Annotated in this window: 37 protein-coding genes and 1 pseudogene; 23 read left to right on the forward strand and 15 right to left on the reverse strand. The window is 57.4% G+C overall.

What is annotated here, in order from left to right; all coding sequences use genetic code 11:
- Positions 1–130 precede the first annotated feature (130 nt).
- A complete protein-coding gene (locus Q4E11_RS09630) occupies positions 131–817 on the forward strand; it encodes a GntR family transcriptional regulator (RefSeq protein WP_303165419.1) in 687 nt (228 codons plus the stop codon).
- On the opposite strand, the pseudogene Q4E11_RS09635 reads toward Q4E11_RS09630, so the two are convergent.
- Positions 814–1,778, reverse strand: a pseudogene (locus tag Q4E11_RS09635) (bile acid:sodium symporter family protein). The gene Q4E11_RS09630 and the pseudogene Q4E11_RS09635 sit on opposite strands and share 4 nt — an antisense overlap.
- Positions 1,779–1,893: 115 nt before the next feature.
- On the opposite strand from Q4E11_RS09635, the gene Q4E11_RS09640 reads away from it, so the two are divergent.
- On the forward strand, positions 1,894–2,862 hold the full coding sequence (locus tag Q4E11_RS09640; protein WP_303165420.1) for an NADP-dependent oxidoreductase: 969 nt from the start codon (positions 1,894–1,896) through the stop codon (positions 2,860–2,862).
- A gap of 38 nt (positions 2,863–2,900) precedes the next feature.
- Here Q4E11_RS09640 and Q4E11_RS09645 read toward each other — a convergent pair whose 3' ends face one another.
- The 3 genes from Q4E11_RS09645 to Q4E11_RS09655 are packed head-to-tail and all read right to left on the reverse strand — an operon-like array spanning position 2,901 to position 4,530.
- Positions 2,901–3,422, reverse strand: coding sequence for a hypothetical protein (locus tag Q4E11_RS09645; RefSeq protein WP_303165421.1), 522 nt, complete (start codon positions 3,420–3,422; stop codon positions 2,901–2,903).
- Positions 3,423–3,445: 23 nt separating this feature from the next.
- Positions 3,446–3,871, reverse strand: a complete 426-nt coding sequence (locus Q4E11_RS09650) for a hypothetical protein (RefSeq protein ID WP_303165422.1) — start codon at positions 3,869–3,871, stop codon at positions 3,446–3,448.
- The gene (locus tag Q4E11_RS09655) at positions 3,838–4,530 is read right to left on the reverse strand and encodes a metal-dependent transcriptional regulator (protein ID WP_303165423.1); all 693 of its coding nucleotides are present in this window, start codon (positions 4,528–4,530) and stop codon (positions 3,838–3,840) included. Before Q4E11_RS09655 ends, Q4E11_RS09650 begins: the two co-directional genes overlap by 34 nt.
- Before the next feature lie 78 nt (positions 4,531–4,608).
- On the opposite strand from Q4E11_RS09655, the gene arsC reads away from it, so the two are divergent.
- From arsC to Q4E11_RS09700, 9 genes are all read left to right on the forward strand, one after another.
- Positions 4,609–4,953 (forward strand): arsenate reductase (glutaredoxin), encoded by a 345-nt coding sequence (arsC, locus tag Q4E11_RS09660; RefSeq protein ID WP_303165424.1) that lies wholly within the window; start codon positions 4,609–4,611, stop codon positions 4,951–4,953.
- 262 nt (positions 4,954–5,215) lie between these two features.
- On the forward strand, positions 5,216–7,546 hold the full coding sequence (locus Q4E11_RS09665; RefSeq protein ID WP_303165425.1) for a carbon starvation CstA family protein: 2,331 nt from the start codon (positions 5,216–5,218) through the stop codon (positions 7,544–7,546).
- A 14-nt stretch (positions 7,547–7,560) separates the two neighbouring features.
- Entirely contained in the window at positions 7,561–7,740 is a 180-nt protein-coding gene (locus Q4E11_RS09670; RefSeq protein WP_303165426.1) for a YbdD/YjiX family protein, read from the forward strand.
- A 69-nt stretch (positions 7,741–7,809) separates the two neighbouring features.
- Positions 7,810–7,989, forward strand: coding sequence for an antitoxin (locus Q4E11_RS09675; protein WP_303165427.1), 180 nt, complete (start codon positions 7,810–7,812; stop codon positions 7,987–7,989).
- A gap of 195 nt (positions 7,990–8,184) precedes the next feature.
- Positions 8,185–9,282: an iron ABC transporter permease gene (locus Q4E11_RS09680; RefSeq protein WP_303165428.1), complete on the forward strand. Its 1,098-nt coding sequence runs from the start codon at positions 8,185–8,187 to the stop codon at positions 9,280–9,282.
- Positions 9,279–10,124 (forward strand): ABC transporter ATP-binding protein, encoded by an 846-nt coding sequence (locus Q4E11_RS09685; protein WP_303165429.1) that lies wholly within the window; start codon positions 9,279–9,281, stop codon positions 10,122–10,124. Before Q4E11_RS09680 ends, Q4E11_RS09685 begins: the two co-directional genes overlap by 4 nt.
- 210 nt (positions 10,125–10,334) lie before the next feature.
- Complete coding sequence (locus tag Q4E11_RS09690; protein WP_303165430.1) at positions 10,335–11,207, forward strand: ABC transporter substrate-binding protein; 873 nt, start codon at positions 10,335–10,337, stop codon at positions 11,205–11,207.
- 267 nt (positions 11,208–11,474) lie between these two features.
- Positions 11,475–13,031: an ABC transporter ATP-binding protein gene (locus Q4E11_RS09695; RefSeq protein WP_303165431.1), complete on the forward strand. Its 1,557-nt coding sequence runs from the start codon at positions 11,475–11,477 to the stop codon at positions 13,029–13,031.
- 1 nt (position 13,032) lies between these two features.
- The gene (locus tag Q4E11_RS09700; protein WP_303165432.1) at positions 13,033–14,850 is read left to right on the forward strand and encodes an amino acid ABC transporter ATP-binding/permease protein; all 1,818 of its coding nucleotides are present in this window, start codon (positions 13,033–13,035) and stop codon (positions 14,848–14,850) included.
- Here the strand turns inward: Q4E11_RS09700 and Q4E11_RS09705 are convergent.
- Genes Q4E11_RS09705 through Q4E11_RS09715 form a run of 3 tightly spaced genes read right to left on the reverse strand, consistent with a single transcriptional unit; the run spans position 14,847 to position 17,951 of the window.
- Complete coding sequence (locus tag Q4E11_RS09705) at positions 14,847–15,491, reverse strand: bifunctional 2-polyprenyl-6-hydroxyphenol methylase/3-demethylubiquinol 3-O-methyltransferase UbiG (RefSeq protein ID WP_303165433.1); 645 nt, start codon at positions 15,489–15,491, stop codon at positions 14,847–14,849. The two genes, Q4E11_RS09700 and Q4E11_RS09705, sit on opposite strands and share 4 nt — an antisense overlap.
- Positions 15,492–15,521: 30 nt before the next feature.
- Complete coding sequence (locus Q4E11_RS09710; RefSeq protein ID WP_303165455.1) at positions 15,522–16,823, reverse strand: alpha/beta fold hydrolase; 1,302 nt, start codon at positions 16,821–16,823, stop codon at positions 15,522–15,524.
- Positions 16,824–16,856: 33 nt separating this feature from the next.
- Positions 16,857–17,951, reverse strand: a complete 1,095-nt coding sequence (locus Q4E11_RS09715; protein WP_303165434.1) for a trimeric intracellular cation channel family protein — start codon at positions 17,949–17,951, stop codon at positions 16,857–16,859.
- A gap of 58 nt (positions 17,952–18,009) precedes the next feature.
- Here Q4E11_RS09715 and Q4E11_RS09720 point away from each other — a divergent pair, with 58 nt between their 5' ends.
- The 3 genes from Q4E11_RS09720 to Q4E11_RS09730 all read left to right on the forward strand — a co-directional run bounded on the left by Q4E11_RS09720 (position 18,010) and on the right by Q4E11_RS09730 (position 20,451).
- Positions 18,010–18,642: an HD domain-containing protein gene (locus tag Q4E11_RS09720; protein WP_303165435.1), complete on the forward strand. Its 633-nt coding sequence runs from the start codon at positions 18,010–18,012 to the stop codon at positions 18,640–18,642.
- A gap of 123 nt (positions 18,643–18,765) precedes the next feature.
- Positions 18,766–19,800 (forward strand): NADP-dependent oxidoreductase, encoded by a 1,035-nt coding sequence (locus Q4E11_RS09725; RefSeq protein WP_303165436.1) that lies wholly within the window; start codon positions 18,766–18,768, stop codon positions 19,798–19,800.
- Between the two features lie 45 nt (positions 19,801–19,845).
- Entirely contained in the window at positions 19,846–20,451 is a 606-nt protein-coding gene (locus tag Q4E11_RS09730) for an LURP-one-related/scramblase family protein (protein ID WP_303165437.1), read from the forward strand.
- Here the strand turns inward: Q4E11_RS09730 and Q4E11_RS09735 are convergent.
- On the reverse strand, positions 20,448–21,794 hold the full coding sequence (locus Q4E11_RS09735) for an MFS transporter (protein ID WP_303165438.1): 1,347 nt from the start codon (positions 21,792–21,794) through the stop codon (positions 20,448–20,450). The genes Q4E11_RS09730 and Q4E11_RS09735 overlap by 4 nt on opposite strands.
- Positions 21,795–21,912: 118 nt before the next feature.
- Here Q4E11_RS09735 and Q4E11_RS09740 point away from each other — a divergent pair, with 118 nt between their 5' ends.
- The 6 genes from Q4E11_RS09740 (at position 21,913) to Q4E11_RS09765 (ending at position 29,256) form a co-directional block, all read left to right on the forward strand.
- Positions 21,913–22,470, forward strand: a complete 558-nt coding sequence (locus Q4E11_RS09740) for a PadR family transcriptional regulator (protein ID WP_303165439.1) — start codon at positions 21,913–21,915, stop codon at positions 22,468–22,470.
- The gene (locus Q4E11_RS09745) at positions 22,463–23,221 is read left to right on the forward strand and encodes an ABC transporter ATP-binding protein (protein ID WP_303165440.1); all 759 of its coding nucleotides are present in this window, start codon (positions 22,463–22,465) and stop codon (positions 23,219–23,221) included. Before Q4E11_RS09740 ends, Q4E11_RS09745 begins: the two co-directional genes overlap by 8 nt.
- 2 nt (positions 23,222–23,223) lie before the next feature.
- On the forward strand, positions 23,224–26,034 hold the full coding sequence (locus Q4E11_RS09750) for an FtsX-like permease family protein (RefSeq protein WP_303165441.1): 2,811 nt from the start codon (positions 23,224–23,226) through the stop codon (positions 26,032–26,034).
- Positions 26,035–26,136: 102 nt separating this feature from the next.
- Positions 26,137–27,876: an ABC-ATPase domain-containing protein gene (locus Q4E11_RS09755; protein WP_303165442.1), complete on the forward strand. Its 1,740-nt coding sequence runs from the start codon at positions 26,137–26,139 to the stop codon at positions 27,874–27,876.
- Between the two features lie 88 nt (positions 27,877–27,964).
- The gene (locus Q4E11_RS09760; RefSeq protein WP_303165443.1) at positions 27,965–28,744 is read left to right on the forward strand and encodes a MerR family transcriptional regulator; all 780 of its coding nucleotides are present in this window, start codon (positions 27,965–27,967) and stop codon (positions 28,742–28,744) included.
- A 170-nt stretch (positions 28,745–28,914) separates the two neighbouring features.
- On the forward strand, positions 28,915–29,256 hold the full coding sequence (locus tag Q4E11_RS09765; protein WP_303165444.1) for a hypothetical protein: 342 nt from the start codon (positions 28,915–28,917) through the stop codon (positions 29,254–29,256).
- A gap of 67 nt (positions 29,257–29,323) precedes the next feature.
- On the opposite strand, the gene Q4E11_RS09770 is transcribed toward Q4E11_RS09765, so the two are convergent.
- The gene (locus Q4E11_RS09770) at positions 29,324–29,932 is read right to left on the reverse strand and encodes a cation transporter (RefSeq protein WP_303165445.1); all 609 of its coding nucleotides are present in this window, start codon (positions 29,930–29,932) and stop codon (positions 29,324–29,326) included.
- Positions 29,933–30,010: 78 nt separating this feature from the next.
- Between Q4E11_RS09770 and Q4E11_RS09775 the strand changes: the two genes are divergently transcribed.
- The 3 genes from Q4E11_RS09775 (at position 30,011) to Q4E11_RS09785 (ending at position 33,572) form a co-directional block, all read left to right on the forward strand.
- Entirely contained in the window at positions 30,011–30,361 is a 351-nt protein-coding gene (locus Q4E11_RS09775; RefSeq protein ID WP_303165446.1) for a YbaN family protein, read from the forward strand.
- Between the two features lie 80 nt (positions 30,362–30,441).
- Positions 30,442–31,527: a biotin/lipoate A/B protein ligase family protein gene (locus tag Q4E11_RS09780; protein WP_303165447.1), complete on the forward strand. Its 1,086-nt coding sequence runs from the start codon at positions 30,442–30,444 to the stop codon at positions 31,525–31,527.
- Positions 31,528–31,685: 158 nt separating this feature from the next.
- Positions 31,686–33,572: a BCCT family transporter gene (locus Q4E11_RS09785; protein WP_303165448.1), complete on the forward strand. Its 1,887-nt coding sequence runs from the start codon at positions 31,686–31,688 to the stop codon at positions 33,570–33,572.
- A gap of 46 nt (positions 33,573–33,618) precedes the next feature.
- Here the strand turns inward: Q4E11_RS09785 and Q4E11_RS09790 are convergent, their stop codons facing one another.
- The 6 genes from Q4E11_RS09790 to Q4E11_RS09815 form a co-directional block, all read right to left on the reverse strand.
- Positions 33,619–34,584, reverse strand: a complete 966-nt coding sequence (locus tag Q4E11_RS09790; RefSeq protein ID WP_303165449.1) for an ADP-ribosylglycohydrolase family protein — start codon at positions 34,582–34,584, stop codon at positions 33,619–33,621.
- A 9-nt stretch (positions 34,585–34,593) separates the two neighbouring features.
- On the reverse strand, positions 34,594–38,037 hold the full coding sequence (locus Q4E11_RS09795) for an exonuclease domain-containing protein (RefSeq protein ID WP_303165450.1): 3,444 nt from the start codon (positions 38,035–38,037) through the stop codon (positions 34,594–34,596).
- Between the two features lie 140 nt (positions 38,038–38,177).
- Positions 38,178–38,750 (reverse strand): histidine phosphatase family protein, encoded by a 573-nt coding sequence (locus tag Q4E11_RS09800; RefSeq protein ID WP_303165451.1) that lies wholly within the window; start codon positions 38,748–38,750, stop codon positions 38,178–38,180.
- A 95-nt stretch (positions 38,751–38,845) separates the two neighbouring features.
- A complete protein-coding gene (locus Q4E11_RS09805) occupies positions 38,846–39,553 on the reverse strand; it encodes a hypothetical protein (RefSeq protein ID WP_303165452.1) in 708 nt (235 codons plus the stop codon).
- Between the two features lie 40 nt (positions 39,554–39,593).
- A complete protein-coding gene (locus Q4E11_RS09810; RefSeq protein ID WP_303165453.1) occupies positions 39,594–41,180 on the reverse strand; it encodes a cation:proton antiporter family protein in 1,587 nt (528 codons plus the stop codon).
- Positions 41,181–41,268: 88 nt separating this feature from the next.
- Positions 41,269–42,312, reverse strand: a complete 1,044-nt coding sequence (locus Q4E11_RS09815; RefSeq protein ID WP_303165454.1) for an ankyrin repeat domain-containing protein — start codon at positions 42,310–42,312, stop codon at positions 41,269–41,271.
- Positions 42,313–42,548: the final 236 nt, after the last annotated feature.

Consider the following 42,548-nt stretch of genomic DNA (forward strand, 5'->3'; position numbering starts at 1 on the left):
CCCCCCCACCAACGCCAGCCAATGGATATAAAAGTATCCAAAACTAAATCCAACTTTTGACCACATATCAGGTGATAATTTCTGAAGATTACTTGAAAGGTGACATGTATCTTTTAGTAACCTTAAAAGTATGAACCCGCCTGCAAAAGAAGGAAGCATCACTCCAAAGAATGCGACCGAATACCACACACCAGCTGCCGCAGATTTGGCGGCAGACCTCTTAAGAAGAGAGATTCTCACTGGTCAGCACTACAGTGGTGAGCAGTTGCGGGAAACGCACATCGCCGCGCGCCTCAACCTTAGCCGTAACACTGTTCGCGAAGCGTATCGGAAGTTAGAGGCCGAAGGCCTAGTGACCCACATCCCGCACCGCGGGGTTTATGTGGCTAGTTACAACGAAGAGCGGATTCGTCAACTCTACGCCTTTAGGAGGGTCACGGAGTGCGGAACTATCTGCTCTCTGTCTGTCACTGAGGCAGCTGAACTTGCAAAAACACTTACGGGACTCTATTCGGAGCCAAGCAATAACAAAATCGCCACGGCAGACCGCAATAATGAGTTTCACAGCGCGATTGTCGCTGCCTCAGGTTCGCCAGAGCTGACAAAACTGACTGAATCAATCTTTGCCCAGCTACGGTTGTGTTTCATGGCCTATCCGGACACCGACGCACTTCACAGTCGATTCGAGCGATACCATCGGGAATTGATCGACAAGCTGGAACAGGGCGAGACCAAAGCCGCCGCCGAGTTCCTTGAGCACTACCTCAAAGAATCGTTTAAAACACTGCAGGAATCCTTCAATTCCGCAAGCGACTAACTGCGCTGGGTGGCGTCGTCGTTACGCCCGAACCTGCGGAAATAGACCGCCAGCAGTGCGCCTGAAATGTTGTGCCACACGCTAAATACGGCGCCTGGCAGTGCAGCAATCGGCTCGAAATACGTCGTCGCCAACGTTGCTGCGAGACCTGAATTCTGCATGCCTACCTCAACTGCGGTTGTGCGGGCAGACCGCTCGCCGGTGCGCAGAAGCTTGGCGGAGCCGTAGCCGAGGGCATAGCCCAGCGCGTTGTGCAAAATGACCACGAGGAGGACCAGGAGGCCGGCTTCGAGAAGCTGATCTGCAGAATTCGACACCACAGCCGTGACCACGTAGGCGATGCCGAAGACCGAAAGCCACGGCAGAATTGGCAGCACGCGGTCGATGAAACGGCCGAGGAACATGCGCACAATAATGCCACCGATGACCGGCACCAGAACCATCTTCACCACCGACATTGCCATCGAGCTGCCGGAGACCGGCAGATACTGACCAGCCAACCACATCGTCAAAAGTGGCGTGAAAATTGGCGCCAACAGTGTAGAAACAGCCGTCATCGTGACAGACAACGCAACATCCCCCTTGGCCAAATAGGAAATGACATTCGAGGACGTGCCGCCCGGCGCACAACCGACCAAAATTACGCCGACTGCCAGCGCCGGGTGCAGATTGAAAACCTTGACCAGCACAATGGCAATTGCTGGCATCACGACAAACTGCGCGACCACGCCCACCAGAACCGGCCACGGACGACGTGCAACCAGCGCGAAATCCGGTGCCGTCAGGGTCAGCCCCATGCAAAACATAATGATTCCCAGCACGGCACTCACATGCGGAACCATGAAGGATACGGCGTTGGGTGCCAAAAATCCGAGAAAAATGCCGCGATAATAATGAATGGGAAAACGAAAACCGCCTGCTTGGCAGCGCGATCTTCTTGATCACTGCCAGTGTGCGGCACGTTGCTGCCAGCTACTGTGTTGTCTGCATTCGGAGTGGTCATGGACGTTCACCTTACGCCGTGTGGCACATCACATTTTCCAGCAGGTCGTGGCTAACTCACTTACCATTGTGGAATGGCTAACAATTCTTCGACCGAGTACGCAATGATTATCAACAACTTCGGCGGGCCTGAGGAGTTCACGAAAGTGCCCCTCGAAGACATCCGCCCCGGTGTCGGTGAGGTTTTGATTAAGACCACCGCGATTGGCGCAAACCCGCTGGATTACAAGATGCGCGATGGTTCCTCCGGCCTGTGCTCAAAGTTCTCGCTGCCAGCCGTGCTAGGACGCGAGGTCGCTGGTGAGGTCATCGCCGTCGGTGACGGGGTCACCACTCTCGTCCCCGGCGACCGTGTCTTCGGTATGCGTGATACTGATGACTTCCGCGGCACCTATGCCACGCTCAACGTCTTCCCCGCCGACGGTGTGGTCCGAATCCCAGATTCGCTTGACGACGTCACCGCTGCGGGCCTTGCCCTGGTCGGCATTACTGCCACAATTGCTGTCGACGAGCTCGCCCGCATCCAAGATGGTGAGACTGTGCTCATCCATGGCGCCGGTGGCGGTGTTGGGCAGGTCATGACGCAGCTGGCGGTTGCCCGTGGCGCAAAGGTACTGGCCAGTGCGTCGTCACGCCATCATGACAAGCTGGTGGGCTTCGGCGCGCAGCACATTGATTACACGTCTGAAGACGTCCTTGAGGTGGTTCGCAGCCAGTGCCCAGACGGCGTGGACGTAGTTCTCGACGGTGTGTACTTTGATACGTTCTTGCCGTCGCTGGACATTCTGGCCCCTGGTGGGCGCATTGTGGAGCTGCCGTCGCTGGCGGATCTGACACCTGCAAAGGAGCGCGGCATCGATGCGTTTATCCCGTCAATCTCGAACGACACCAGCATCTACGAGGACTTGGCTCAGCGCATCACCCAAGGTGAACTCTCGCTTCCGGTGGGACACACCACACCGCTTACCGACGTCGCCGAGGTCCACCGCCTTCTAGAAGGTGGCCATGCCGATGGCAAGATTGTGCTGACTGTCGAGCGGTAGTCCTCCGTCTACCACTCTGCTGCTACCGCGTTACCGCTCTACTGCTCACGACGGGCATTGTTGTACTTCTCCGTCAGCGAGCCCCACAGCGCGTCAGCCTCGGAGATGGAATCAATGAGCTCATTGTTGTCCATGGTCTCGCGCTGCATGCGCAGCTGTTCTGCCACGCTGCGGGCACGAGTGAGCTCACCGCGTAGCTCAACAAGCTCCGGGGTGGCCTGCCCTGAGGCAAACGCATCCTTGTAAATCGTGCCCACACCCATCGTGGTGTTGACATCATCCCACGATGCCAAAATCGCGTTGAGCTGATACTCCGTATCCACAGCGATATCCTGCAACTCAGCTCGGTTTCGCTTGGCCAACTCCGCTGAAGTCTTGTTATTTCGCACACCTGCCCAGGCATTGATTATCAGAGCGACCGCTAGCACGGTGCCGACAATCGGAATGACAAACTGCAGCAGCCACAGTGCGGCACCGAAAAGCCAGACAATAACGCCGAAGCAAAAGAAGAAAACAATCAGCCAGACGCAACCGTTGTCAGAGGATTTGCTGTTACTCACTTGTGAAATATCCCCTTAAGCTACTAGTCGCTCAAAATTGCGGTCGCGCCCATGTGGCACAGGTATGCCAGGCCAATGGCAAGGGCGATGATGGCAATGGCCAGCAGGGTGTACAGCATCGCTTGACCAACAGTTCGGCTTGCGGCAACACTCTTTTGCTCATGCTCCGCGACCTGGCGCATGCGGGACTCAGAGGCTCGGAGACTGTTCTTAATCTCCGCCATCTGTGCCTGCTGCTCCTCCTGGGACATGGCCACAGCGCTCAGCGGCGTAAGCGGATTCTCCGATGTGGCAAATATCCGCTGGCGATCGCGCTTTACCTGCGCCAAATCATATGGTGAGGTCGGCGGCACACTGCTGCGAAAATCAAATAGCGGCAGCAACTGATTTTGATAGCTCTTAGCGGCTGAACGCGCTAGCTTTTCTGAGGTGTCGCCTTGATTGCCCATAGTGCTGAGTCTGCCACATGAATCGTCTGCGGCGCAGCATCAGCGCTATCGGCGACGATTGCGAAAACCCTCATACCCGCATACGGTGCGGACTCCGCTCGCAGCTCCGTTCCCGGGCCCACTCCGGCAGCGGCCAGATAGCGCAACAATTCCGGATCCGAGTCATTAATGCGGTCGACGACTACCGACTCCCCAATACGGATATCCGTCAGATCGGTACGAACAACACCTTCGATGTCGCCCGATTCGCTCGGAATCGGATCACCGTGAGGATCACGTTTGGGGTATCCCAGCATCGCATCAATGCGCGCAATGAAATCGTCGGAGACCGCGTGTTCCAGCTTCTCGGCTTCCTCATGCACCTGATCCCAGGTGTATCCCAGCTTTGAAACCAGAAAACTCTCAATGAGGCGATGGCGCCGAACCATTACCAGTGCAATATCCTTGCCGTGTTCCGTGAGCATGATGCCCTGATACGGCTCATGGACAACAAACCCGCGGGCGGCCAACTTCTTTACGGCCTCGCTGGCCGTGGGCTTCTTCTCTCCCATGCGCTCAGCGATATCCCCGAGCGTGGCCTTGTCGCCGGTGCGCTCATGCAGGTCCCAGATGACTTTGAGGTAGTCCTGGGTCTTTGCCGGTAAATCCTCCACGTGCATTCCCTAAACTTTAGCGTTATTGCGCGCAGACGCAATCTTCCTCGTCATTTGCTCTGGTTTTAAGCCATGATGGAGGGCATGGAAGCAAAGATCTATCACAATCCCCGCTGTTCAAAGTCTCGCCAAGCGCTGGCAACGCTTCGCGAAGCCGGCATCGAGCCGGAGATAATCAAGTACCTCGATACCCCACCAACCAAGGACGAACTCCGTTCACTAATTGATGCCGCAGGCCTCCGCGTCATCGATGCCGTTCGTACGAAGGAAGCGGAATTTAAAGAGCTCGGCTTGACGACGGATTCCAGCGACGAAGACCTGCTGGATGCCATGGTGGCTCACCCGCGTCTAATCGAGCGCCCCTTCGTAGTCACTGACAAGGGTGTCCGAATGGCACGCCCAACGGAAGCAATCGAGGAAATTTTGTAGTCAGTGTTAGCCGGGCCTCACGCGGGTCCTATACTTATCGCTAAACCAAACTGATTTTTTCCTAATAATTGCTGTCCATCCACTGGGTTCAACCTGCTCGGCGCGATGATTTTGCGCATCAACACCCCTGACGCGCTCAGCGGCATTATTTCGCCTATCGGTCGACTCTCCGGTTGATTTCGTCGTAAAGCGCCATTTAGACCAGCTTCGACGTAGCAGATAGCCGACCGACTTGTTTTTCGTGCTTTTCAAAAGGGGTGCTATGTCAGCGCAAGAACCCAACGCTTCTGCGACCGTCGTCACGGAGCGCCCGGGTGTTGAACTTCTCACGCCGGTAAAGGATTTGCCGCCGGTCGGTTATGTCGACCGGCGGCCGATGCCGTGGTCCAAGCGAATTATCTTTGCCGTCATCGCCATTGTGGCGACGATTGGCTGGGCCATGATTGCTCTCAACCGCGGTGAAACTGTTAACGCGACCTGGCTTGTGCTGGCCGCAATTGGTACGTACATCATTGGCTACCGCTTCTATGGGCGTCTGATTGAGTACAAGGTCATTCGCCCGCGCGATGACCGCGCTACTCCCGCCGAGCGCTACAACGATGGCAAGAACTTCATGCCGACTGACCGCCGCGTGCTCTTCGGACACCACTTTGCTGCGATTGCTGGTGCCGGCCCGCTGGTCGGCCCGATTCTGGCAGCTCAGATGGGATACTTGCCAGGTACCATCTGGATTGTTTTCGGCGCCGTCTTTGCCGGTGCGGTGCAGGACTACATGGTGCTGGCCATTTCCACTCGCCGTAAGGGCCGCTCGCTCGGCCAGATGATTAACGACGAAATGGGCAAAGTCGGTGGCATCTTCGCCATCATCGGCATTCTGGTCATCATGACCATCCTGATCGCGGTTCTCGGCGTGGTCATTATTAATGCACTGGCGGAGTCGCCATGGGGCGTTTTCTCCATCACCATGACCATTCCGATTGCCGTTTTCATGGGTCTCTACCTGCGCTACCTGCGTCCTGGTCGCGTTTCTGAGGTCTCCATCATCGGCATTGCTCTGCTGATTTTGGCCATTGTCGCCGGTGGCTGGGTCAATGCCGACCCAACTTGGCACGACGTCTTCCTGTGGGACAAGACCACCCTGGCATGGGCTCTGATTGGCTATGGCTTCATCGCGTCTGTCCTGCCAGTGTGGTTGCTGCTGGCTCCGCGCGACTACGTGTCGACCTTCATGAAGATTGGTGTCATCGGCCTGCTGGCCGTGGGCATCTTGCTGGTTCGTCCGGTCATCCAGATGCCGGCTATCACTGACTTCGCATCCAATGGTGACGGTCCGGCGTTTGCTGGTCAGCTCTTCCCATTCCTGTTCATCACCATCGCCTGTGGTGCGCTCTCCGGCTTCCACGCACTGGTGTCTTCGGGTACCACTCCGAAGATGGTGGAAAAGGAATCCCAGATGCGCATGATCGGCTACGGCGGCATGATCATGGAGTCCTTCGTCGCAGTCATGGCCATGTGCGCTGCCGTCATCATTGACCAGCACCTCTACTTCGCAATGAATGCCTCCGCCGCCCTGACCGGTGGCGCTGCAGAATCCGCTGCTGCCTACGTCAACGGCCTGGGTCTTAACTCCCCGGATATCGACGCAGCTGCGCTGACCGCTGCGGCACAGTCCGTCGGCGAGAATTCGATTATCTCCCGTACCGGTGGTGCACCGACGCTGGCGTTCGGTATGTCTGAGATTCTGTCTGACCTCTTCGGTGGCGATGCACTGAAGGCCTTCTGGTACCACTTCGCCATCATGTTTGAGGCACTGTTCATCCTCACCACCATTGATGCTGGTACTCGTGTTGCCCGCTTCATGCTGGGCGATGCTATCGGCAATATCCCGGGCATGGCGAAGTTCCGCGATGCCTCCTGGACCACCGGCAACCTGATCACTTCTGCGGTTGTCTGCCTGGGCTGGGGCTCCATCCTGGTCATGGGTGTCACCGACCCGCTGGGTGGCATCAACATGCTGTTCCCGCTGTTCGGTATTGCAAACCAGCTGCTGGCGGCAATGGCCTTGACACTGATCACGGTGGTCGTCGTCAAGCACGGCCTGGTCAAGTGGGCCTGGATTCCAGGTGTGCCGCTAGTGTGGGACCTGATTGTGACCATGACTGCGTCGTGGCAGAAGATTTTCCATGACGACCCGAAGATTGGTTACTGGGCCCTGCACTCGGCATTCAAGGACGCCAAGGCTCAGAGACTAACGGAATTCCAGAACGCTAAGACCCCTGAGGACATCGATGCTGTTATCCGCAACACCGCGGTGCAGGGCACGCTGTCGGTCGTGTTCGCAGCTGTCACGCTTGTGGTTGTCTTTGCTGGTATTGCCGCGATTGTGAAGGCCCTGCGCGATGGCGCGGCTTCCGGTAAGGATGTCGGCACCAGCGTGGAGCCGTATGTTGCATCGCGCTACTTCGCACCGATTGGTTTTGGTCGCACGGACATTGACAAGGAAATTGAGGCTGCGTGGACTGAGATCCCGGACAATGATCCCCGCCGCTTCCAGGACACGGCACACTCTCACGCACACGTCGGAGGAAACTAGTGTTTGCGCAGGTAATGAAGCCTTTGAAGGCCGTTGCATGGTACTTCGGGGAATTGATGGGCGACCACGATTATCAAAAGTACTGTGACCACTTGCGAATCCATCATCCGGACCAGCCAGTACCTACCGAACGCGAATATTGGCGGCAGCGCCACAGCGAAGCTGAGGCGAATCCACAGTCGCGCTGCTGCTGATTAATCGGTACACTCTATGTCACAAGCGAAAAAGTCACTGAAACGTTAACAATGAAAGGAGCTTTAACCATGGGACTTATGGATAAGGCCAAGGACATGCTTAACGACGAAGAGACCACCGACAAGGTTCTGGATAAGGCTGAGCAGCTGGGAAAGGACAAGCTCGGCGAGGACAAGGCCGACCAGATTAAGAAGGCTCGCGACATGGCTGATGAGCGCATCGGCGACAATCAGCAGCCGGAGAAGTAGCACCTAGCTGCTTTTCATAAGCTTCTGCCCCACGCTTTCACCTGATTTCTTGGGTGATGGCGTGGGGTTTGCTGTTTTCTCGGGGATCGGGAAACCGGTCTGTGCAGATTGACACTCCACCTTAACCTTGGGCGCCAAAAATCCCCCTCAACCCCCTTATTGACAATCGTTTTCATATTCTCCATGATTATCTAAGTGAAAATCAATGTCGATAGGGGTTCGTTACCGCATACTCGCAAGCACAAGCTCCGAGCCTGGCTCTTCGGCCTTCTATTCTTTTTCGCCGTTCCCGCAACAATCCTCCTCGCAATCTCCGTCGGCCCCGCGGGAACCGGCCTCAGCAACGGCATTGTCGCACTGCTCAATCCGCTTATTGATGCGCTTGCCGACGACATCCCTGCCCTCGGTCACCTCCAACCGGAAATCTCCCCAGCCACTGCATCGCTGGTGTGGAGTATCCGCCTTCCCCGTGTCCTCCTTGCAGGTCTGGTCGGCGCATCGCTCGCAGTCGCGGGCGCGACTATGCAGGCAGTATTCCGCAATCCCCTGGCTGAGCCCGGCGTCACCGGCGTCTCCTCAGGGGCGGCGGTGGTGGCAGTCATTCTCATTGTGACCGGTGTAGCCGCACAGGCACCGTGGGTGCTGTCCGCAGGCGCATTCGCCGGGGCACTGCTGGCGGTCCTTTTCGTTCAGACAGTTGCCGGCATGGGCGGTGGTAGCGGTGCCACGCTACTTCTCGTTGGCATTGCGCTCAATGCATTTCTCGGCGCGGTCATTGCCGCCACCATCGCCAACGCACCTCACAGTGACGATGCCCAACAGGCCATGTTCTGGCTCAACGGCGACCTAACCTCGGCAAATTGGCATGACATCGCGCTAGCAGTAGGCCCCATTGTCATCGGCACAACAATCTTGATGACGCTAATCCCCGAGCTCAATCTACTCCTCCTCGGTGAGGAACAGGCCGCTGCCACCGGCATGCGCACGGTGTGGATGCGCCAGATTCTGCTCGCCCTCGCAGCACTTGTGACCGCCGCCGGTGTCGCCGTCACCGGTGTCATTTCCTTCGTCGGCCTCGTTGTCCCGCATCTAATCCGCCTGCTCATCGGGCCGGATCACCGCAGCGTGCTGCCCATTTCCATGTGCCTCGGTGCGGTATTTCTCATCCTGGCCGACCTCGTCGCCCGCAGCCTCTTTTCCCCGGTTGCCCTGCAGACAGGCACTATCACCGCTTTTCTCGGCGCACCGGCACTGCTGGTGTTGATTCTCCGACAAGGAGGTCGCCAATCGTGAGTAAGACAGCGCAGACCACCACGACAGACGCAGCCACCAATGCTCTGTTGAAGACTACGAACCTCAGTGTTGGTTACCGCCAGCGGACCGTCGTCAGTGGTGTGAATCTAACCATTCGCCCTGGTGAAGTCCACGGCATTATCGGCTCGAACGGCACCGGCAAGTCCTCCTTGCTCCGCGCGATGGCGGGCATCACGGCACCGCTATCGGGCCATGTGGAACTCCTTGGCACGCCGCTTGCTACGCTTCGCGCCCGAGACCGCGCGACTCGGCTGGCGTATCTACCGCAGCACACTCCGGCAGACGCCGCGATTGATGTCCGCACTGCTGTCGCGCTTGGCCGGTACGCCCATCGCAGTCGGCGCGACCGCTTTCGCAGCGCACTGACTTCGACGGACCAGGACATCATCGCCTACGCCCTCGACCGCGTCGGGGTCACCGCACTTGCGGACCGCCCCATTACTGCGCTATCCGGCGGGCAGCGACAGCTGGTCTTCATCGCAAAGCTGCTGGCGCAACAGGCCAAGGTCATGCTTTTCGACGAACCCACCGCGGCCCTTGACCTCGGGTTTCAGCTCGAGATCCTCGAGCTCCTAGGAGAGCTTGCGAACGAAGGCCACGGTATCGGTGTCGTCCTGCACGACCTCAACCTCGCTGCCCGCAGTTGTCATCGCCTCAGCGTCCTTCACAACGGCCAGCTGGACATTACTGGCCCCGCTGAGGAGGTGCTCACACCTGAGCGAATAGATGCCATCTACCGCATCGCCAGTGCTGTCGATACCGATCCGCATACCGGATCTGTACGTGTAACCGCGCTAGCGCGGGCTCGGCCAATGGACTAGCTAGGCGCTGCACTCCGCTCAAATCAACTCGCCCCCTACTACCAGGAAAGTAGTTTTATGTTTTCACCAATTTTTCGTGCACCGAACACATCTATTCGCACCAAGAAAGCCATTATGGTGCCATTGATTGCCGTGCTTCCGCTTGCCGCAGTGGTCGCCTGTTCCACGTCGGAGGATGCGACACAAGAACCGTCGTCAAGCGAAATGGCGATGAGTGAGCAGACACAGTGGCCGCGGACAGTGACGCTTGCCAATCACGATGTTGTGGTTCCCAGCGAGCCGAAGCGGATTGTGGCGCTGTCCACGGAGGTCGCCGATCTGGCGCTGGAGCTTGTCGGTCCCGAGCACGTGGTGGCGGTGACGAAAAATGCGCTCGATGAATCGTCAGGAAATCAAGTTGAGCTGGCACGCAAGGTGCCGAATTCGATTGCGAATTCGACGAAGCCAGATCCCGAGCAGCTTTTGTCATTTGAGCCAGACATGATTTTGATGACGAGCCGTCATGATCAAGAGCAGTCCGCCGGCAAGCTCTTGGGTGACAGTGGTGTGCCTACTGCGGCGTTTGCCTCCAGCGATTTTGCGTCTCCTAAAGCGTTGGCGAAGTCAATAACGTCACTGGGCAAACTGCTTGGGGCCGAAGATAAAGCAGCAGAAATGGTGGCCAAGATTGAATCGGAGACGGAAAAGATTCAGTCTGGAATTGATACGACGATTAAACCGAAGACATTGGTGTTATTTGCCCGCGGTGGTCAGAAAATGATTATGGGCATGCAGTCAGCAACGACAAATTTGGTCGAATTAGCTGGCGGCGAACCGATGTCACCTAAGGGAAAGCGTCCGGGTGCAGTTCCCGCTGATCCGGAGACAATTGTAAAACTCAACCCAGATGTCATTTTGATTCAGGATTTTCACGGTCAAGGCATGACACCATTTAAAGAATTGCTGGACAATCCCGCACTTGCCAACGTCGCTGCGGTCAAATCAGACCGCGTGCAATTGATTGATGCAAAGACAACCTCGGGAACCGCTGGAATGCGTATGCCCGAAGGATTGCGCGAGATTGCTGATGTATTGGCCAAGTAAGAATTAGGTTCTCGACATACTATGTGGATTCGTGAAGCGCTGACTTCCCCGCCTCGCGGAATGCATTGGGTTTTGTTATCCAGCTGGGGACGAAGTTTGTTTCTCGCTCTCAGTGCGGTGGCACTGGGAAATGCGCTCGATGCCGCCCTTGTTTCTTATGGTTTCGCCGTCACCGGCAGCGAAAATTGGGCGGGCAGACCGGGGCTTTATGGATCCCTAGCCATTGCATGTGGGGCTGCGATACTGGCAAGTATCTGTGCTTATGTCATGGAGACTCTACCGGCGCGATGTGCTGGCCAGGAGGAAAAGCTGTGGCGCTCCCATGTAGTGGGGCGCGTGCTGCAGCCCGACTTTACGGCCCATGAACTGGGACAACACACGAAGCACGGCATATCTCACGGCAAGCGCGTTGCATCGAGTGAAGGCATGCTCTTCGATGTCGCGACCACCAGTGTTGAACAGACCGCGAAATACCGTGCAACATTTCTCGCACCGACACTCGCATCTTTTAGTTCGCCACTTATCGTTTTGGCAATCTGGACATTGTTCGTCGATGCAAAAACCGCACTGTGGCTGGCGCTGTTTTTCGCCTCGGTGCCACTCATCATTATCGGCTCCGGAAAGATTCTACGAAAGTCCAATGCGACTTACCGCAGAAAGCAAGCAAAGGCGACGCACGCCTACCTAGAAATGCTCGATGGCCTTGGCACATTCAAGGTACTCGGCGCAATTGACAATGTGATGGCACGATTCGCAGCTCAAACGCGGAGTGCAATGAATGAACTCACTGCACTTCTGGCGCGAAATCAGCTGATGATTATTGTCAATGATGCAGTTTTCGGCATCGCAATGTCCACGACTGCGATAGGTCTCATTCTTCTTCGCTTGCACGGGAATGCAATCAGTGCCGGCGCGGCCCTCAGCGGCATATTTCTATCCGTATTGCTGTACGAACCAGTCAATCGCGTCGGCCGCACTTTCTACATTGGGTTAGGTGGGCGCACACATCGAAATGGAATTGTGGAACTGTGTGGAGCTCCGGCACCGTACAATTCGCAGTTCACTCGAGCTACAAAAGGCGTTTCCCTTTCTGCTTCTCAGCATTCCCCGCAGAATGCATCCGAAATTTCACTGCGAAATGTCGATGTCTCCATCGGTTCCAGGCGAATTCTCTCCGATATCAATCTGACAATTCCGGCGGGCTGCCGAGTCGGCATCGTCGGCCCCAGCGGCTCGGGCAAGAGCACCCTGCTGCGCGTTCTAGCAGGACTGCAAGCGCACTCCGGTCAGGTGTACATCGACGGCAGCGTTCGCACGACAGCGGAACTGCTTTCCACTTCGCTCCTGATTTCTCAACAGCCCGGCATCTTCGGCACTACCGTCGCGGACAATCTTCGCATCGCACGCCCGGACGCAACCGCCGTCGACATGCGTGAGGCACTACGTGACGTGCAGCTGCTTTCCGACATCGAGCAACGCCCCGGCGGGCTCGAATCCGCAGTCGGCGACCAAGGGCACTGGCTCTCGGGCGGGCAACGACGCCGCCTCGCCATCGCTCGCGGTCTGCTCAACCCCTGCCCCATCGTGCTTCTCGACGAGCCGACAGCGGACATTGATCGTCGGACAGAAGGTCTCATCAAGGAGTCCCTCACCCATCTTTGTGCTGGCAGGACCAGCATCACGGTGGCTCACCGACCTGAGGCGCTGTCTGACATCGACCTGGTCATTGTTATCGACAACGGCCGTGTCGTGGTCCAGGGGCGCCCGGCAGATGTTGCTGAGCACAATGCGTATTTCGCACGCGCGATGTCAAAGGAGAACTGACATGAACAACATCATCTGGCTCCTTCGCCTCTCCGCCAAGGCGCGCGGAGCACTCTGTGCATCCATCCTTGCGCGAGTCACCGGGCATATCCTTGGAGCTCTCACACTTGCCGTCCCTACCTGGGCGATTGCCAGGCTGGCGCTTGCGGAGTGGCGGGCAACCGGTTCGTCGCAAAGCATGACGGTGCAGTGGACTCTGACGGTGATTAGCGCGGTCGCGGGGCTTGCGCTTTTCAAGGCGATTCTGCGTTATGTTGAGCAGTATCTGGGGCATTTGGCAGCGTTTCACCTGCTCGGCGAGCTGCGGCTGTGGATTGTGACACGGCTCATCCCACAGGCCCCAGCAGTGACGGACGGGCTGGGGACTGCACGGATTCACACTATTGCCATTCGCGATGTGGACCGTGTGGAAGTCTTCTTCGCGCACACGATTGCGCCTGCGGTAACGGCTGTGCTTATTCCGCTACTGGCGGTTGTGACAGCTGTGGCCACTGCGGGCTTGCTATCGGCAGCAGTATTATCGCTGACATTTGTTGTGGGGTTCGTGATTGCACTGGCAGGCTCGTCGAAGGCGACGGCAGAAGCTGCCGCAACGATTGCCACGCGCACTGAGATAGCGCTATATATTGCCGATACTCTGCGACTTCGCGAGGAAATCCTCCTCTACGGTGCCACAGCTACGAGGCTTTCAGGGCTGCGTGAGCTCGATGGACAACTCGCCACCCAGGTGCAGGCGGGCGGTACTCGGGCAGGCCTCCGCGCTGGTGCGACGGCGTTGCGGGTGTGGGGCGGTTCCGTTGCAGTCTTCTGCGCTGGTCTGCCAACTCTAGCTGCCGATATTCACATGCTTCCCGCGGTTCTGATCGCTACGACGCTGGTGGCCGGCACCGCGTCATCGATGGATTCGATTGACCGACTCGCATCCTCGTTGCCTGCAGGCTTGCAAGCTGTCACGCGTATCAGGCAGCTTGCAGCGCAGCCTCCAAGCGTGACGGAACCAGAGCAGCCGGTGGCACCTCGCACCCCAGCCGCCCAGGTCAGCGGCACCGCGATTCCGGCTCTTGAGCTGCACAACGTCAGCTACCGTTACCCACATGCTGATTATCCAGCTCTATCCGATATCAATATGAGCGTCACCCCGGGAAGCTTCGTCGGCGTGGTGGGCACGACGGGCTCCGGCAAATCCACGCTCGCTCGACTTATTCAACGTCATGTTGATCCGGATACCGGTGCGGTCATCATCGGCGGGCACGATGCGCGCGACCTCGGCTCTGACAACGTCTGTCGAATGGTTGTTCTCGCAGATCAGAACCCATTCCTTATGGAAGGAACCGTCGCCGACAACCTTCGCCTCAGTGCCCCCGACGATTGCGAAGTTCCAGAGTCCCTCATGCACTGGGCCCTCGAACTGGCTGCCATCGATCCCGCCGACATTCCGCTCGACCGCCCCATCAGCCGGCGGGCCGGGGATGTAAGTGGCGGCCAGCGCCAACGCCTGGCGCTCGCCCGTACATATCTACGCGCTGCGCTTGCCGACGGCTCCCCCACCACCGACCTCACCGGAAAAATTGTCATTTTCGACGAAGCGACCAGTCACCAAGATCCGCTGACTCAGGCCCGCATTGTGGAAAATGCCCGTACGTGCGGCGCAACTTGCATTTTCATCGCGCATCGGCTCCACACACTCACCTACGCCGATGACATCCTGGTCATCGAAAACGGCCAGCTTGTCGAGCGAGGCACATACGACGGGCTCCTAGCTACCAACGGCGCTTTCGCAAGGCTCGTACGCGCAGCCGATTCGGAAACGACGGCTTAGTTCTCCCCGCAGGTCTTCCGCAGCACCACAATAGTATCGACAACGTCCCCGCCATCAGCGTGCTTTACGACGGCACGCTGCGACACGACCGCTTCGAGACTCTGTGGCTCATTGGCAAAGAATTCGGTGACATCACCGGCAGTGTAGAGAACCTCAGGGTCACGTGGCCCGTGTCCCTGATTGTCTGGATGATGTGAGATTGAGACGAAGTAGCCGCCAGGGGTAAGAGCTTCGGCAACCGCTCGCCACAGGTGCTCCTGGTCTTTGCGTGGCAGATGAATAAATGCGGCCACGATCAGCTCAAAGCTGCCCGGCTCTGGCTGCCACTGCGCCAGGTCCTGCTGCACTAGTTTTGCCGAAAGCCCTTCAGCGGCCAGCGCTTCGGCCGTGTGCTCCAAACCGACATGTGAGAAATCCATGCCGGTTGTGTCCCACCCATGCTGGGCCAGCCACACAGTGTGGCGGCCACGGCCGCATCCTAGATCCAGCGCCCGCGGGGTGCCGGAAAATCCCTTCCGAATAACCTCTACTTGCTGTTTGATAGTTGGATTGGGGTGGCCGCCGAAGACGGAGGTCGAACCGGTGCTTGCCGCCTGACTATCGGCGGTGAATTTCTCATCCCAGAATTCTGCTGAAGACATGGCAACCAGCATAGACGGTGCAACCCGTAACTAGTGGTCTTCAATCAGACCCCGCAGCGTAGTAAAGATAGCGGCACCGTCGTGGCGAATACCGTCATGCTGGAATTTATTGGTTACGCGCGGCCGCAAATCTCGATATTGCTCTGCTGTGGCCAGAGAGTATTCAAACGGTACAAAAATGTCATCGAGATAAATGGCGGCTGCCGAGGTCGGAGCGTCGGAAAGCAATCGCGCCGAGTCATACGGTGAGTTTTCCCAGACGTGCTGCGCCAAATCATAGGCCTTTTCCTTTAGCGGAATCAGCGCCGGGTCTTCATCGAATTGCCAGGGGAAAATGTGCTCGCCGGTGAGATAGAACGGCTCGTTGCCTGTAGGATTGGCGTTTTCCTCGAAACCTGGAATTTCCTCGCGGATACGGTGGGCAGACCAATTAGTAACCTTTTGGCCCCCGACTCCGCCATAAATGGATTCATGAATTGCGGCATACAGTGGACCGTCGGCGAAACTGACACGGGCGCCGACATCGGCAAGAAAGTCAGTGCGCAGCTGCTTTTCACCATTTCGAATGCGGAATGGTTCTTCCAGGAGATACGCCAAATTGTGGAAGCCATCACTACGGCCTAATTCAATGCCGATTGTGCGGAATCGACGGGAGCTGAGACGCTCGCCAGTTGGCAGGTATTCCGCGGAGGCATCCAGGTGTGCGCAGATTTCGCGAATACGATTCTCTGCCCACGGATATTCCCGGTAAAACCTCTGGTGACGCGTGCGCAATTTGGCAAAGGTAGTGCGATAAAGATTATCCGCACCCTGGTCAAGAACCGGCAAACCGCCTGTTAAGTAGGTATGCTCCACCGATTCCGGATGGCGGCTGAGATACGAGGTAATGCAGAATCCACCGAAGGACTGACCATAGAGCGACCACTTTTCAATTCCCAAGTGTTCGCGCAATGCTTCCGCATCTTCGACTATGTATTCCTGGCGCAATTGAGCGAGCCGCTCGGCAGGAATATCTGCAATATTTGCCGCATCAATTCGGTGCGAGCGTCCTGTGCCACGCTGGTCTAGGAGAATGACACGGAATTCTTTAAGAGCTGCGCCAATTACCCCACTGGCATTGACTGGGCGAGGCGCTGGAAAACCGGGCCCACCCTGTAAATAAACAATTGCCGGTGCATTCTCATTTCCCGGCGCGTAAATCTCGCGGGCAAAGAGCTCAAATGTCTCCGCACCGGCCTTCGAACCGGTATCCGCAAAGGGATCCCACGGAACTTGGATTGTGTGTTCTTTAATAATGTGGCCGAAATGCCTGCTAGAAGTCTTCGTCGCCATTTCGCTCACGCCTCTGTTTCTCCTCACACTCGTCTATTCCCGCTCGCCGTATTTCTTCATAAGCTTGGCGACGAGCAAATCGGTTGCCTCATCGTCAGCGAGAATTTGATCCAGCATCTGTCGGTATTCGCGCTGCCGAAGTGCTGTATCTTCTCCGTAGTCATCATAAGAATCGCCGGAGATATCGACACCGAAGTCGGATTCTTCGCTATCTTCTGTCGCTGAATCGTGCTGCGCCGTCGGCACAGGCGAATCCGCTGGAAAATCCGCATTGAACTCTTCGAGGAACTCCTCGGCGTCGGCCTCGGCGTCGGAACGCGACACTCCCCGATCCACTTCAGCTTCAATGCGACGCTGCAGTGCCTTTTCCATCTGGCGGTGGCGCCAGCTGCGGATGCGCGCTGGCTCGAAGCGACGTCCGACTTCACGGCCTTTGCCCTCGGCTCGGCGGGCGAGAACGGCAATCTGCGCTGCTGTGTCATTGAGCGGTGCCCAGTCGGAGCGGGCAGAGACACGCCAATTTCCCCAGTACCCCACCAGTGATAGAGCGATGCTCACCAGCGGACCTATCACCATTGCCACGGCCAAAAAGCCCAAGTGGTGGCCGACAATAACGATCACCGCACACGCCACGGCTGGAATGACCGTCGGTTGATTGCCGCCGAAGACAGCCGGCACGCGCCCGGTGACAATATCGCGAATCATGGAACCACCGGTAGCGGTAAAAACGCCCATCATGATGCACGGCAGAATTGGCAGTCCATATGTGACACCTTTGACGGTACCTGTTGCCGCCCAAAGTCCTGAGACCACCGCATCGCCGTGGACCTGGACATATTCCCAGGTCTTGCCCTTAAAATAGACAAAGCGCGCAATCAGTGCGCCGGTAAATGCCAAGATGAGATATTCCGGCTGGCTCATTGCCGCGACTGTGCCTTGATTAATCAGCACATCGCGGATCATGCCGCCGCCGAGTGCGGAGAACAGCGCGATAAAGAAGAAACCGATGATGTCGTAGCCGCGCTGCCTGGCTATGGTGCCGCCGATTATGCCCATGAGCAGGACACCGCTGACATCGGACCAGCGGTACATCGACTCAATGAGTGGATCTACTTCAGCGACGTTCATGATGTTCAAGCTTAGACGGTGCTATTTCTAAGGGGAGTCATGAAAGGTTGAGATACGAATGCTTCAAGCCAGCGCCCTTGCCACGGCACTGCCGAGCGGCAGGCTCCTGCGCGCTATTGCCACCGCATCACGAGCGCACGATGGTCACTACCGCAAAGCCTCCGGAGTGCCGTATATCAGTCATCCAGTTTCGGTGATGATGATTGCGGCGAGTATGACCAACGACGAAGACGTGTTGGTGGCAGCGCTTTTTCATGACATTTTCGAAGACGTACCAGACCACTACTCCCGCACAGAAATGGCAGCGGAGTTTGGCCCTCGAGTCGTGGAAATTGTCGAAGGCGTGACCAAGGACTCATCCTTGCCCACATGGCAAGAGCGCGCTGATGCCTACTTGGAGCAGCTTGCTCACGGCCGCGATGAGTGCATGATTGTGGCCGCCGCGGATAAGTTTCACAACCTCAGCCAAACTCTGGCTGACTTGGACCACGATGGGCACTCGATGTGGCAACGCTTTAACTCCACCCCGCGCCAGCAGTTGTGGTGGTACTTGCAAGTGCGCGAGGTAATTGCCCATCGGTTGCCAAATCTATCCATTCTGACGGAGCTCGACGCGCTTATTCGGCAGCTCAGTTCCTGGATTGAAACCACCCCGCCTTCGTTTTCACCTGCGGATTCCTCGTCACTTTAAGCTATAAAAATATATGTTGATATAGCCAGTAACCCACTAAAGGGGGTACAGTGGCAGACTGCACGGCGCGGTTATCCATACCGCGCGGCGATAAATCTAGGAATAACCAATAGGAGGACAATCATGACTTCCGCTGATGGATCAACCACGACCGACCTGCCCACCACTACTCAGCAGTGGGTTCTTGCATCCCGCCCGACCGGCATGCCGACCGACGAGAACTTCCGTCTCGAGACCGTCGATTTGCCAGAGCTTAACGACGGCGACATTTTGGTAGCTAACAAGGTCGCAACAGTCGACCCGTACATGCGTGGCCGCATGAACGACGTGAAGTCCTACATTCCACCATTCCAGATTGATGAGCCGATGACCGGCGGTGCCGTGGGTACCGTCCTTGCGTCCAAGTCGGACAAATTCAAGGTTGGAGATACTGTCCGCCACTCTTACGGCTGGCAGACCAATGCTGTTATCGCCGACTCCGAGGCAACTCCGGTTGACCTGAATGTTGCACCGGCGGCTGCCTACCTGGGCATCCTGGGTCTTACTGGCCTTACCGCTTACACGGGCCTGACTGCTGTTGGCGAGATGAAGGAAGGCGACATCGTCTTCATCTCCGGAGCTGCTGGCGCAGTTGGCTCGGCTGCTGGCCAGTTCGCTAAGCAGATGGGCGCATCCCGCGTTATCGGTTCTGCTGGCTCTGACGAGAAGGTCAAGCGCCTGCTCGAGCTCGGCTTTGATGCCGCCTTTAATTACAACGACGGCCCGGTTGCAGAGCAGCTAGCTAAGGCCGCACCGGAGGGCATCGACTTCTACTTCGACAACGTCGGCGGTGACCACCTGGAGGCCGCTATCGGCGCTATGCGCACCTTCGGCCGCATCGCAATGTGCGGTGCAATCTCCCAGTACAACGACACCGAGGCTCCGACTGGCCCACGCAACCTGGCCCTGGCCATCGGCAAGTGCCTCACCCTGCGTGGCTTTGTTCTGGGCAAGTACCTGCACCTAGCTAGCGAGTTCCAGCAGAAGATGGCTCCTCTGGTCGTCAGCGGCAAGGTTGCTTACGATGTCACTACACGCCATGGCATCGAGAACATGCCGTCGGCATTCCTCGAGCTGTTCAGCGGTGGCAACACCGGAAAGATGGTCGTGGAGTTCTAAGTTCTCCCCCCCCTCCCCATCACATCTGAGAATCGGAGCTAATTGATGAGTGCGCACAAACCCTCGCTGTTTACCACGAACACACTGGTGGTTCGCGAAACACGGACGTTTATGCGCAGTGAATTCTCCATCGTCAATGATGAAGGCACCCCGATTGCCCGCGTTGTGCAGGCGGGCAGTCTGGGGCGCCGCATGGTGGGCCTCGGTATCAAGTACGACATTCTCGATATCGACGAAGATGGCAAAGACGGCGACAAGCTGCTGACCATCACCGATCCGCCCAACATCTTCGGCGACACCTACAAGGTCATCAAACCCACCGGCGCACAGATTGCCACGGTGAAGACCAAGCGCTTCTCATTCAAGTCCCGTCTTCAGCTATCTATTCAGGGGCTTGACGACGTCGACGCTGACGGCGGCTTTCGCGGTCGCAACTACGCCCTGAACAGCAAGGGTCGTCGGATAGCGAAAATTGACCGGAAGTACCGCGGCCTCAAGGGCGCATTGACGGGCAAGGACACCTATGCCCTGCACCTGGAGCCAAACCTGAACGAGGAAACGCGCGCGGCCGTGATCGGTACGGCGTTAATTATTGATGTCATTCGACGCAAGCAAAGCGCTGCGGCAAGCAGCGCCAGTGCCAGCAGCTAGCTCTTAGTTTTCTGGAGATGCGCCTTCGGCGCGGAAACTTCCTTCAGCCTGCTGGACATAAACACACCCACCAGGCCCATCAGTGCGAGGAAGATCAGCGCTGACGCCGAGCCAAAGCTCGCGATAACACCAGACAGCGCACCGACAATCAGCAGCATGATGCCCATAATGGTGTTGGCTGCGCCGACATACTCGGTGCGCTTGTCCCCTTCTGCCATGTCAACGACATAGGTCGATCGCGCCACGCGAACACCGGTGTGGACCACACTCATAGCAAAGAATCCCACAGGGAAGATCCAACCGTTCGCGCCACTTGGCAGCCACAGGGCACTTGCCACCAGCAGGAACAGGATAATGGAGCCCATCAGCGAGGAGTAGGTCATCACCTTCTTCGACGAGCGGTCAGACCAGACGCCGGCAATTTTGCCGCCGACCAATGACGCCAGACCAGCGGCGACCATGAAAGTACCGACGTTGGCGGTCGGACCACCAGCGCCTGCAGGCCCAGCACTATCCAGGTCAGCACCAGCCTCGGCGCTCAGCGCCACGATGAACGAGGTCGACAGCGATGTGACCAGCAGCAGACTTCGGACAATCACAAAGTCGCGGAAGTCCTTGTCGTCGGCGAACAGCCGCCACGTATCGTGCCACCATGTCCTGTTAGGACCACCAGATTCTGGGTCATTTGTCGGCTCAACAATGCCCTTGAAAATCATCACTGCCGCTACCCACGACAGCGCAGCTGCGAAAATTAGTCCTGCAACCAGGGGCTTTGAAATATGATCGCGCAACGCCCACAGCAGCGCACCGACCAAAATGGCAGCGACACCACCGAGCATGGCAGAACGGCCACTGATTTGGCCGCGTTGGCCCTTTGCAATCGTGCGTCCCTGCACGTCCTTAGACGCCATTGAGCACAGTGCACGCGAGGTAGCGAAGCCGGCCAATGCAATAATGACGGCTACACCGAGAGCCACGCCTTCAAGAAACAGCGCTGCAAGACCAATGAGTACTGCTGCCGTGGCTTGGCCGAGCGCGCCGACATTCCACACCCTGGTACGGCGAGGTCGAGCCTTCACCCACGGCGTCAATGCAGCCTGCGGCAGCATCGAGCCGGACTCACGAATTGGCACGAGCATTGCAATGAAGAATGCGGGGACGCCAGCCGATTGCAGTAACCATGGCAGCAACGTCTTAGCCGCCACAATCTGGTCACCGACGTTTTGCAGGCCATGTGCCCACACGTAGCGCTTGGCATTTGCGCGGGAGTTATCAGGTGCGGAAGTCCGCTGCGAGCTGGACTCTGACTCAGCCGGCTGAGCGGCATCGGGACTAGCAGTCATAGTTCCAACGGTACCTGTCTTTAAGAAACCGTTGCGGAAACTCTTAGTTACCCAGTAACCTAGAATCATGGTTACCGAGTAACCAATCGTTGAGCAGCAGTTCTAAGGAACCAAACCCATGCCCATCAAACACTCCCTCCTGACTTTTCTCAGTGAGGAACCCTTAAGCGCCAGCGAACTCCGCGAAAAGTTTTTGCAGGAGATGAGCGGTGTCTACACCCTCAACCAGGGCCAGGTCTCGCAGACCATGACGCGTCTTATGCGCGATGACCTCGTCAGCTCCCAGGAAGTCACCTCCCCCAATGGTCGCACGGTGAGTCAGTACTCGCTCACCGAAGCAGGACTAGAGGAACTGAATAGTTGGTGGGGCGCCACTATCGACCAGCCGGGGCCGACACGTGATGAGCTCGTCATCAAGTTCACACTCGCCGCCCGGCGCGACCCGACGGTGTTCATTGAGTTACTCGATGCACAGCGATTCGCAACCCTGCGGCAATTGCGAAGCCTCTCCACGGAGGCCGCACAACTGCCGTCGTCACGCACGGCAGAGCGTCTTCACGTCGAGCGCCGCATCTTTGAACTCGAAGGAATTCTCCGCTGGCTCGACCGGATCGAAGCGCTCTCACCGACCACCGACAATGACAACGCCAACACCCAGGACAAAAATCATGAATAACCCACGCAACTCCACTACCGACCATCCCATGCCGCTGGAATTGCGCGACGTCTGTGTCACTTTTGGCTCGGGCGCACGCGAGGTCCATGCGCTGCGCGACGTGTCATTTACGCTCCACCCCGGCGAGCTCGTCGCCATCATGGGGCCCAGTGGCTCCGGCAAGTCGACGCTGCTCAACGTCGCAGGGCTCCTCCAGAAGCCGACGTCGGGAAGCGTGCTTATCGACGGCGATGATGTCAGCGACCTCTCTGCGGAAAAGACCGCCCGCCTTCGCCGTCGTCACTTAGGCTTCGTCTTCCAGCACTTTAACCTTGTGCCGACACTGACGGTCAGCGAGAATGTGTCGCTGCCACTCGAGCTCGACGGCATGAGCCGGAAAGAGTGCCGTGCTGTGGCGCGTCAGGCACTGGAAGAAGTCGGGCTCAAAGGCTTCGACGACCGCTTCCCCGAGGAAGTCTCTGGCGGCCAAGCTCAACGCATCGCCATTGCGCGAGCGCTGATTGGCCCGCGCCAAGTGCTGCTTGCCGACGAGCCCACGGGTGCGCTCGATACCGCGACAGGTGATGCTGTGATGGAGATTTTGCGCTCGCGCGTTGATGCTGGGGCGTCGGGAATTCTTGTCACTCATGAGCCACGCTTTGCCTCCTGGGCGGACCGCGTAGTCATGATGCGCGACGGCAAGCTCTCCAGCGATAACTCTGAGCAGAGCAATCGCCGTTACTTCGGCTCAGCTGCAAAGGCGGGTGAATAGGAATGCGTGGCCTGATTGCGGCAGCACGACCAGTCGTGCGCGACATGTTTGCCACGAAATGGCGGCTTATAGTCTCGGTCCTGCTTATTGCTCTGCCCGTTGCAGCAATTTCTGCCCTGACCATCGACGCAGAGTCAGTCTCCCGCAGCATCGCGAATGAGCAGCCGGGATATACCCTGAACTACCAGGGTGGCACATGCACGCAAAACTTTGACGGCAGCGACTTCCAGTGCGATGGCACCCCGGGAAACAGGGCAATTGCTCGGAATCACCCTGCGAATTTTGCGGCGTATGTGAAGGACAATCTGCCTGAGGGAATTGAGGCGGGACTGCACCTGTCTCTTGATGCTTCAATTAGCGGCGGTCATGGTGGCGCGATGCGGACCGCTGTTGATCAGTGGCCACTTGAGGATCTTCCTGCCGGATATGGCGACAAGCTCGATAACGGGGGCATTGTTCTGCCACATCAGATGGCGGAGAATCTGGGGATTGACATCGGTGATTCGGTCACGGTCGCCACTGAGCTGTCCTCCCAGAAACTCACCGTGTCCGGTTTTTCTCCCGGGCCAATGGCAGCAGTTGCCCCTGGCACATTGGCCAAGGACGCTGCGGAAGTCTTTGCCGTTAAAAACACGCCGGATGACTCCGATTTGCCCTATTGGAATCTGATGTCTTCTCGGGAGATCACCTGGGATGATGTCACCCAGCTCAACAAAGCGGGTTTTACGGTCTACCCACGCGGTGACACAAAGATTGCCGGAGCGCCCGAGCCAGAGCAGTCATCCCTGCCCAATCTGCAGTTCAGCATTCCGGGCGCACTGTCCAACGCTCTATTCAATGCCGTATTCGTGTCGATGTATATCATCGCGGCGCTTCTGATTCTGCTGCTCCTCTCCCCTGTCTTCGCGCTCGCCTTCAACCGTCATACGCGGATGTTCGCGCTGATGAGCTCTCAAGGGGCGAGCCCGCGACAGATTCGATTGGCCGTGTTGACCTACGCAGGTCTGACGGGGCTGTTGGGCGGCGTAACAGGCCTGGTCATCGGCATTATCGTGGAGACAATCAATTGGAAGGCGACATACCCCGATTGGCCAATGACTCTGGCACCCAAGTACTTGGCAGGTTACCTGGCGATAACCGTCGTCGGCGCCATGCTCAGTGCGCTGTTTCCTGCATTCATGGTTTCCCGCACCGCATTGGCCGCGGGTATTGCCGGCGCGGAACCAGACCGAATTTTGGGGTGGCGTAAATGGATGGCAGTCGGTCCGACAATCCTGGCTGTCGAGGTGGCCATTGTTATCGGCCTGGTGATTGCTAAAGGAACCGCTGCTCTGGACTGGATTTTCAGTACTTCCCCAGTTTTTATTCTCGCGACAGTGATTGGTCTTGCTGCTTCCACGCCTGCGATCCTGCTGGGTACTGCGCGAATGCTGCAGAACTCATCCCTGGCCATGCGCACAGCTAGCCGCGGTCTCCTGCGTCGCTCGGCTCGAGTTCTGCCCGTGGTGGCTGCGATTGTGTGTGTCACTTTTGTCGGCACTGTTGTGCTTGTAGGAAGCTCTGCTGACTCCCGCGCGCATCTGAAAGCAGAGACACTGACCACCTCATCTCCGACGGTGGTTGTGCAGACCTCGAATTTGTTCACGGATCGGCCCTCACAGGAGGGAGCCAGCGCGTCAACTGACCTGCAGACTCAGCTGCGAGCCACCGCTGATCGCGTTGCAGAGAAAGTAAATTCGTCCCGGATACTTGAGCTTCGCGAGGTCCTTCCTAATTACCTCGACAGCGACGGTGTCGAGGTACAAATCAAATCCACAAGTGCCTGTACGACGGTTCGCCCATATCTCGATTTCAATGCCACGACGCCGGAAGACTTCGTTGGTAGCAACGGCAAATCGGCCGCTACGGATCCGCAGGCGGCAGCTGACTGCGTCCATGAAATCACGCGGTTTGCCTCGTCGTCGCCGGTGGATGCAATTGTGTCCACTGCAGTGGTGCAAAAGCCGGATGAAGTCGCGCTATGGGCGCTGTCCGCGGAAGAAAAGGCAGAGGCGCAGCGCGTTATCTCCGACGGCGGTGTACTGGTACCGCGCGGTACCTCGCTAACGGATGGCAAAGCCACTATCGAACTCTATGGAGACGAGTCCGCGGACGGTGCGCAACGCTCGGAGGACTTTCGCGCTGCAGCAGTCCTGCCACCCATCTCAAACATCAGCGTCGTGTTCTCAGAAGAAGCAGCCCGTACGTTGAAGATTCCGGTGCAGACCATGGGATACGCCATCATGCTGGATCAGGCCGTCGCTGACTACGACATCGATAGTCTCGACGACGTAACCAAGGAGCTGCCAGCCCAGTTCAGCAACATGATTGGCGTTAATCCCAACCACTATCTGCGGGATACCACCGGTGATACGGTCGGTTCACTTGCCATCGTCGGCGTTAGCCTGGTGGCCATTGTCCTGGTGATCTTCCTGGCTGCTAGCGGTTTGCGTCGTGACAACGCCACGCTGATTTCCATCGGTGCCTCACCAAAACTGGTCGCACGAATCGCAGCGATTGAAGCAGCGCTCACAACACTGCTCGGCATGGGAATTGGTGTCGCGCTGGGACACATCACCATGGCTCTGCTGGCCACTCATGACCGTTACAGCGCCGCTGGAGAGCTCATCTCCCTGGGGCTATCCCAGTACATTCGCCCAGATTGGATTCTCATCGGCGGAGTATTCGTCGTCACTGTCCTCGCCGCATTGCTCGCTTGGTTCATTCACCGACCAGGCACCACCGATGCGGATGTCGCTAGGCGACGCGAGTAGCTACCGCAATCGCCCCAGCGGTTTGCTGCGCACTAAACTCGCGGAAGGAAAACTGATTCCCCCGCGAGTTTTTCGCTCCAACACGCTTAAGAAAGTGATGATATGCCTGCTGACCTGTACCGGCGCCTTTCCAATCTCGATGGCAAAAGCTACGGCGCGTACAAGTCCCTGCGAGGCTCACACGAACTGCCGGGTTTGGATGCAACGCTCATCATCGACAAGGTTCAATCCGATCCGTTTGCCCCACCATCGCGCGCCCGTGTGCTGATTCCGCTGGACATCCTCGACTATCGCGGCGCCTCACGCACGCATCCGGGGCGGTTCAGCACCGCCGAGCTGGATCTACTCAACCGGCGCCTCGTGCGCTCATTCAAGCGGTACGCTCGCGGCCTGTTCATCGATGCTCCAGGTCAGGAGGTGCTTCGCCGCACCGCTGTCACAGAACTCAAGCAGGGCGGAAACGGCGTCGTCAAGCACGACGGCGCGCTCCAGATCTGTTTCGAAATCCAGCTGCCGGCGCGCGGACGGCGCATTCTTGGGCGCGAGGCAGCGCGACTGGTCTGTGAAGATCTGCTGGATGCGCTTGACGACGCAATCGTGAACGCGCCCGTCGATGCGCTCGATGCGGCAGCGGAATTGGAGTATGACCAGCAGTTTTTGCGCAAGACTGTGGAGAATGCGAGCCTGATTGGGTTCGTGGCGGATGGTGCGATTTTGCCTCGTAAGGCGGGCAACAGTCAGTTGCCCAAGTCCGGTGCGACTGCGTTTGCGAGCCCTGAGTCCTTGGCTCATTCTTTTCAGCTGCCCTCGGGCAAGAAGGTCCATGGCATGGGCATTCCCCGTGGCGTGACCTTGATCGTCGGCGGTGGCTATCACGGCAAGTCAACGCTGCTGTCGTCACTGGTCACGGGTGTTTATGACCATGCTGCGGGCGATGGCCGTGAGCTGGTTGTCGCGGATAAAAGTGCGACCGCACTGCGTGCCGAGGACGGCCGTGCCATCACCGGTGTGAATATTTCGCCGTTTATCAATGGCCTGCCCTCCGGCGATGACACGACGCAGTTTTCCACTTCGAATGCCTCGGGTTCGACGTCTCAAGCTGCGGGTTTGATGGAGGCGCTCGGCGCTGGTGCCCGCGTGCTACTCATCGATGAGGACACGTCAGCGACCAACTTCATGATTCGCGATGAGCGCATGCGCCGCCTTGTCCCCGATGACCGCGAACCAATCACTCCCCTGGTCGCGCGCGTCCGCGAACTGTGGGAAGACCACGGCATCTCCACGGTCATCGTCGCCGGTGGCTCCGGCGCGTTCATCGATGTCGCCGACACCGTCATCGCGATGGATTCGTACGTGCCTTACGACGTCACCTTGCGAGCCCACCAACTCCGAGAACCGGCAACCCCGGCTATTCCGTCACCGTCATTTGCCGAGCTAGATGGACGTTTTCTGACTGCAGACCTCCCTTCCGGCGCTGAGCACGGTCGCGGTGGCGGACGTGGTGGTCGCGGTGGGCGCGGTGGACGTGGCCCAAAGCCACCGAAGCCGCCTCGGGCTCGTGGTCGCGAGCTCATCCAGATTGGCAAGGACAACCTGGATCTGCGTGCGGTAAGCCAGATTATGGATGCCTCGCAGACTGAAGCGATTGCACGCATCCTGAATGCTGTCGCCCAACGTCTTGATGGGCACACTGACCTCGCCCAAGTTATTGAGCAGGAATACGACAATTTTTGTTATTCGCTCTTCGAAACGGGCGCGGAATTTAACCACTCCGGGCATCTGGCTGAGCCGCGTATTCAGGAAGTGGCCGCGGCTATTAACCGCCTCCGGCTGCTGCACTAGCTAATCTTGCAGGGGGAATCTAGCCAAGCAAACCTTTCGCAGCCCGCCCTTGACCTTGACGTGGCGTCAAGCAGAAAGATGAAGTCCCGTGAGCAAGAACGACAACGAGTACACCATCGGTGAGGCTGCTGAGCTGTTGGGAGTGACCACCCGCACGCTGCGTCATTGGGACACCATTGGGTTGCTCAGCCCGGAGTATCGCACCTGGTCCGACTATCGTCTCTATACCGAAACAGATATCGACACCGCACTGGAGATTCTCGTCTACCGTGCTGCCGGCGTGCCGTTGAAGGTCATTGAGGAAATCATTCACGGTGAATCCTCACCGACCAGTCGGAAAGAACGCTTGCTCGCACAGCGCGATGTTCTCACTGAGAAGATCGCTGACCTGCACCACATGGTGCAGTCCCTGGACAAATTGATTGCGGAAGGAAACACCATGGATGCGAAAATGAAGACCGAATTGCTCGGCAGGGATTGGCAGAAGATTGAGGCCGAAGCCGAGCAGCGTTGGGGTGAGACCTCCGAGTGGGAACAGTCGCAGCAGGCGCAGAAGAAGATGAATGCCGACGACTGGTCTGCTTTTAAAGAAGACGCGCAAGCTTTCACTACCGCGCTCGCCGATGCCGCTGAACGCGGCGTGGAGCCAGGATCAGACGAGGCGGCACAGTTAGTAGACCGCCACTTGGCCTCTATTACTCAGTTCTATGAGGCTGGTCGGGAAAAGCAGGTTCTACTTGCCCGTATGTACGTTGCCGACTCTCGCTTTAACGAGTTCTACGGCGGACACGCCAATTACCTGCTGGAACTGGTCGAAGCCCAGGCGCGCAAGGAAGGCATCGACCCTAATCAAGCACAGTGGCGGTAATAAGTCAGCAATATGGGCAGCGGCAGTAATTGCTGCCGTACACTTGCCGTCCCCACCCGAAATGCATTGGCCAAAAGGCTAATCCGCTGAACCTCACGCACTGCATGTGGACAATGAACGATGACTAATCTTCCGACATTTGTCATCCACCACTTAGGAAGGAATTGACTATGAAGTTCACTCGCTCCATCGCCGCTGTTGCCATCGGTGCCGCAGCCGTTTTTGGCACTGCCGTTGCCTCCCCAGCCATCGCACAGGCTGCAAGCTGCAACAAGGCTCCGGATCAGCAGTACGAGGAGCACCGCTTCTCCGGTTCCTCCACGGCTGCGCGCGCGTTCCAGGAGTGGTTCGATGGCGGCGAATTCGTCGAGCCAACCATCGAGACCATGGATCTGCGCCATCTCCAGGTCAACGACACTCAGGTTGCTCGTCCTGGCGACATCATCTACAAGGATGAAAACGGCGACTTCTGGGTCAAGGAAGGCGCAAACACCATCGAGGACGCTAAGTAAGTACCACTCCTGGGAATAAAAAAAGCGGCCACTTCAGCAGTGTTTGAAGTGGCCGCTTTTCGTGTTCCTAAGCGTCGTCCATCTCGAGCTCGGGGTCTTCAGCCTGCGCCTGTTCGTAGACTTCCTTGGCAGCAGACAGGTTAATCGCACCGATAACCAGTCCCACCACGATGTCCGGCCATGCGCTGTACCAGAAAATGGTAACCACTCCAGCGGCGAGAATCAGCAGGTTGGCCAGGACGTCGTTACGCGCCGCCAACCACGCACCGCGCATCAGAGCACTTTCAGCCTTGCGCAGATTCATCAACAAAATCGCACAGACCAGGTTAATCACCATTGCGATAATCGCCGTGATCGACAGCGTATGCGGCTCCGGCGGTTCACCGCTGAACATCTTCCAAATCGCGGTACCGAACGCGGCCAGCGCCGGAATCAGAATCAGACCGGCAAGACCGAAGCTCGCTTTCCGACGGCTCGCAACCGACCAGCCCAGCGCAGTGAGAACCAGCAGGTTGATAAGGAAATCCTCGAGAAAGTCCGCTGCATCAGCAAACAGAGCTGCGGAGCCAATAATCGAGGCGATAACCAGCTCAATGAAAAATCCGAGCAGATTTAGACCAGCAACCCACGCCACAATCTTGCGGGCGCGGTGGTTCAAAGACGATGACGTAAACACCAATTCAGATTAACGGACAGCACACCACGGTGGCTCCCTAAGGTTCTCACAATTGATTCACCGTTAAAATAGGGCCTCGTGAAACACCTCCTTATCGTTCTGGGACTGCTGTGCGTGGGTCTTGGCACACTAGGGGTGTTCTTGCCACTTATCCCCACTACTCCATTTCTGTTGGCTGCCACATTTTTCTTCGCACGCAGCTCGGACCGGCTTAATACCTGGCTACTCAGTCACCGTTGGTTTGGCCCCTACTTACGTAATTACCGTGAGGGCACTATGACGACGGGCCACAAAGTTCGCACATTGACGTTGATGTGGGCGGGCTTGATTCTGTCCGGTGTGCTGGCGGCAAAACCGGTGGTATGGCTCACTTTGGCCATCATCGGTGTATCCGTGTCAATTCATATCGCACTGTTGGGAAAACGCTGACAGTGTCAGGCTTTCGCACCGCTGCGTATTGACCGTCACACAACCGCTAGGCCATAACAACCCGCGTACCATGGTGTTTTATGACGCAAGCACAAAAATTCCACTCGGAAATGAAGGTTCCCGGCGGCAAATTAGTTGTCGCCGACTGTGAGACCACCGACAACTCGATTTCGTCGATTAGCATTTCGGGCGACTTTTTCCTGGAACCCGACGAGGCCTACGACATTATTAATGACGCGCTCCTTGGTGCCCCTGCCGATGACAATGCGGAGCATTTACAAGCTCGTCTCGATTCCGCACTGAAGGATTTTGAGTCCGAATCCGGCCGCGACGTTCGCCTGCATGGCTTCGATACTCACGTCATTGCGCAGGTTGTCCGGCGCGCGCTGACTGAGGCCGTTGACTTCACGGATCTGAAGTGGGAAGTCCTGCAGCCGGGTGTGCTGCCGACGGTGATGAATGTCGCGCTGGATGAAGTCCTTTTGGATCAAGTCAATTCCGGTCAGCGTGGCCCTACCCTGCGCTTTTGGGACTGGGAGGACCGCGCCACCGTCATCGGCTCCTACCAGTCCTACGTCAACGAGCTGGAGCCAGAGGGCGTAGAGAAGCACGACGTGCAGGTTGTCCGTCGTCTCTCCGGCGGCGGTGCGATGTTTATGGAGGGCGGCAACTGCGTCACCTACTCGCTCTACGTGCCAGAAAAGCTGGTCGCGGGCTTAAGCTACGTGGAATCCTACGAATTCCTCGACCGCTGGGTCATCGCCGCGTTGGCACAGCTGGGTGTCAATGCGTGGTACGTCCCCATCAATGACATCACCTCAGACGGCGGCAAAATCGGCGGTGCCGCGCAGAAGCGCCGTGGTTCCACCGTGCTCCACCACGTCACCATGAGCTACGACATCGACGCAGACAAGATGATGGAAGTCCTACGCATCGGCAAGGCCAAGATTGCCGACAAGGGGCTGCGCAGCGCAAAGAAGCGTGTCGATCCCCTGCGCCGCCAGACCGGCGCCAGCCGTGCCGACGTCATCGACACGATGAAGGACACGTTCATCGCCCGTTACGGCGCTACCGAAGCATCGCTTTCCGACGACGACTTCGCCGCAGCACAGCATCTCATTGACACCAAATACGGCACGGAGGGCTGGACCCACCGCGTACCGTAAAACGCCACGTCGTTTACCTATACCAGACAAAGTTCGAAAAAGGAGTTAACTTTAAAGAACATGTAAACGGAAGGTTATACGACGTGAAAAGCGAGAAAAAACAGCAACCAGGGGCGGATGTAAACCCCCTTGATGAGGCGCTGGATAAAGCTCGCGGAATGCGCGCCAAGCGAGCAATTGGGCTTTATCCAGCGAATATGCACCCAGGACTGGTACCTGGGTTCAGTATTGAGGAGCTGCGATACAAATTCGGGCTGGACAAGCTCGTCTTCGGCGTCAATGCCGTGCTGATTATCGCCTTTGTGATCTGGGGTGTGACCAGCCCGGAGACGGTATCGTCCGTTTCCTCAGCGGCATTGTCGTGGGGCCTGGAAAACTTTGGTTGGCTCTTCAATGTCATTTTGGTTGTCTGTGTCCTTGTCATGCTGGGCATTGCTATGTCGCGCTACGGCAACATCAAATTGGGCAAGGACGATGAGGAACCTGAGTACTCACGTTTTTCGTGGGTAGCCATGATGTTTGCGGCCGGCATCGGTGTTGGTATTTTCTTCTTCGGCCCGTCCGAGCCTCTGGCTTTCTACCACTCCCCGCCGCCGCTGACGGTGGAACCGCGCACTGAAGAGGCACTGCACCGAGCAGTCGCACAGGCGGATTTCCACTGGGGATTCTCCCCCTGGGCACTGTATGCACTGGTCGGTGGCGCATTGGCGTATTCGACGTACCGCCGTGGTCGCACTAGCTTGATGTCATCACTGTTCGCGCCGATTCTTAAGCGCACTGACGGTCCGATTGGTCGCACCGTCGACATCCTGGCCATTGTGGCCACTTTGTTTGGCACTGCTGCTTCGCTGGGTATTGCAACGCTGCAGATTGGTGAAGGTATTTCGACGCTGTCCGGATTCACTCCATCGATGGCCGTGCTGCTGCTCATCATCTTGGTGCTGAGTATTGGTTTTATTATTTCGGCGGTCTCTGGTGTGTCGAAGGGTATTCGTATTTTGTCGAATACCAACATCATGCTGACATTCCTGGCAATGTTCTTCGTCTTCGTCACTGGTCCGACGCTGTTTCTGACCAACCTACTGCCATCGAGCATTTTGACGTATCTGGGCAATTTCATGGATATGTCCTCACGCTCGCTGTCGTGGGGTCAAGAAACTCTGGACTTCCAAGCTGCCTGGACTGCGTTCTACTGGGCATGGTGGATTGCCTGGGCACCATTTGTGGGCATGTTCATTGCCCGTATTTCCCGTGGTCGCACGATTCGTGAATTCATTTTGGTCACCATCATCGTGCCGACTTTCGTGCTGATGCTGGCTTTCTCGGTCTTTGGCGGTACCGCTATTGACTTCGCCCGCAAGCTGGTTCCGGGCTTTGATGGTTCGGCATCCGCACAGCAGGTTCTCTACCACATGATTGGTGAGCTGCCGTTTAGTGGTGTGGTCTCAACCCTGGTGATATTTATTCTGGCCATCTTCTTCATCACCTCCGCCGACTCGGCATCTGTGGTGATGGGCACAATGGCATCCAAGGGTGACCCGGAGCCGAACAAGCTGGTTGTGGTCTTCTTCGGTGTGCTGATGATGGGCATTGCCGTGGTCATGCTTCTCACCGGTGGTGAAAGCGCGCTGTCTGGTCTGCAATCGCTGACGATTTTGACAGCCATGCCATTTGCACTGGTCATTATCGGGTTGTTGTTCTCCTTTGTGAAGGACTTAACCTCTGACCCACAGGCTATTCGCACAACGTTCGCCAAGACTGCTGTGCGCGATGCCGTTATCCGAGGTCTGGAAGAATACGGCGATGACTTCGAAATCGCCGTCGAGCAGGCCGAAGAAGGCCAAGGCGTCGGCTCTGTTGCCGGTGTCGAAGCGGACATGGAGCACTTGACCGAGTGGTACGTCCATACCAATGAGCTCAGCGAGTCATCCGATGATGACGAAGCTGCCGGCGGTGGCACTGGCGATGACGACACCGACCAAAAGGACTCATCGGCTGATGATGGATTAGACAGCCCGCGTGAGTCCACAACGAAGGAAAAATAAAAAGCTGAACGTCTCGCTCTGACGGCATCCGAAACCGAAAGTGCTGTCAGAGCGATAGTTCTGCCAACTTCCCCGCCAACTGCGCCACATCATTCGGGTGGTACTCCACCGGGCGGTTCCGCAGTGGCGAGCAGGAGTCAATGACATCCCGCCACCGCTGCGGAATAGCGGAGGCACCAAAAATGCCACCGAGGAATGCACCAACGATTGCCGCGTTGGTGTCGGTGTCACCACCACGACCAATGACTCGCACTAGCGAGTCCTCAAAGGTCGTGGTGTTTTCTTTTACCAGGTGCAATTCTTCATGCAGTGCCCACAGCGCAAGGCGCACCCAGCCCTGATGCACGGAGAAATCCGGCTGCCCGCTATCCAGCATGGCACCGCTGCCCTGCCACTCAGAAAGCCACTGCTTGCTCTGCGCATCCAACCATTCCATCAGTGCGCTGATGCCAATGCCGCGACGCGGCTGGTGGAAGCCACCGCTGATGACGTCGGCAAGCGCGGATGCAAAGCGAGCATTCGCCTCGACACAAAACGGATGCGGATGCGTAATCGCGGCGTCCGTGCGCGCGAATTCGCCAGCGCGGGCGGGATTCGACCAATACGCGATAGCCAACGGAGAGATGCGCATGAGCGCGCCGTTGGCCTGGGAGTTTGGGTTTGGCGCACGGCGGAGAAGCGCTGCTGTGGTGGCCTGGCCAATATCGAAGGCATCGGAGTTGGCCCAGCGCACATAGGACTCACGGACATCATCGGTGTCGTAGCCTTCGCGGCGCGCCAGAGAGCGCGCCAGTGCCAGTGCCATTTCGGAGTCATCTGTTGGCTGCCCGGCAGCGATGCCATGAGTGCCGCCATCGGCTAGCTCGCGTACGCCGTCTGGATAGCGTTCGGCGATCTCTGCGGCACTGCGAAATTCCACGAGCGCTCCGAGATTATCCCCAATGACCTGGCCATAGAGCACCCCACGAGCGCGGTCGAGGACGCGAGCGAAAGCATCGGAATCATAATTCACATCTGCCTCCTACAGAGCTTGAATGGTATCCGCCAACTCGTCATCGCGACGATGGCGCAGGCGTGCCACGGTCTTGCGGCGCGCAGCGTCGGGGCTCAAACCCAATGCCTCATTGATTGCCGAGAGTACCTGTTCCTGCTCTAGCTCCTGGGACGCGGCGAACTTTTCATCCAGACCAAAGGCATTGACCAGCGCGGCCAGGCCGGTCGCTGCGGAATCGACACCTGGGGCGCGCGTGATATCGAACCTGTCGCCGAAATGCACCCACACGCGGTCGCCTTCAGTTAACTGCAGGTCAGCGACGAAACGCGAGATTGTCGACATCGTCGTATTCGTCCGCCCAACCGCAATCCGCTGCTCCCCCAAGCGCGACGGCAGCAGCTTTTCCTCACCGAAGCTCAAGCCATACATGCCCGCAATTCCCGCCGGAATGGCAGAGCCAGAACCACGCACGTGATCGCGGGTAATGGTCAGCAGCAGGCACCACTTGCCATCGCGCAGGTAGAGGCCGCGGGACTCCTCCGGTGTCGCATCAACCGGTTCAAGCTCCTCTTCAGTGCGACGGCGAACATAGCCGTCTTCCAGGACGAACTCGCCACCAGAGGCGAACGTTCGCACCGAGGATTCCGATACGCCAATGGCGGTTGCGCCCGCAACAACGTCGTCAAGCACTGCACCTATCTCCCCGCGCGCAGTTGCCTCGTCGATGCGTCGCGCGATGTAATCGGAAATCGTCGTCCACTCTTCCAGCTGCCATACAGTGAGCGCCCACGTGCCCGGAGCGCAGCGCATCGTCCGCGGGTCCACAGACAGACGCCCATCGATGGCGCGCGAGTTGCGATCGGCAATGATCTCGGCGATCTCATCGATATGCATCGGTGCGCCGCGGTGCGCGAGCAACGCCACCGCTCTATCGCTTACCGACGTGCGCTTGGTAAAGAGGTCGCCTTCAAAGATTTTGTACGAGGTGCGTTGCTGTACCCAGTCGATGACGGGGGAAGCTGGGATGCCGAGTGTGTCCACCAGGGTTGGCAGCGGGACGATTCCGAACTCATCGGCGAGGCTGGCGATGGCGGCGGCGAATTTATTGTCGAATCCGGCTTCGATAAACCAGCCATCCTCGATGCTCCACTGCGCGCTGGTAGCCTCCGCGTCGACGGTGCCGGTGAGGTTGATGAGCTCGATCAGCGGCGCGGACATGCCGGTTGGAGTTTCGAATAGTCCAGGAAGATCCTCGCGGAGAATGTCGATCCTGGTCAACGGTGCGTAGCGGTGAAAGAGACCGGTACGCAGGAGTTCGCAGTTGGGGCCGGCATCGGACAGGGCCTCTAGCAGTTTGGATTCCAGCTGGCGCACGCGCTCACGCGAAACACCGAATTGTTGGCCGAGTGTCTCCAAACGCTCGCCACCAATGAGACGGCGGTTCAGGATAGCGGCAAACCGCTCATCTTGGTTGGCGATGCTGTGGATTTCTCGCTCGGCGGCATCGAGCAGCTCTGGCACGCGGTTGTTGGCGGCAACGAGCTGCTCGCGGACAGATTTCGGCACAGTCACGTCGACCTCGGACTGCAGCTGCTCAACGGTACCGGTGATGGCTAGCCAATCCAGCAGCGCAGACTGATCCGGTTCGGTGGTGTCGTCCCAAACAATGGCGCTGTGATCCGTTGCTTCAAAGGGGTCATCTGTGGTGCTGGTGGTTGTATCTCCCACTTCGAACTCATCGAAGGCATGCATGACAGCGTCGGCGACCAGCTTTTGCACGCGGACTCGGCCATAGCCTTTAAGATCCTGCAGGTCACGAACGGTAGTGTCCTTCACTGCAGGCCGTTTCAGACCCAATCGATTTAAGACTCGTTGCCATTCGGTGCTTTCCGGAAAGACTAGGAAATTCATGTATGGCGAAAGGCTATCGAGCCCTGACGTTTGATGGCCGTCGATCCACGCCCGGGCAATGCCAACGACATCATCACGGATACCGCTTAGACTGTCGCCCAGTTCGCTGCGGAGGTTTTCGTCGGAAAGCCATGGGAAAATCTGGGTGAGGTCGGGGCCTTCCGGCTGATTCTTGTCATCTTCATCGCTCGCGGCGGTTGAGCCAGCATCCGCGCTGGACTGCGGAGTCTTGTCAGCTTCGGACATCCCGAACGCCTGCTCAGCGCTTAAGTTCGCGAGGGCTTGGGCGAACGTCACCTCATCGACGATGGGAACGCCCAGTGCGCGGGCGCGCTTGGCTTTATTTGACTGAGTATTGATGTCAGCGGCGACGAGTACCACAGATTTCTTCGTGACTCCGCCGACATCCAGCCCCACGGCGCGGGCGCGCGACTCCCACACTTCGCGGGGAGTGACCATCGTGCCCGTAAATGTCACGCGGTCACCGGGGTGCAGTTCCAGCTGCTTGGACGCGGATACCAGGTATTCAACACGCTGCGGCTCAATGTTGAGCTCCTCTGCGATATGTGCAAGCCAGCTCAGCTCGTGCTGTGTAATAACACCATCGGACCACGCCTGCACAATCAGCTGCTGCAAATACTGCTCATGCAGCACATTGACATCGTCGGCAGAAAGCCCGTAATCAGCGGCAATACCGTGAAGGTTGGCCAGCTCACGCAGTTCTAGTCGGCCATCGACCATTGCTTCAGCGAGATATGAGATGTACCGGTCGGCAGCCTTGTCGCCGATTCCCGGCGCGTGCCGTGTGAGAATCCTCAGCCACTGAGCCTTGGCGTCCTGTTCGCATGGGTTGTTCCCTGCCTCAGTGGCGGAGTTTTCTGCTGCGTCATTGTCAGGCGTGCCCTGTAGGCGATGATCATTCCGCGGCAGCAACGGAATATCGGAAATGGGCAGCTGCGCCAACTGCGCCGGTGCGAAATACAACGGGCTGCCGTAGGTGACAATGTCCGGATGATCTGTGGCAAAGCGCTGAAATACTTTCGCTGTGGCTTCCGCATCGGCATAAGCGGTGTGCTCGGCTTCATTCTCAATTCCGAAGTGCTCGAGCACGTGAGCAAGAGATACTGGCTTTCCAGGCAGGAAATGGCGTGCGAAAACCATGGTGTCGAGCAGCCAATTGCCCTCGGGCAGTTCAAGACTCAAGCGGCCAAATTCATTGGCTAAGAACCGGTATTCAAAGCCCGCATTGTGGGCGACGATGACTCGGCCATTGAGGACATCGGCAAAACGGCGTGCCACATGCTCAAATGCCGGAGCGCCGACAAGATCTGTCGGGGTGATGCCATGGATCTCCGAGTTATCGAATCCACGGTTTGGCTGGATGAGAGTGCACCAATGGTCTTCGACCATGAGCTGCGAGTCCAGCAGCACAACACCAATTTCGATGACTCTGTCGTTTCTGGTGAAGCCGGTAGTTTCAAAATCTACAACGGCATAACCGGGCTTTTCGCCGGCCGAGTCATCGGATTGAAAGAAATTCTGTGGTGAGGTGGGTGCCATGGGAACGCAAACTCCTGTTTCTTTCGACGATGCCCCATTCTATGTCGGCAGTCGACGAATCTCAGGGCAAGCAGGCACTCGACGCGCCCCTAAGGCACCCCAGCCACGGAGCACCCCAGGAACGCTCACCTCAAAAACAGCTACAGCCCTCGTGAGAGATTCCAGCGCAGTACAGCAGGCCGGTCATGGTAGCGACCGAGCACGGACAGCGATGCCGTATTCAGCGGGAACGACTGCCCCAAGGTGATCGGCAGTTCCAGCCACACAGTGGTCAGGGCGCGCAGCGAGTGACCGTGCGCAAACACAATTGCCTTGTCCACGCCAGATTCCTGGACCTTCTTCACCACGCGGCTCACACGAGTCCGGACTTCTTCGGCCGTCTCACCGTTTGGCACACCATGAGTCCAAATCTGCCAATTTGGCACAGTCTTTTGAACTTCCTCAGAGGTGATGCCCTCGTAGTCACCGTAGAACCATTCGGCCAAATCCTCATCGACGTCGAAGTCATTAAAGCCCGCCAGCCGTGCTGTCTCCTGTGCGCGTTGACGAGGTGACGCCAGCACCAATCCGAAATCATTTGGATCGAGCCAACCGTCCAAAGACTTGGCCTCTTCCCTACCGGCCTCGGTCAGGGGCAGGTCGGTCACCGACGTGTGCTGACCGGAACGCGACCACTCAGTCTCGCCGTGCCGTACCAGATATAACTTTGTCATACTTCCAGCTTATGCCCATTTTTAAATACGGTTAGTCGCATCGGTTACGGCACCACCCAAGTTGGGTTTCGCGTACATTTCCGATTCGACGTTTCTTACTCCTGCGCGCCCGGCTCACCCGGCGCGCCCGGCTCGCCCGCATCTGCACCTGCAACTTGCTCAGAATCAAGAACTGTGCCGGTGGTGCGGATATTCTTCTCCTTGCCCTCAATGGCAAAAGCCGCATTGGCCGACTGGCACACAAGCTGATCAGGATTCGGCTTGCCACACTGAACGGGGCCAAGCTCGACCCACTGACCGTCGGCAAGTTCCTCTTGAGCTGGTGGGACTCCCTCACTGAGCGTGTACGTAGCGCCGGCTTCGCCCAGCGAGATTGCCCCAGGTGCCTGCTTGGGAAACGGCGGCACCTCGACATCGGGCACGGACGCATCCGGCGTGCCGAAGCATGACACGCTGATGCCGTTATAGAAGCACTCGGTCTTCGCCCCACCCAGGTCAGCGAAGAACATGCCCATGCCCTCTGGTCCGAACTGCTGCGCATCAACCTTTTCCAGCGCTGCGGTGTCGAGACTGATGTTCTCGCCGTCTGCCGGCACGTCCGCAGTGTCTTCTGGTGCAGGCGCGCTTTCGCTTGACGACGTCTGCTGCGACGGCACCTGCTCTTGCTGCTGGCTGCTCTGCGCTGGTTGACTGGTGGTGTCAGCTTTGTCCGGGTTGTCGGAGGAACAGCCAGTCAACGCCAGGAGTAAAGTCCCGGCGATGCTTGCGGTAGCAATCAAGTGCGTACTACGAGAAGAAGACATGCAGCCAGATTAGCTGCAATATCCCATTGATTTCGAGTGGTTATGCAGAACGCTTTGTGACTTCCGCCATGGCGCGGTCTGCCAACTCCTCGCCGGCGCCGTCGTAGAGGTAGACGGCCATGTCAGCACCGACGTTGAGCAACGGTTCCTTGAAGCGCTGAACCTTCGTGGTGGTTGCGACGACTGCTTCGGTGTCCTGCTTGCGGATATTGCGAATCATGTCGTAGGTCTCAGCATGCTCCGACAGTGCTAGGACATACAGAGCTGGCTTCTTTTCCAACTCGATGTGGTGCCAGAGCTCGGGATCCGTCACGTCGCCCGGAATGACCTGGTAGCCATGCTCGCGGAGGTAATCGATGCGATCTTCGTCAAAGTCCACACCGAAGACGTTCATGCCGTATTCGTTGGCCAACCTGCGGTAGACACCAACGCCAACGCGACCCATGCCCATAATCAGAGCATCGGCATTTTCGATAATGACCTTTGCCTCTTCCGGAACCAGGCGGTCCTCTGGGGTTTCTGGGACAAACTTCTGCAGGAAGCTGACGACCTTCTCTTCGTGCGGAACCATGAGCGAACTTGCAATGAAGCTACCGGCCACGGCAACCGCCATAATCGAGGTCCACTGTGCTGGCAGAAGACCCTGCTCGGTTGCCACTGCCATGACAATCAAACCGAACTCCGAGTAGTTACTCAGTGTCAGACCAGCCAGTGCACTGGTACGCAGCGACAGACCAGTGCGCTTGAGAATCCAAATGAAGATCGACGCCTTGAACACCAAGAACAGCACCATGATTGCGGCGATGATGAAGCCACCGCCACTTGGTAGACCACCAAGGCCGATTTCAATAAAGAAGGTGACAAGCAGCAGCTCACGAATACTGATCAAAGCCTCCGAAAGGCGGTCGGAAATCGGGTGCGAAGACAGCAGAATACCGGCAATCAGGGAGCCCAGCGAACCAGACAATCCGGCCAATTCGAATGCGGAGTAAGCCGCAACCGCGATACCGATACCAGTGAGAACCAACAGCTCAGTGCGGAACATGCGGTTAGGAAGACGCGCTGCCAGCGGACGAATGAAGAACAGTAGCGGCAATGCCAAGGCCCACGGTTCCGGAGTCTTACCGGACGAGACCACCAGCACACCAACCGCAATGATGTCCTGCAGGACGAGTACACCGATAGAGATTCGGCCAATGGCCGAAGCACTTCGGTTCTGCTCCTCCAGGTGGCTCATCACAAACACCGTTGAGGAAAACGACGTAGCGATACCGATATAAATCAGCGAAGTCACCGACAGCCCGGTGAGCTCACGCAGCGGCAGGAAGCTGGCAATACCGAACAGCGCCGCAAAAATGACGGTGTTTAAAAAGGCGTGCCCCAGCCCCGAAAAGACCACCCTAGGTGCCGCGATATCTTTCGGGTTGAGCTTCAGGCCAATCGTGAACAGCAGCGTCGTCACACCGAGTTCAGCCAGCGAATCAATAAAAGGAATTTCTTCGAGCCCCATGCTGTGCATGGCAAAACCCGCTGCTAGAAAGCCAATCAACGGGGGCAGCCGCAACAATGAAGCGCCCAGCCCGCCGATGATCGAGAACAGGATTGCTGTTAGGTATGTAGATTCCACTCTTCAAATGTACCGACTAGCACAGTCAGTTTATGGAGAGTCGGATATTAACAATTTCTTAACACCCGATGGAGTTAGCACTTAGGGGTTAGCGCGTGTAGTCAACTTCCCCCAGTTCAATCGGCATCGGATGCTCTTCAACCCACTTCACCGCCGCCTCCGTCAGCTCATCAATTTCGTCATCGTAAGCTTTCTTCCGCTTCACGACGGCAATAGCGTCCTCGGCCGCCCCAACCGTTTCCAGCCAGTAATCCGCCATCTTGACGAATTCCTCGTCCCAGTTGATGTATCCCATCTCAAGCGCTTCGTAGCCAATACGTCCCACGATGCGGATGACCTCACCCTGGACGGTCTTTGCTGCACCGCCATATGGGATGAGATTGTTCCACAGGTATCGGAACTGATCATCGATGGATTTATCCTTCGGGACAACGATGTCGCTGTGGCCGTCGTGAAGCGTGATTTCCGTTGGCGGTGTCGCGCCGGTTCGTTCGTACAAGCGGTCCATGTCTTTCTGGTACTTGCGTCGAATTGATGTGGTTGAACGATTAAAACGGCGACCAAACTTGGTGCACTCTTCACGTGTTTCGTCATCGATTTCAGCGCCTGCGTCCAGGAGCACGTCGATGCTCTTAAACACTCGACGAGGGACATCCATCGGGTCGGCACAGGCAATCGCTTCATTGATGGGGGTTCGCTCATGAGATCGCCGGTTTTCCCCGTCAATGTCGGCACCGTGCTCGAGGAGCAACACAATCACCTCAGGCTGATGTCGGCCTGCAGCGTGGAGTAGCGGCGACGGATGTCCTGCTTCAACATCAGCGCCACACTCGAGCAGCACTTTCATCCGTTCAATATCGCTTAGGGTGGCGTGCTCTGCCAGAGCTGTCTTACCGAAACGATTCTCCGTATTGACGTCAAGACCCTGTTCAATGAGCCACCGCATGAGCTCAGGAGGCGTATTTCTCAGCGCCAGCGCCGTATTCTTCCTTGACCCAGTCACCGCGTTGAGCTCGCACTCGTCGTAGACGGCTTTCAGAGCATCGAGGTCGCCTGCTTCAAGCAGCTCGTCGAATTCCTTGACCAGTGTTTTCCGCTTCCGTGGCATCGGATGGACCTTCCTGCTGAGCACCTCTGAGTGCTTCCGTGCGCTTCGTCACTAGTTTTGTGAGGTTATGCACGCAGAGTAGCGGAAGTCAGTGGGTTTGGCGCGGGCAGTGCTTGACGACTTGTTGTTTCCCGAGTACAGCCGTTGGGCCAAAGCTCGATGCCTCGTTTGCCGCAGCCAGTTAAACCAAAAACAACGTTCACACGGGGGGTGTCCCTATGTTTTTGTCAAGTGTCAGGCCGATGTTGGCGAGTACAGTC

This window comes from Corynebacterium sp. (genome assembly GCF_030532195.1).
Classification (GTDB): domain Bacteria; phylum Actinomycetota; class Actinomycetes; order Mycobacteriales; family Mycobacteriaceae; genus Corynebacterium.

Excerpts from the sequence above, each read along its gene's own strand:
- Q4E11_RS09730 (WP_303165437.1), top strand. The coding sequence starts at position 19,846 with ATGAGTGCGCACAAACCCTCGCTGTTTACCACGAACACACTGGTGGTT.
- Q4E11_RS09715 (WP_303165434.1), bottom strand. The coding sequence starts at position 17,951 with ATGAACGTCGCTGAAGTAGATCCACTCATTGAGTCGATGTACCGCTGG.
- Q4E11_RS09805 (WP_303165452.1), bottom strand. The coding sequence starts at position 39,553 with ATGTCTTCTTCTCGTAGTACGCACTTGATTGCTACCGCAAGCATCGCC.
- Q4E11_RS09720 (WP_303165435.1), top strand. The coding sequence starts at position 18,010 with ATGCTTCAAGCCAGCGCCCTTGCCACGGCACTGCCGAGCGGCAGGCTC.
- Q4E11_RS09670 (WP_303165426.1), top strand. The coding sequence starts at position 7,561 with ATGAAGCCTTTGAAGGCCGTTGCATGGTACTTCGGGGAATTGATGGGC.
- Q4E11_RS09725 (WP_303165436.1), top strand. The coding sequence starts at position 18,766 with ATGACTTCCGCTGATGGATCAACCACGACCGACCTGCCCACCACTACT.
- Q4E11_RS09735 (WP_303165438.1), bottom strand. The coding sequence starts at position 21,794 with ATGACTGCTAGTCCCGATGCCGCTCAGCCGGCTGAGTCAGAGTCCAGC.
- Q4E11_RS09665 (WP_303165425.1), top strand. The coding sequence starts at position 5,216 with ATGTCAGCGCAAGAACCCAACGCTTCTGCGACCGTCGTCACGGAGCGC.
- Q4E11_RS09710 (WP_303165455.1), bottom strand. The coding sequence starts at position 16,823 with ATGGCGACGAAGACTTCTAGCAGGCATTTCGGCCACATTATTAAAGAA.
- Q4E11_RS09750 (WP_303165441.1), top strand. The coding sequence starts at position 23,224 with ATGCGTGGCCTGATTGCGGCAGCACGACCAGTCGTGCGCGACATGTTT.
- Q4E11_RS09630 (WP_303165419.1), top strand. The coding sequence starts at position 131 with ATGAACCCGCCTGCAAAAGAAGGAAGCATCACTCCAAAGAATGCGACC.
- Q4E11_RS09655 (WP_303165423.1), bottom strand. The coding sequence starts at position 4,530 with ATGCACGTGGAGGATTTACCGGCAAAGACCCAGGACTACCTCAAAGTC.
- Q4E11_RS09780 (WP_303165447.1), top strand. The coding sequence starts at position 30,442 with ATGACGCAAGCACAAAAATTCCACTCGGAAATGAAGGTTCCCGGCGGC.
- Q4E11_RS09675 (WP_303165427.1), top strand. The coding sequence starts at position 7,810 with ATGGGACTTATGGATAAGGCCAAGGACATGCTTAACGACGAAGAGACC.
- Q4E11_RS09755 (WP_303165442.1), top strand. The coding sequence starts at position 26,137 with ATGCCTGCTGACCTGTACCGGCGCCTTTCCAATCTCGATGGCAAAAGC.
- Q4E11_RS09690 (WP_303165430.1), top strand. The coding sequence starts at position 10,335 with ATGAGTGAGCAGACACAGTGGCCGCGGACAGTGACGCTTGCCAATCAC.
- Q4E11_RS09785 (WP_303165448.1), top strand. The coding sequence starts at position 31,686 with ATGCGCGCCAAGCGAGCAATTGGGCTTTATCCAGCGAATATGCACCCA.
- Q4E11_RS09800 (WP_303165451.1), bottom strand. The coding sequence starts at position 38,750 with ATGACAAAGTTATATCTGGTACGGCACGGCGAGACTGAGTGGTCGCGT.
- Q4E11_RS09795 (WP_303165450.1), bottom strand. The coding sequence starts at position 38,037 with ATGGCACCCACCTCACCACAGAATTTCTTTCAATCCGATGACTCGGCC.
- Q4E11_RS09740 (WP_303165439.1), top strand. The coding sequence starts at position 21,913 with ATGCCCATCAAACACTCCCTCCTGACTTTTCTCAGTGAGGAACCCTTA.
- arsC (WP_303165424.1), top strand. The coding sequence starts at position 4,609 with ATGGAAGCAAAGATCTATCACAATCCCCGCTGTTCAAAGTCTCGCCAA.
- Q4E11_RS09765 (WP_303165444.1), top strand. The coding sequence starts at position 28,915 with ATGAAGTTCACTCGCTCCATCGCCGCTGTTGCCATCGGTGCCGCAGCC.
- Q4E11_RS09705 (WP_303165433.1), bottom strand. The coding sequence starts at position 15,491 with ATGTCTTCAGCAGAATTCTGGGATGAGAAATTCACCGCCGATAGTCAG.
- Q4E11_RS09640 (WP_303165420.1), top strand. The coding sequence starts at position 1,894 with ATGGCTAACAATTCTTCGACCGAGTACGCAATGATTATCAACAACTTC.
- Q4E11_RS09695 (WP_303165431.1), top strand. The coding sequence starts at position 11,475 with ATGGAGACTCTACCGGCGCGATGTGCTGGCCAGGAGGAAAAGCTGTGG.
- Q4E11_RS09700 (WP_303165432.1), top strand. The coding sequence starts at position 13,033 with ATGAACAACATCATCTGGCTCCTTCGCCTCTCCGCCAAGGCGCGCGGA.
- Q4E11_RS09650 (WP_303165422.1), bottom strand. The coding sequence starts at position 3,871 with ATGGGCAATCAAGGCGACACCTCAGAAAAGCTAGCGCGTTCAGCCGCT.
- Q4E11_RS09745 (WP_303165440.1), top strand. The coding sequence starts at position 22,463 with ATGAATAACCCACGCAACTCCACTACCGACCATCCCATGCCGCTGGAA.